Annotated in this window: 39 protein-coding genes and 1 tRNA gene; 15 read left to right on the top strand and 25 right to left on the bottom strand. The window is 60.6% G+C overall.

Annotated elements, in window-relative coordinates; all coding sequences use genetic code 11:
• Positions 1 to 249 precede the first annotated feature (249 nt).
• The 8 genes from QLG03_RS25095 to syd form a co-directional block, all read right to left on the bottom strand.
• Positions 250 to 1,389, bottom strand: coding sequence for a glycerate kinase (locus QLG03_RS25095; protein WP_282473677.1), 1,140 nt, complete (start codon positions 1,387 to 1,389; stop codon positions 250 to 252).
• Positions 1,390 to 1,461: 72 nt separating this feature from the next.
• On the bottom strand, positions 1,462 to 2,802 hold the full coding sequence (gene gudD, locus QLG03_RS25090) for a glucarate dehydratase (RefSeq protein WP_023290833.1): 1,341 nt from the start codon (positions 2,800 to 2,802) through the stop codon (positions 1,462 to 1,464).
• An 18-nt stretch (positions 2,803 to 2,820) separates the two neighbouring features.
• Positions 2,821 to 4,161, bottom strand: a complete 1,341-nt coding sequence (locus QLG03_RS25085; RefSeq protein WP_049014191.1) for an enolase C-terminal domain-like protein — start codon at positions 4,159 to 4,161, stop codon at positions 2,821 to 2,823.
• Between the two features lie 2 nt (positions 4,162 to 4,163).
• Positions 4,164 to 5,516 carry an MFS transporter gene (locus QLG03_RS25080; protein WP_023290835.1) on the bottom strand — a complete coding sequence of 451 codons (1,353 nt, stop codon included), beginning with the start codon at positions 5,514 to 5,516 and terminating at the stop codon, positions 4,164 to 4,166.
• A gap of 470 nt (positions 5,517 to 5,986) precedes the next feature.
• A complete protein-coding gene (locus QLG03_RS25075) occupies positions 5,987 to 6,430 on the bottom strand; it encodes a flavodoxin (RefSeq protein WP_255988675.1) in 444 nt (147 codons plus the stop codon).
• A gap of 4 nt (positions 6,431 to 6,434) precedes the next feature.
• Positions 6,435 to 7,229, bottom strand: a complete 795-nt coding sequence (gene truC, locus QLG03_RS25070; protein WP_032453917.1) for a tRNA pseudouridine(65) synthase TruC — start codon at positions 7,227 to 7,229, stop codon at positions 6,435 to 6,437.
• Positions 7,229 to 7,558, bottom strand: a complete 330-nt coding sequence (locus QLG03_RS25065) for a YqcC family protein (RefSeq protein ID WP_023290837.1) — start codon at positions 7,556 to 7,558, stop codon at positions 7,229 to 7,231. Before QLG03_RS25065 ends, truC begins: the two co-directional genes overlap by 1 nt.
• A gap of 632 nt (positions 7,559 to 8,190) precedes the next feature.
• Positions 8,191 to 8,736: a SecY-interacting protein gene (syd, locus tag QLG03_RS25060; protein ID WP_023290838.1), complete on the bottom strand. Its 546-nt coding sequence runs from the start codon at positions 8,734 to 8,736 to the stop codon at positions 8,191 to 8,193.
• Positions 8,737 to 8,804: 68 nt separating this feature from the next.
• Between syd and queF the strand changes: the two genes are divergently transcribed.
• The 5 genes from queF to QLG03_RS25035 all read left to right on the top strand — a co-directional run bounded on the left by queF (position 8,805) and on the right by QLG03_RS25035 (position 15,424).
• Positions 8,805 to 9,650: an NADPH-dependent 7-cyano-7-deazaguanine reductase QueF gene (gene queF, locus QLG03_RS25055; RefSeq protein WP_023290839.1), complete on the top strand. Its 846-nt coding sequence runs from the start codon at positions 8,805 to 8,807 to the stop codon at positions 9,648 to 9,650.
• Between the two features lie 111 nt (positions 9,651 to 9,761).
• On the top strand, positions 9,762 to 11,129 hold the full coding sequence (ppnN, locus tag QLG03_RS25050) for a nucleotide 5'-monophosphate nucleosidase PpnN (protein WP_023290840.1): 1,368 nt from the start codon (positions 9,762 to 9,764) through the stop codon (positions 11,127 to 11,129).
• Positions 11,130 to 11,629: 500 nt separating this feature from the next.
• Positions 11,630 to 12,919 (top strand): HAAAP family serine/threonine permease, encoded by a 1,290-nt coding sequence (locus tag QLG03_RS25045; RefSeq protein ID WP_023290841.1) that lies wholly within the window; start codon positions 11,630 to 11,632, stop codon positions 12,917 to 12,919.
• A gap of 65 nt (positions 12,920 to 12,984) precedes the next feature.
• Positions 12,985 to 14,352 carry an L-serine ammonia-lyase gene (locus tag QLG03_RS25040; RefSeq protein WP_044524543.1) on the top strand — a complete coding sequence of 456 codons (1,368 nt, stop codon included), beginning with the start codon at positions 12,985 to 12,987 and terminating at the stop codon, positions 14,350 to 14,352.
• Positions 14,353 to 14,482: 130 nt separating this feature from the next.
• Entirely contained in the window at positions 14,483 to 15,424 is a 942-nt protein-coding gene (locus QLG03_RS25035; RefSeq protein ID WP_044524545.1) for an aliphatic sulfonate ABC transporter substrate-binding protein, read from the top strand.
• Positions 15,425 to 15,467: 43 nt separating this feature from the next.
• On the opposite strand, the gene QLG03_RS25030 is transcribed toward QLG03_RS25035, so the two are convergent.
• The 9 genes from QLG03_RS25030 to QLG03_RS24990 all read right to left on the bottom strand — a co-directional run bounded on the left by QLG03_RS25030 (position 15,468) and on the right by QLG03_RS24990 (position 25,196).
• Positions 15,468 to 16,691: an acyl-CoA dehydrogenase family protein gene (locus QLG03_RS25030; protein ID WP_110243434.1), complete on the bottom strand. Its 1,224-nt coding sequence runs from the start codon at positions 16,689 to 16,691 to the stop codon at positions 15,468 to 15,470.
• A 10-nt stretch (positions 16,692 to 16,701) separates the two neighbouring features.
• Complete coding sequence (locus tag QLG03_RS25025) at positions 16,702 to 18,123, bottom strand: MFS transporter (protein WP_064155027.1); 1,422 nt, start codon at positions 18,121 to 18,123, stop codon at positions 16,702 to 16,704.
• 193 nt (positions 18,124 to 18,316) lie between these two features.
• Complete coding sequence (locus tag QLG03_RS25020; protein WP_023290846.1) at positions 18,317 to 19,195, bottom strand: MetQ/NlpA family ABC transporter substrate-binding protein; 879 nt, start codon at positions 19,193 to 19,195, stop codon at positions 18,317 to 18,319.
• Positions 19,192 to 19,890, bottom strand: a complete 699-nt coding sequence (locus QLG03_RS25015; protein ID WP_008806263.1) for a methionine ABC transporter permease — start codon at positions 19,888 to 19,890, stop codon at positions 19,192 to 19,194. The genes QLG03_RS25020 and QLG03_RS25015 overlap by 4 nt, the downstream gene beginning before the upstream one ends.
• Entirely contained in the window at positions 19,887 to 20,909 is a 1,023-nt protein-coding gene (locus QLG03_RS25010) for a methionine ABC transporter ATP-binding protein (protein ID WP_180265187.1), read from the bottom strand. Before QLG03_RS25010 ends, QLG03_RS25015 begins: the two co-directional genes overlap by 4 nt.
• Positions 20,906 to 22,312 carry an LLM class flavin-dependent oxidoreductase gene (locus QLG03_RS25005; protein WP_023290849.1) on the bottom strand — a complete coding sequence of 469 codons (1,407 nt, stop codon included), beginning with the start codon at positions 22,310 to 22,312 and terminating at the stop codon, positions 20,906 to 20,908. The genes QLG03_RS25010 and QLG03_RS25005 overlap by 4 nt, the downstream gene beginning before the upstream one ends.
• A 73-nt stretch (positions 22,313 to 22,385) precedes the next feature.
• Positions 22,386 to 23,783 (bottom strand): FAD-dependent oxidoreductase, encoded by a 1,398-nt coding sequence (locus QLG03_RS25000; protein WP_117129145.1) that lies wholly within the window; start codon positions 23,781 to 23,783, stop codon positions 22,386 to 22,388.
• A 46-nt stretch (positions 23,784 to 23,829) separates the two neighbouring features.
• Complete coding sequence (gene ssuD, locus QLG03_RS24995) at positions 23,830 to 25,002, bottom strand: FMNH2-dependent alkanesulfonate monooxygenase (protein WP_023290851.1); 1,173 nt, start codon at positions 25,000 to 25,002, stop codon at positions 23,830 to 23,832.
• A gap of 77 nt (positions 25,003 to 25,079) precedes the next feature.
• Positions 25,080 to 25,196: a hypothetical protein gene (locus QLG03_RS24990; protein ID WP_032428970.1), complete on the bottom strand. Its 117-nt coding sequence runs from the start codon at positions 25,194 to 25,196 to the stop codon at positions 25,080 to 25,082.
• Between the two features lie 78 nt (positions 25,197 to 25,274).
• Between QLG03_RS24990 and QLG03_RS24985 the strand changes: the two genes are divergently transcribed.
• Positions 25,275 to 27,218 carry a sigma-54-dependent Fis family transcriptional regulator gene (locus QLG03_RS24985; protein ID WP_255988688.1) on the top strand — a complete coding sequence of 648 codons (1,944 nt, stop codon included), beginning with the start codon at positions 25,275 to 25,277 and terminating at the stop codon, positions 27,216 to 27,218.
• Between the two features lie 96 nt (positions 27,219 to 27,314).
• A complete protein-coding gene (gene xni / locus QLG03_RS24980) occupies positions 27,315 to 28,070 on the top strand; it encodes a flap endonuclease Xni (protein ID WP_255988690.1) in 756 nt (251 codons plus the stop codon).
• Between the two features lie 47 nt (positions 28,071 to 28,117).
• Here the strand turns inward: xni and fucO are convergent, their stop codons facing one another.
• Entirely contained in the window at positions 28,118 to 29,266 is a 1,149-nt protein-coding gene (gene fucO, locus QLG03_RS24975; protein WP_132133912.1) for a lactaldehyde reductase, read from the bottom strand.
• Between the two features lie 27 nt (positions 29,267 to 29,293).
• The gene (gene fucA / locus QLG03_RS24970; RefSeq protein WP_023290855.1) at positions 29,294 to 29,941 is read right to left on the bottom strand and encodes an L-fuculose-phosphate aldolase; all 648 of its coding nucleotides are present in this window, start codon (positions 29,939 to 29,941) and stop codon (positions 29,294 to 29,296) included.
• 566 nt (positions 29,942 to 30,507) lie between these two features.
• Here fucA and fucP point away from each other — a divergent pair.
• The 5 genes from fucP (at position 30,508) to fucR (ending at position 36,344) form a co-directional block, all read left to right on the top strand.
• On the top strand, positions 30,508 to 31,818 hold the full coding sequence (gene fucP, locus QLG03_RS24965) for an L-fucose:H+ symporter permease (RefSeq protein ID WP_065805325.1): 1,311 nt from the start codon (positions 30,508 to 30,510) through the stop codon (positions 31,816 to 31,818).
• A 32-nt stretch (positions 31,819 to 31,850) separates the two neighbouring features.
• Positions 31,851 to 33,626: an L-fucose isomerase gene (gene fucI, locus QLG03_RS24960; RefSeq protein ID WP_255988694.1), complete on the top strand. Its 1,776-nt coding sequence runs from the start codon at positions 31,851 to 31,853 to the stop codon at positions 33,624 to 33,626.
• A 106-nt stretch (positions 33,627 to 33,732) separates the two neighbouring features.
• Positions 33,733 to 35,151: an L-fuculokinase gene (gene fucK, locus QLG03_RS24955; protein ID WP_274578581.1), complete on the top strand. Its 1,419-nt coding sequence runs from the start codon at positions 33,733 to 33,735 to the stop codon at positions 35,149 to 35,151.
• Position 35,152: 1 nt separating this feature from the next.
• Complete coding sequence (fucU, locus tag QLG03_RS24950; protein WP_048335161.1) at positions 35,153 to 35,575, top strand: L-fucose mutarotase; 423 nt, start codon at positions 35,153 to 35,155, stop codon at positions 35,573 to 35,575.
• 58 nt (positions 35,576 to 35,633) lie between these two features.
• Positions 35,634 to 36,344, top strand: coding sequence for an L-fucose operon activator (gene fucR / locus QLG03_RS24945; protein WP_023290860.1), 711 nt, complete (start codon positions 35,634 to 35,636; stop codon positions 36,342 to 36,344).
• A 54-nt stretch (positions 36,345 to 36,398) separates the two neighbouring features.
• On the opposite strand, the gene rlmM is transcribed toward fucR, so the two are convergent.
• From rlmM to QLG03_RS24925, 4 genes are all read right to left on the bottom strand, one after another.
• Positions 36,399 to 37,499, bottom strand: a complete 1,101-nt coding sequence (gene rlmM, locus QLG03_RS24940) for a 23S rRNA (cytidine(2498)-2'-O)-methyltransferase RlmM (RefSeq protein WP_023290861.1) — start codon at positions 37,497 to 37,499, stop codon at positions 36,399 to 36,401.
• The gene (locus QLG03_RS24935) at positions 37,492 to 37,887 is read right to left on the bottom strand and encodes a DUF423 domain-containing protein (protein WP_002915543.1); all 396 of its coding nucleotides are present in this window, start codon (positions 37,885 to 37,887) and stop codon (positions 37,492 to 37,494) included. The genes rlmM and QLG03_RS24935 overlap by 8 nt, the downstream gene beginning before the upstream one ends.
• Positions 37,888 to 37,906: 19 nt before the next feature.
• Positions 37,907 to 38,824 carry a glycine cleavage system transcriptional regulator GcvA gene (gene gcvA / locus QLG03_RS24930; protein ID WP_002915545.1) on the bottom strand — a complete coding sequence of 306 codons (918 nt, stop codon included), beginning with the start codon at positions 38,822 to 38,824 and terminating at the stop codon, positions 37,907 to 37,909.
• A 351-nt stretch (positions 38,825 to 39,175) separates the two neighbouring features.
• Positions 39,176 to 39,400, bottom strand: a complete 225-nt coding sequence (locus QLG03_RS24925) for a YgdI/YgdR family lipoprotein (protein WP_002915549.1) — start codon at positions 39,398 to 39,400, stop codon at positions 39,176 to 39,178.
• A gap of 197 nt (positions 39,401 to 39,597) precedes the next feature.
• On the opposite strand from QLG03_RS24925, the gene csdA reads away from it, so the two are divergent.
• On the top strand, positions 39,598 to 40,803 hold the full coding sequence (gene csdA, locus QLG03_RS24920; RefSeq protein ID WP_255988699.1) for a cysteine desulfurase CsdA: 1,206 nt from the start codon (positions 39,598 to 39,600) through the stop codon (positions 40,801 to 40,803).
• On the top strand, positions 40,803 to 41,240 hold the full coding sequence (gene csdE, locus QLG03_RS24915) for a cysteine desulfurase sulfur acceptor subunit CsdE (protein ID WP_023290863.1): 438 nt from the start codon (positions 40,803 to 40,805) through the stop codon (positions 41,238 to 41,240). The genes csdA and csdE overlap by 1 nt, the downstream gene beginning before the upstream one ends.
• 131 nt (positions 41,241 to 41,371) lie before the next feature.
• Here the strand turns inward: csdE and tcdA are convergent, their stop codons facing one another.
• Both tcdA and mltA read right to left on the bottom strand, forming a co-directional pair.
• Positions 41,372 to 42,181 (bottom strand): tRNA cyclic N6-threonylcarbamoyladenosine(37) synthase TcdA, encoded by an 810-nt coding sequence (gene tcdA, locus QLG03_RS24910; protein WP_049013567.1) that lies wholly within the window; start codon positions 42,179 to 42,181, stop codon positions 41,372 to 41,374.
• A gap of 105 nt (positions 42,182 to 42,286) precedes the next feature.
• Positions 42,287 to 43,384: a murein transglycosylase A gene (gene mltA, locus QLG03_RS24905; protein ID WP_008806279.1), complete on the bottom strand. Its 1,098-nt coding sequence runs from the start codon at positions 43,382 to 43,384 to the stop codon at positions 42,287 to 42,289.
• A 210-nt stretch (positions 43,385 to 43,594) separates the two neighbouring features.
• On the opposite strand from mltA, the gene QLG03_RS24900 reads away from it, so the two are divergent.
• Positions 43,595 to 43,671, top strand: a tRNA-Met gene (locus QLG03_RS24900).
• Positions 43,672 to 43,723 lie beyond the last annotated feature (52 nt).

Here is a 43,723-nt window from a genome sequence, read left to right as displayed (position 1 = left end):
ATGCCGGGCGGCGGCGACGCCTTGCCCGGCCTACGGTTCCTGCACCCGGCTCGCCAGGCATCGCGCCGCCGGGCAAGGAGAGCGGGCACGGAGCCGCTTTTATGCCGGGCGGCGACGACGCCTTGCCCGGCCTACGGTCCGTGCGGCCTGCCGTTAATTTACCCGCTTGCGCTGCGGAAACTGCCGGTGCTGGCGACTTCAACATCGCTTAGACATTCCCGGGAGGCCGCGCCAGCCGGGATACCTCAATTACAGCTTACCGCCCATCTGCAAAACCGCGGCGACGTTTCGCGCCGTCATCCGCAGGTTGGCGGCGGCATTGGCCAGCGCTTCATCAAGCGTGCAGATGGTGTACAACACGCTAAATACCGCATCCAGCCCGTGCTGATGCACGACGCCGACATCGGCGGTAAGGCTGCCGGCAATCCCGATCACCGGTACGTTAAATCGCTTCGCCACCCGGGCCACTCCCACCGGCACCTTGCCGTGGATAGTCTGACTGTCGATACGTCCTTCGCCGGTGATCACTAAATCAGCATCCGCCACCCGCTCCGCCAGCTGCAGCGCATCGGTGACAATCTCAATGCCCGGGCGCAGTTGCGCGCCACAAAACGCATACAGCGCCGCGCCCATCCCGCCCGCCGCGCCGCCGCCTTCCAGGCTCAGCACGTCGCAATCTAAATCACGGGCGATGATCCGGGCATAGTGCCGCAGGCCGCTGTCAAGCCGGTCGATCATCTGCGCCGTCGCTCCTTTTTGCGGGCCGAATACCGCGCTGGCGCCCTGCGGGCCGGTCAACGGGTTGGTGACATCGCAGGCCACTTCAATCCGACAATCTGCCAGCCGTGGATCAAGCTCGCCAAGATCGATGCGCGCCAGCGTCTCCAGCGCGCCGCCCCCTGGCGCGATTTGCTGACCGTCGGCGGTCAGCAATTTCGCTCCCAGCCCCTGCGCCATGCCGGCGCCGCCGTCATTGGTCGCGCTGCCGCCAATGCCAATAATGATCTGCCGCACGCCAGCGTCCAGCGCATGGCGAATCAGCTCCCCGGTGCCCCAGGAGGTGGTCAGCAGCGGGTTACGCTGCGCCGGGGGAACGCTTTCCAGCCCGCTGGCCGCCGCCATTTCGATAAAGGCGCACTGGCGATCGCCGGACAGCCCATAAAATGCCTCTACCGGCTCCCCCAGCGGCCCGGTCACCGTCAGCGGCACCTGATGCCCGCCGGTCGCCGCCACCATGGCTTCCACCGTCCCTTCCCCACCGTCGGCAACCGGCAGCCTGACATATTCCGCGTCAGGATAAATCTCGCGAAAGCCATGCTCTATCGCACTGGCTACTTCCAGCGCGGTCAGGCTCTCCTTCCAGGAATCCGGTGCGATCACTATTTTCATCTGCAGTCCTTACTTTGAGCTAACCCCTGTCGCTATCGCGCAATGCCGGCCCCCGCAGAGGCCAGCGGCCTTTTAGCGCACCATGCATGGACGCTTGTTGTCAAAGGTCCAGCCCGGGATCAGGTACTGCATCGCCATCGCATCGTCGCGGGCGCCAAGGCCATGTTTCTTATATAGCTCATTTGCCTGCATGACGCGGTCCATATCCAGCTCAACCCCCAGACCCGGCGTGCTCGGCACCTGCACCATTCCGCCTTTAATTTCAAACGGTTGTTTGGTCAGACGCTGGTTGCCCTCCTGCCAGATCCAGTGGGTATCGATAGCGGTGATCTTGCCCGGCGCCGCAGCCGCGACGTGGGTGAACATCGCCAGCGACACGTCGAAGTGGTTATTGGAGTGCGAACCCCAGGTCAGGCCGAACTCATGACACATCTGCGCCACGCGAACCGATCCCTGCATGGTCCAGAAGTGCGGGTCCGCCAGCGGGATATCCACCGACTGCAGGGAGAGCGTATGACCCATCTGCCGCCAGTCGGTGGCGATCATATTGGTGGCGGTCGGCAGGCCCGTCGCGCGACGGAACTCCGCCATCACTTCGCGGCCGGAGAAGCCCTGCTCAGCGCCGCACGGATCCTCAGCATAGGCCAGCACTCCCTTCAGCTGCTTGCCAATCTGAATGGCTTCTTCAAGCAGCCAGGCGCCGTTCGGATCGAGGGTCACGCGGGCATTCGGGAAGCGCTTCGCCAGGGCACTGATCGCTTCGGCTTCTTCAAAACCGGCCAGTACGCCGCCCTTCAGCTTAAAGTCGTTGAAACCATATTTTTCATAGGCCGCTTCCGCGAGGCGGACCACCGCATCCGGCGTCATTGCCTCTTCATGGCGCAGGCGATACCACTCGCACTGTTCATCCGGCTGGCTCTGATAGGCCAGCGGCGTGGCGTGGCGGTCACCGATAAAGAACAGATACCCCAGCATTTCAACTTCGCTGCGCTGTTGCCCATCGCCGAGCAGCGAGGCGACGTTGACCCCAAGGTGCTGGCCCAGCAGGTCCAGCAGCGCCGCTTCGATCCCGGTCACCACGTGGATGGTGGTGCGCAGGTCAAAGGTCTGCAGGCCGCGGCCGCCGGCGTCACGGTCGGCGAACTGATTGCGCACCGCGCCGAGCACGTTTTTATACTCGCCCAGCGTTTTGCCCACCACCAGCGGAATGGCATCCTCCAGAGTCTGGCGAATTTTTTCGCCTCCCGGAATTTCACCGACGCCGGTATGGCCGGCGTTATCTTTAATAATCACGATATTGCGGGTGAAGTACGGAGCGTGGGCCCCGCTCAGATTCATCAGCATACTGTCATGGCCGGCAACCGGGATCACCTGCATGGTGGTGACAACGGGCGTGGAAGAGAAAGTCGTCATAGCATCATCCTTTTGTAATTAGTGGCGGCCGAAAACAGGACGTTTGCGGTCGAATGTCCAGCCGGGGATCAGGTACTGCATCGGGCCCGCGTCGTTGCGCGCGCCGCCCGGCAGCGCTTTATAGGCCTCATGGGCTCTGCGCACCTGCTCCCAGTCAAGTTCCACGCCGAGTCCCGGCGCGTCTGGCACGGCAATCTTGCCGTTAATAATCTGCAGCGGATTTTTGGTCAGGCGCGCGTCGCCTTCCTGCCAGATCCAGTGGGTGTCGATGGCGGTGGGATGACCCGGCGCGGCGGCGCCGACGTGGGTAAACATCGCCAGGGAAATATCAAAATGGTTGTTGGAATGGCAGCCCCAGGTAAGCCCCCAGTCGTCGCACAGCTGCGCCACTCGTACCGCGCCGGAGAGCGTCCAGAAGTGCGGGTCCGCCAGCGGAATATCGACGGCGTTGAGCATCACCGCATGACCCATCTCGCGCCAGTTGGTGGCGATCATATTGGTGGCGACCGGCAGCCCGGTGGCGCGGCGAAACTCGGCCATCACCTCCCGGCCGGAAAAGCCCTGCTCGGCGCCGCAAGGATCTTCGGCGTAGGTCAGTACATCCTGCAGCCCTTTGCACAGGGCGATCGCCTCATCCAGCAGCCAGGCGCCGTTAGGATCGACGGTGATGCGCGCGTCCGGAAAGCGCTTTTTCAGCGCCCGGGCGGTGTCAATTTCCTGCTCGCCGGGCAGCACGCCGCCCTTCAGCTTAAAGTCTTTGAAACCGTAGCGATCCTGAGCGGCTTCCGCCAGGCGCACCACCGCTTCGCTGTTCAGCGCCTGCTGGTGGCGCAGGCGATACCATTCGTGATCGCCCGGCGTATGGTCCAGATAACCCAGGTCGGTTTTCTGCCGATCGCCGATATAGAACAGGTAGCCCAGCACGGTGACGGCATCACGCTGCTTACCCGGGCCCAGCAGCTCGCAGACCGGCACATTGAGCACCTTGCCGAGCAGGTCGAGCAGCGCGGCCTCCAGCGCCGCTACCGCGTTGACTTTCAGTTCGAAGGTCCATGCCCCTTTGCCAAAGGTGTCGAAATCCGCCGCCTGATTGCCTTTGTGCACCTGCTGCACCACGCGATTGAGACGGGCGACCTCCTGACCTACCACCTGCGGGATGGCCGCCAGCAGCGTCTGGTAGATGACCTCTCCGCCAGGGGCTTCTCCCACGCCGGTGTTGCCGGCGTTATCGGTCAATACCACGATATTGCGGGTAAACCAGGCGTTGTGCGCCCCGCCGATGTTCAGCAGCATGCTGTCGTGCCCGGCCACCGGAATGACCTTCATCTCTGTAATAATCGGGCTGGATTGGGTAGTCATGATTAACGCCCCGCGACAGGTTTCAGTTCAATACGTTTGATGTCGCCCACCAGCACCAGGTAGCTCAGCACCGCCACCAGGGCATGAATGCCGACGTAAACCAGCGCCCCGTTGAACGAGCCGGTGGTGCCGACGATATAGCCGATAGCGATCGGGGTGACGATACCGGAGATATTGCCAAACATGTTGAACAGACCGCCGGAAAGACCGCTAATCTCTTTCGGCGCGGTATCCGCCATCACCGCCCAGCCAAGCGCGCCAATCCCTTTGCCGAAGAAGGCCATCGCCATAAAGCCAATCACCATCCACTCCACGTTGACATAGTTACACATCAGCATGGTCATGGAGAGCAGCATCCCCAGCACAATCGGCGTTTTGCGGGCAATGTTCAGCGAGCCGGTGCGGCGCATTAACCAGTCAGAGATCACCCCGCCCAGCACCCCGCCGACGAAGCCGCACACCGCCGGAATGGAGGCGACAAACCCCGCTTTAAGGATCGACATGCCGCGCGCCTGCACCAGGTAAACCGGGAACCAGGTGATAAAGAAGTAGGTCAGGGCGTTAATGCAGTACTGACCGATATAGATGCCGATCATCATCCGCGATCCGATCAGCTGCTTGATCTGGCCCATTTTGACGCTGAACGGCACCTTCTGCGCGCTGCTCTTTTGATCCATGTTGATCAGGGCGCCGCCTTCGGCGATATATTCCAGTTCCTTCTTGTTTACCCCCGGATGGTTGTTCGGATCGTGGATCACTTTCAGCCAGACAAAGCTAATCACAATCCCCAGGCCGCCCATAAAGAAGAAGACGTGCGACCAGCCCACCTCATGCGTCAGCCAGCCCATGATCGGCGCGAAGATAACGGTGGCAAAGTACTGGGCGGAGTTAAAGATCGCCACCGCCGTGCCGCGCTCCTGCGCCGGGAACCAGGCGGCCACGATACGGCTGTTACCCGGGAATGACGGCGATTCGGCCAGGCCAACGAGGAAGCGCAGGGTAAACAGCGCGACGATAATGCCAAAGCCGCTGAAGATGTCGACGAAGCCCTGCAGCAGGGTAAACATCGACCAGATGAAGATCGACCAGAAATAGACGCGCTTCGAACCGAAGCGGTCGAGCAGCCAGCCGCCCGGGATCTGGCCGATGACATAAGCCCATGAGAACGCGGAGAAGACATACCCCATTCCCACCGGATCCAGGCCGATATCTTTGGCCATTTCCGAACCGGCGATCGACAGCGTCGCCCGGTCGCCATAGTTAAAAGAGGTGACGATAAACAGCATCACCACTATCCAGTAGCGGGCGTTGGTGCGCTTTTCAGCCGCCGTCGCCGCCTGACTTAATGAACTCATTGTTGTACTCCTGAATCATAGCGTTTAGCTACGTTCATTCTGAACAGCACAACCTGTAGGGTAATCAGAATGACGTGGTCGTGTTTTGATAGTTGTCGTTATATCTGGCACTGCATTTATCACTGGCTGGAGCAGTATATGAAGAGGCACACCGCGGCTCACCGTGCATCTACACAGCTTTTACGCCGCTATTGCAGGTGGTTTATGGCGTATGCCTGAAAGAATGGGGGGAAGTTCACGGAAATGAAAAACCAGCGCCGCGGGTGGTCAAAAGCGCAGCAATAAGAGCCGGAGTGTGAAATACCTCTCTTGACCCGGTGAAACCGGCTGGCTTAACCCATGATATTGCTAAGGATATTGTGCATTTGCCTGAAGGCGTGCCGCCCGGAAAGGGATACACTTTTGCTGTCCGCGTATCTGGCCGCGACATCTTGAAAGGGCGCCCTCTGCGTAGGGAGAGGGCAGCGCTTTTATTCCAGCAGGGTAGCCCACTGCTCAACCCATGGATTAGAGACGCTCTCCGGCTCCGGATCTTCGCTGGCGTCAATCTTCAGTATATCGCCGATGCGCTTCGCGCCCTGCTCCTGCAGCAGTTGATCGAACTTCAGGCCTCCGCCGCAAAAGTTGGCGTAGGTGCTGTCGCCCAGCGCGATAATGCCGTAGCGCAGGTGAGGCTGATACATATCTTTAATGCCCTCATACAGCGGGACGATGCTGTCCGGCAGATCGCCCTGCCCGGTGGTGGAGGTGACCACCAGCACATACTTACCCGTGTAGGATTCCCAGTCGTTGACCTGCGGATCCTCATACACGGTAGCCTTGTGTCCCAGTCCGCTGAGGATCGCTTCCGCTTCTTCCGCGACCAGCAGCGAGTTGCCGTACATGGTGCCGACAAAAATTCCGACTTCCGCCATGCTATTATCTCCCTGGATTGACCTTATTCTCTTCATCCTGACCGCAGTCGTCGGCAAACTCAACCCTTTCATTTAGCGGGAGAAGCCCGCGCCAGCCAAACTGCGACAGCGCACGCATCCAGACGTCGTCAAAACCGGCGCGCAGGGTCAGCGGCTCACCGGTAAAGGGATGGGTTAACGACAGTTCGCTGGCGTGCAGCATCAGGCGGTGACAGCCGAAATGCTCCGCGGCGCTGCGGTTTTGCCGCAGATCGCCGTGCTTGCTGTCGCCGAGGATCGGATGACGCAGGTGGGCCAGATGGCGGCGCAGCTGGTGCTTGCGGCCGGTTTTCGGCTCCAGTTCCACCAGCCCGTAGCGGGTGGTGGGATAACGCCCGGTCGCCACCGGCATCTCCACCGTCGCCAGACCACGGTAATGGGTCACCGCCGGCTGCGGCCCTTTGTCTTCGCGGGCGAACTTATCGGCGATTTTATCCAGCTCTTCCACCAGCGGATAATCGAGCAGCGCCTCTTCCATCAGCCAGCCGCGGACGATCGCATGGTAGCGCTTCTGGATCTGATGCTGCTCGAACTGCTGCGCCAGCAGGCGACCCGCCTCGCTTGACAGCCCCATGAGCAGGACGCCGGAGGTGGGCCGGTCGAGGCGATGGGCGGTAAAAACGTGCTGGCCGATCTGGTCGCGCACGGTCTGCATCACCACCACTTTCTCATCGCGATCGAGCCAGCTGCGATGCACCAGCCAGCCCGACGGTTTGTTGACCGCCACCAGCCAGTCGTCCTGGTAGATTATCTCCAGCATCAGGCCTGCTCACCGGCAAACAGCGCGTCCAGCAGCAGCAGCTCCGCCAGCATGGATTCGCGAACCGGGTGGGCTTGATCCAGCGCCATTTCGTAATACGGCGTAACGGCGAAATTTTGCGGCAGCGGCTGGCCGCTCTCCAGCAGCTGATGCATACGCGGGATCAGGACCCACTGCAGCCACTCCAGCGGCTCCAGAGTATCCAGGCAAAACGGCTTATCGCTGGCGAAGGCGCTGCTGTCCGGTGCCGTCTCCTGCCAGTGCTCTGTTTCGCGCAGCAGGGCTTCAATGGCGCGCAGGCGATCGCGCACGCTATCGTCAAGAGTCATGGGGGAAACCTCGATGAGTTAAAAACCGGGCGCAGGATAGCAAATCCGCAGGAGAAATAAAAAAAGGGAGCACTGTATAAACAGTGCTCCCGGTTCGTTTTGCAGCATTCCCGCTACATTGGTGCTCCCTGCTCGTCCTTGAAAACTTTTCCTGAGGTCTCCTGACCATGTTCATCCATAAACTCGTGCATCCTGCTTTCACACCACCCCGATGCGAAATGACTTATCCTTAAGTTTGTCCCGATCTTCCAGATCCACCGTTCATCCTGAGCGGCTCTCATTCTCCATCCTGGAGGTGTCCATTACGCGATCCTGCGTTATCCTTGCTTCATCCTGAAGCCTGTCCTTGCAACGCCATCCTGGCGGGTCCTACAGAAGCGCCATCATCCTGATGTTCGCTTCATTTCGCGACTTCCTGTCGACAGACATAGGATCACTGATTCTGCCTCTTCTTACAACCCTTCTTGAGACAATCTCTTAAGATTAGTCCCCACTCAAAAGGACGAAAAAATAAAAATCCAATTTAATACCAATAAGTTAACAAAAAAAGATTGGATTAAATTTGCCTTAAATGATGATGATCTCTTACAGGTTTTGTAAGAGATCTCTCACAAATGACCAGGCAGACTGGATTACAGAACCGGCTCAAGCTGGTTGAGGAAACCCGCAAGCGAGGGGGAAAGGGTGATGCGTTTGGCGGTGCCGAGGGTCTCTTTGACGACTTCACCGCTGAGATTACAGACGGAAATGACATCCAGTTCACTCTCGAGGGTGGCGATAAACAGCGTCGGCGCCAGCTTCAGCCGCTTCTGCACCACCAGATGCCCGATGAGGTTTTCCTGCACCCGCTGGAAATCCTCTTCACTCCAGGTCTGCAGCAGCGTTAGCGTTTCGCCGGCAAACCGGCCGGTCATATCGCCGGCAAACTGAGTGGTATAATAAGAATGAAGCGGCTGTTGTACCACAATATCCAGGGCGCGTTCAACCGCGCTGATATTTTGCGCCAGCGAAAACGGCTGCGGCTGCCAGAACACGGCCTCGCCCTGGGTGTCGACGACGCAAGGCGACGGGACGCCATAAAGCTCTTCACTGCGCGGCAGGCTGTGGCGCTGCTGCTGCCAGGCGGCGCAATAACGTTGGGTAAAAGCATGCAGCGCTTCTGCGGTCTGATGGTCCACCGGTTTCTCTCTTCACGTTAGACAGGATACACTGGGGTCATAGTGTACCCGCTTTACTATGGTGAAACATGTCTTCTTACGATAATCATCAGGCGCTGGCCGGCCTGACGCTCGGTAAATCAACCGATTACCGCGATACCTATGACGCCTCGCTGCTGCAGGGCGTTCCGCGCAGCCTTAACCGCGACCCGCTTGGCCTGCATGCCGACAACCTGCCGTTTCACGGCGCCGATATCTGGACGCTGTACGAACTCTCCTGGCTGAACGGCAAAGGCCTGCCACAGGTGGCCGTCGGCCACGTCGAACTGCCCGACACCAGCGTTAATCTGGTGGAGTCAAAAAGCTTTAAGCTTTATCTCAACAGCTTTAACCAGACGCGTTTCGCCAGCTGGCAGGAGGTTGAAGAGACGCTGACCCGCGATCTGAGCGCCTGCGCCCAGGGCGAGGTCAAGGTCTCGCTGTATCGGCTGGATGAACTGGAAGGCCAGCCGATTGCTCACCTCCACGGCGCCTGCATCGACGATCAGGATATCGAGATCGATAACTATCAGTTCAGCGCCGACTACCTGCAGGGCGCCGCCAGCGGCAAAATCGTGGAAGAGACGCTGGTCAGCCACCTGCTGAAGTCCAACTGCCTGATCACCCACCAGCCGGACTGGGGCTCGGTGCAGATCCAGTATCGCGGGGCGAAAATCGACCGCGAGCAGCTCCTGCGCTATCTGGTCTCGTTCCGCCACCATAACGAATTCCATGAGCAGTGCGTCGAGCGCATCTTTAACGATATTCTCCGTTTCTGCCAGCCGGAATCGCTTTCCGTTTACGCCCGCTATACGCGACGCGGCGGTCTGGATATCAACCCCTGGCGCAGTAACGGCGACTTTTCCCCTGCCACCGGCCGCCTCGCCCGACAATAATAAACATTTTCACAATTTGCGTGCGTTTAGACGCGCGCAAGGTTGTGGAAACGCCGCTCGCAGGGCTATTGTAATCACAGGAAGACCATAAGCGTCCTGTAAGGAGTTCACTTGATTACACATGTTAGCCCGCTTGGTTCAATGGATATGCTGTCGCAGCTGGAAGTGGATATGCTTAAGCGCACCGCCAGCAGCGATCTGTATCAACTCTTTCGCAACTGCTCGCTTGCTGTGCTCAACTCGGGGAGCCTGACCGATAACAGCAAGGAGCTTCTGTCCCGTTTTGAAAATTTCGATATTAACGTGCTGCGTCGCGAACGCGGCGTGAAGCTGGAACTGATCAACCCGCCGGAAGAGGCCTTCGTTGACGGGCGCATTATTCGTTCCCTGCAGGCCAACCTGTTTGCCGTGCTGCGCGATATCCTGTTCGTGTACGGCCAGATCCACAATACCGTTCGCTTCCCGAACCTCGATCTCGAAAGTTCGGTCCATATCACCAACCTGGTATTCTCGATCCTGCGCAACGCCCGCGCGCTGCACGTCGGCGAAGCGCCGAACATGATCGTCTGTTGGGGCGGCCACTCGATCAACGAAAACGAATACCTCTACGCCCGCCGCGTCGGTACGCAGCTGGGACTGCGGGAACTCAACATCTGCACCGGCTGCGGGCCTGGCGCGATGGAAGCGCCGATGAAAGGCGCCGCCGTCGGCCACGCGCAGCAGCGCTACAAAGACAGCCGCTTTATCGGCATGACCGAACCATCCATTATCGCCGCGGAACCGCCAAACCCGCTGGTCAATGAACTGATCATCATGCCGGACATCGAAAAGCGTCTGGAGGCCTTCGTGCGCATCGCCCACGGGATCATCATCTTCCCGGGCGGCGTCGGCACCGCCGAAGAGCTGCTTTACCTGCTGGGTATTCTGATGCATCCGGATAACAAAGCGCAGGTGCTGCCGCTGATCCTCACCGGACCGAAAGAGAGCGCTGACTACTTCCGCGTGCTGGACGAATTTATCACCCATACTCTGGGCGAATCCGCCCGTCGCCACTACCGGATCATCATCGACGACCCGGCGGAAGTGGCGCGGCAGATGAAAAAAGCGATGCCGCTGGTGAAAGAGAGCCGTCGCGAGACCGACGACGCCTACAGCTTCAACTGGTCGATTCGTATCTCGCCGGACCTGCAGATGCCGTTTGATCCGACCCATGAAAACATGGCCAACCTCAAACTCTCCCCGGACCAGCCGGTGGAAGTGCTGGCCGCCGACCTGCGCCGCGCCTTCTCCGGCATTGTCGCGGGTAACGTCAAAGAGGTGGGCATCCAGGCCATCGAGCAGTACGGTCCTTATAAGCTGCACGGCGACCCGGAGATGATGCGCCGCATGGACGATCTGCTGCAGGGCTTCGTCGCCCAGCACCGCATGAAGCTCCCGGGCGGCACCGCCTATATTCCCTGCTACGAAATCATCGCCTGATTTCCGTCCCGCCGGGGCAGCGCCTGTTGCCCCGGCGGGCACGCTTTCTCTGACTTCCAAAACGCGCTAAAAAACTTTCTGTTACTCATCAAACAGCTAAATTATTTTTACATAGCCAATCGTTTGCGTTGGTAAAAACTGCGACAATTATCACTGCAAAAAATGGTTTTAAGCGCAAAAACGTCGACCACTTCTCTTTTTTACAGTAAATCCCTCGTTATTACGCCCCCCAGCTTTTATCTCATATGCTGCAAATGGTAGCCTGCGCGCCACAAATCGCTGGCTGATCACCAGAAACAGGCTGTTGGACTAAAAATACGCACATTGAAAGTGGATTATTGCATTTGAGATCGCGATCACTGATGCATAAACCATATAAATGTATCTTTCCGGCCCAATTATTACGGAGAAAATTTCTAAAAAAACCGTAATTAAACGAATTTCGTGTTACGCAATTGTATTTGTTCATTAGATTTTGTTGATTCCTCCAGGAGATACAGATGGAAACCACTCAAACCAGCACCATCGTTTCGGGCGAAACCCGCAGCGGATGGCGTAAAACCGACACCATGTGGATGCTGGGCCTGTACGGTACAGCGATCGGCGCGGGCGTCTTGTTCCTGCCGATCAACGCCGGCGTCGGCGGCATGATCCCCCTGATTATCATGGCGATTCTGGCCTTCCCGATGACCTTCTTCGCCCACCGCGGTATGACCCGCTTCGTGCTCTCCGGCAAAAACCCGGGCGAAGACATCACTGAAGTGGTTGAAGAACACTTCGGCGTAGGCGCAGGTAAGCTGATTACCCTGCTCTACTTCTTCGCTATCTACCCAATCCTGTTGGTCTACAGCGTGGCGATCACCAATACCGTCGAAAGCTTCATGGCGCACCAGCTGCACATGACGCCGCCGCCGCGCGCGATTCTGTCGCTGATCCTGATCGTCGGCATGATGACCATCGTGCGTTTCGGCGAGCAGATGATCGTGAAAGCGATGAGCATTCTGGTGTTTCCGTTCGTAATCGCCCTGATGATTCTGGCGCTGTACCTGATCCCGCAGTGGAACGGCGCGGCGCTGGAGACCCTCTCCCTGAGCGGCGCCTCCGTCACCGGCAACGGCCTGCTGATGACCCTGTGGCTGGCGATCCCGGTCATGGTCTTCTCTTTCAACCACTCGCCGATCATCTCCTCCTTCGCGGTTGCCAAGCGTGAAGAGTACGGCGAAGGCGCCGAGAAAAAATGCTCCAGCATCCTGGCTCGCGCCCATATCATGATGGTGCTGACCGTGATGTTCTTCGTCTTCAGCTGCGTCCTGAGCCTCTCTCCGGCAGACCTGGCGGCGGCGAAAGAGCAGAACATCTCGATTCTGTCTTACCTTGCGAACCACTTTAACGCGCCAATCATTGCCTGGATGGCGCCGATCATCGCGATGATCGCCATCACCAAATCCTTCCTCGGCCACTACCTGGGCGCCCGCGAAGGCTTTAACGGCATGGTGATTAAGTCCCTGCGCGGTAAAGGCAAATCTATCGAAATCAACAAACTGAACAAGCTGACCGCGCTGTTCATGCTGGTGACCACCTGGATTGTCGCGACGCTGAACCCGAGCATCCTCGGCATGATCGAGACCCTTGGCGGCCCGATTATCGCGATGATCCTGTTCCTGATGCCGATGTACGCGATTCAGAAAGTGCCGGCGATGCGTAAATACAGCGGCCACGTCAGCAACGTCTTCGTGGTGATTATGGGTCTGATTGCCATCTCCGCGATCTTCTACTCGCTGTTCAGCTAATTCAGTCAACATCTCCCCCCGCGCCGCTGAACGGCGGCGCGCTTTCCGACAGCACGGGAATGCATATGATCAGCGTATTCGATATCTTTAAAATCGGCATTGGCCCTTCCAGCTCCCATACCGTTGGACCGATGAAAGCGGGCAAACAATTCACTGACGACCTGATCGCGCGCGGCCTGCTGGCCGAGGTGACCAAAGTGGTCGTCGACGTCTACGGCTCCCTCTCCCTGACCGGTAAAGGCCACCATACCGATATCGCGATTATCATGGGGCTCGCCGGCAACCTGCCGGACACCGTCGACATCGACGCTATCCCTGGCTTTATTCAGGACGTTAACACCCATGGTCGCCTGATGCTGGCCAACGGCCAGCACGAAGTGGACTTCCCGGTCGATCAGTGCATGAATTTCCATGCCGACAACCTGTCGCTGCATGAGAACGGCATGCGCATCACCGCCCTGGCCGGCGACCAGGCGCTCTACAGCCAGACGTACTACTCCATCGGCGGCGGCTTTATCGTCGATGAAGCGCACTTCGGCCAGACCACCGACGCGCCGGTGGCCGTCCCTTACCCCTATAAAAACGCCGCCGACCTGCAGCGTCACTGCCGCGAAACCGGGCTGTCGCTCTCCGGCCTGATGATGCAGAACGAACTGGCGCTGCACAGTAAAGAGGCGCTGGAGCAACACTTCGCCGCGGTGTGGGAAGTGATGAGCGCCGGTATTGAGCGCGGCATCACCACCGAAGGCGTCCTGCCGGGCAAACTGCGCGTTCCGCGCCGGGCTGCCGCGCTGCGCCGCATGCTGGTGAGCCAGGACACCACCAACAGCGACCCGATGGCGGTGGTCGACTGGATCAATATGTTCGCCCTCGCGGTGAACGAAGAGAACGCCGCCGGCGGCCGGGTGGTGACGGCGCCGACCAACGGCGCCTGCGGTATCGTGCCGGCAGTGCTGGCCTATTACGACAAGTTTATCCGCAAGGTGAACAGCAACTCCCTGGCGCGCTATATGCTGGTGGCCAGCGCGATTGGTTCGCTCTATAAGATGAACGCCTCGATCTCCGGCGCCGAAGTGGGCTGCCAGGGTGAAGTGGGCGTCGCCTGCTCGATGGCGGCGGCCGGTCTGGCTGAACTGCTGGGCGGCAGCCCGGGCCAGGTGTGCATCGCGGCAGAGATCGCCATGGAGCATAACCTCGGTCTGACCTGCGACCCTGTCGCCGGCCAGGTGCAGGTGCCGTGCATCGAACGCAACGCTATCGCCGCCGTGAAAGCGGTCAACGCCGCGCGAATGGCGCTGCGCCGGACCAGCGAGCCGCGCGTCTGCCTCGATAAAGTCATTGAGACCATGTACGAAACCGGCAAAGACATGAACGCCAAGTACCGGGAAACCTCTCGCGGGGGGCTGGCGATGAAGATTGTCGCCTGCGATTAACCTGCTGGCCCGCCGGGCGTCGCCGCGGCGGGCTCTCTCCCCCATTTTTGTTATATCAATTAAAATTTAGTTATTTAATGGTTATAAGCGCTGTTTGTTACCTTACGCAAAACGCTAAGGAGAACAGACAATGTCCAACCGATTCCGCCCCGCGTGGCTGCTGGTCCTCGCCGCCCTTTCCGCCTCCGCGCTGGCCAAAGCGCCGGAGACCGTCAACATCGGCTATCAAAAGGCGAACATCTTCGCGCTGCTGAAATATCGCGGCACCCTGGATGAAAGCCTGAAAAAACAGGGTATTGCCGTACGCTGGGTCGAATTCCCCGCCGGGCCGCAAATGCTGGAGGGGCTCAACGTCGGCAGTATCGATCTGGCCGCGACCGGCGATGCGCCTCCGGCCTTTGCCCAGGCGGCGCAAGCCGATCTGGTCTACCTTGCCCACTCCCCCGCTAACCCGAAAACGGAAGCCATTGTGGTGCCTGAACAGTCGGCAATCCACAGCGTGGCCGACCTGAAAGGTAAGCGCGTGGGGCTGAACAAGGGGTCTGACGTCAACTACCTGCTGGTCGCCGCGCTGGAAAAAGCGGGCCTCAGCTATAAAGACATCACCCCGGTCTATCTTCCGCCAGCGGACGCCCGCGCCGCTTTCCAGCGCGGGGCGATTGATGCGTGGGTGATCTGGGATCCGTTCCTCGCGGAAGTGGAAACCAACGCGAAAGCCCGACAAATACGCAACGCCGAGGGGCTGGTGCCGCACTACACCTTCTATCTCGCCAGCCGCAAGTTTGCGGATACCTACCCGGAGACGGCAAAACAGGTGGTGGATGAGCTGGGTAAACTCAGCGCGTGGGCGAACAGCCATCAGGACGAGGCCGCTGGCCTCCTGTCGACCTCAACCGGGCTGGATAAAGCCATCTGGCTGAAGACCCTGGCCCGCCTGCCCTACGGCGCCGAACGCATGACGCCGGCGGTGTATAACGAACAGCAGGCGCTGGCGGATACCTTTACGCGCATCGGCCTGCTGCCGGTGAAAGTCGACGTGCGCAGCGCCACCTGGTCGCTGGATAAACCTTAGTTTTCCCGGCGGCGGGAGGCATAGCCCCCCGTCGCCGACGGGCTTACCCCACCGTTTTCTCACCATTGCCAATCTGCCAGATAAAGGTCGGCGCTTCACCGTTCACCAGCCAGTTTCCGATATTGCGCGCCTTGTAAATCACCGGATTATGCGAGGCGACCGTCCGCGCATTACGCCAGTGACGGTCCAGCGCCAGTCGGCTTCGCGTATCCGACGCCCCAAGGGCATTGAACAGCTCCGTCGCTGCCCGCGGGATCCAGTCGCTGGCGATCACCTGCGCCTGCGCCGCTTCCACTTCCGCCAGCTGGTTACGCCGGGCAATCAACGCTTCGTCGTCGCTGACGTGCGCCACATAGGCCTGCTGCAGCGATTCCGCGGCCTGGAGGACCGCGGCCCGGGTCGCCCATGCCCAGCTGCTGATCTGCCCAACCACCTGCAGAACCTGGGCGTCATCGCGCGGTACGGCGGCGTTGCCGTGGCTGTACATCCGGGAGCGGTGTTTGACGCCCTGTGCGGCATCCCGCTCAACCGCCAGGCCAATGCCCGCGAGGGTCGCCAGCAGCACATGCTGGTAGAACGCGGTTTGATAGCGAAAGCGCTGGGCAAAATCGTAGACGTGGTCGGCTTCCACCCGGGCGCCGGTGAAGCGGGTGGTCCCGCTGCCGGTCAGCCGCTGGCCAAAGCCATCCCAGTCGTCTTCCCGCGCCACGCCGGGCTGTTGGGTGCTGACCAGGGCGATCACATCGCCACCGGTATCACTGCGCCGGGCAAACACGTCGATCCAGTCGGCGTACAGCGCGCCAGTGCTGTAGAACTTCTCGCCGTCGAGTCGCCAGCCGTCCTCTGCCGGCGTCACCCGGGTGTTCACCTCCCCCAGCTTAACCGCGCCGATCTCCGTCCAGCCGCTGCCCACCAGCTCGCCGTCGAGGAAGCGACGAAACCAGCGGTCGCGCCCGGCGGAATCCGGCTGATTAAGCTGATCTTCCACAAAGGCAAAGTGCGCGCGCAGGGCCTGCGGCAGGTTAGAGTCCGCTTGCGCCAGCTCAATCAGCAGCGCGCTGAGCTGCGGCAGCGAAGCGCCCCAGCCGCCCTTCTCACGAGGAATACGCAGCGTGCCGAAGCCCGCCTCCTTTAGCCAGCGGATCGGCTCCTCGGGCAGAATGCGCTGCTGTTCGCGCTCCGCGGCGCCCTGGGCGATGCGGGTGAAAATCGGGCGGAAGGCGGCTGCCAGCGCGTCATAATCGGTGCCTGTGGAGAGCAAGGTCATTGTCGGTTCCTTATTCATTGATTGCGTCAATATCTTCTCGCGTCGGTTCATGACGGACCGCCAGCAGGAAGAAAATAGGAATAATGGCGGCAAGCGAGACCACCCAGAACATCTGCGTGCCGAGGGAGGCCTGCAGCAGCGGCAGAATAAACAACGCCAGCGCGCTGCCGATCCCGGAGAGTGCCCGGCTGAAACCGACCCCGGTGGCGCGAATGGCAGTAGGATAGGAGAGCGCCGGGTAGATCATCAGCTGCGCCCCCGGGCCAAACCCTTCGGCGAACAGCCACAGCCCCAGCATCGCGATAGCCAGCACGATACCTGCCGTCGCGTGCGGTTGCCCCACCAGCGCCAGCACAATCAGCGCCACAAACTGCAGGGCGAAGCCGGCTATCGCCACATGACGCGAAGGATATTTCCACGCCAGATGCATACCAAGCAGCCCGCCGGTAAAGGCGAACAGGGCGTTCAGCCCCAGTGATGCCGAAATGGTTTCGAAGACGCCAGCCCCGAGGAACTGGGCAAGAATTGACGGCAGGAAAAAGGCAATCGCCGTGTACTCGAAGGAGATACAGATATTCATCACCCCGGCGACGATAGTCCGCTCGCGGTAGGGTTTTTCGAACAGCACGCGGAAGCTCACTTTCGGCGCTGGCGCGGGCTTCGCCGCCGGGACCTCATGGGCATGGATCCCCCAGGAGTCGCGTAAAATACGCACCGCAGAGGTCAGATCGCCCTGGTTCGCGGCCCACAGCGGGGATTCGTTCATAAACCGGCTGCGGATGGCGATAATCAGCAGCGCCGGCACGGCGCCGAACAACAGGGAGGCGCGCCACAGCCAGTCCAGATGCTCCTGCGGCAGCAGAAAATAGAGGCCGAAGATAATGAGAAAGCAGACGGTCGAGGCGGCGTACCACATCGGGCACCACGCCGCGAGGCGAGCCGCTTTATTGCCTTTGCCGGCAAAACGGGAAAACTCGGCAAGATAGGACATCGCCACCGGCAGGTCGATGCCGACGCCGATGCCCATCAGGAAGCGGGCGCCAATCAACACCCAGACGTTCGGCGCCAGCCCGGCGGCGATAGCCGAAATAACAAAAAAGAACATATCGGCCATAAACACCGAATAGCGACCATATTTATCGGTCAGCCAACCGCCGATGATATTGCCGACGATGGTCCCGACCATAATGGAGGAGGTCACCAGGCCGGTCAGCAACGGCGAGAGCTGAAATTCACGCACGACGTCATCAATACCGTAAGAGAGCGTGGTTAAGTCATACGCGTCGAGAAAAACGCCGCCCAGCGCGAGGAAGACAATCATCCGCGCATATTTCGCCTGTTCCCTGCCGGAATTAATTAGCCGCGCCACATCCCCGACGCTACTGACCGGTACCGAAGCGATACCGGGATTATCCACTGGTAATGTACTCATTTTTTCACCTTATTATTTTGTGCAGGTCATCAGCGGTTATAAACCTCGAGCGGCGACAATCAAAACAACAAACCATGCTATTAAAATCAATATAATCAATAAGTTAATTTAAAACACCAGCACAAAAAGGACGCGCTTTCGCGCATCCTCAAGGGAAATAAATAACAACGAAAATAGACGTCGTGCAGGACGATTATTCCGCCGATACCGGAACTAATACATCTTTTACCAGCGGGTCATCGGTGGTTTTTAACCACGTCTGGATCCGCGGGTCAGAAAAAGCCTGTTTTAATTTGACGATATTTTCCTGTGATAAATACGGTGTACCAATCACTAATTGCGAAGCAAAGGTGCGCGGCGCCGGCGGGAATAATATGCCTTTCTCACGCGGTACTTTCCCGGCGTCAAATTGCGAGACATAGCCGATGGCGGCATCCACCGAATTTAACGCCCGCGGCATGGTCAGCAGATCCAGCTCTTTAAAGACAAACTGATGCGGGTTGCCGACAATATTTTTCAGCTTCGCCGTGCGCGGCTCCACCGCCGGGTCGAGCGAGATCAACCCAATGCGCTGCAGCAGCCACAGAGCCTGCCCCTGATTGGCGCCGTCGTCAGGCACGACGATGGTCGCGCCGTTGGGCAACGCCTGTACCGACGAGAAGCGGTCGGAATAGATGCCGAACGCCCACTGGAACACCGGCACCGTAGTCGACAACGCAAAGCCGTTGGCGTCCACCACCTGCTTGAGCCACCACTGATGCTGATAGATCGTCCCGGCATACTGTCCTTCCGCTACCGCGCGGTCAGCTTGTACCGGATCCTGCACCCCCACGGCCTCCAGCTTCAGGCCGTAATCGGGCGCAATATGCTGATTAATATACTCAATGATCCGCTGCTCGCCGGCCATCGCCGGCTCGTAGTGAATTTTTAACGTGCTGCCGAAGACCACCTGCTGGCTTTGGGTATGCCCCCGCCACCACCAGAAAGCGATGGCGAGCAGGATAATCACCGCCAGCGCCGCCAGCCAGGGCCAGCGCCGTGCTTTACGTAACTCAAATTGCTCTGTTGTCATACAAGGTTCCCCTGCGTGTGGCGTAAACGGTTGACCAGGCGGTCACCCAAAAATTGAATCAACTGGATCGTGGCGATCAGGGCAACGATCGTCGCGATCATGATGTGGTTGTCGAAGCGCTGATAGCCGTACACCACGGCCAGGTAGCCGATGCCCCCGGCGCCGATGGTCCCGGCGATAGCCGAATACTCAATCATCGAGACCAGGTTTAGCGTCACCGCCGCCACCAGCGCGGGCAAGGCTTCACTGAGCTGCGCGCTGGCAATGATTTGCCAGCGCGACCCACCGCAAACGACGCCCACCGCGGTGACCTCCGCCGGCAGCTCGCGCAGCGCGTTCTCCACCAGACGGCCAAAGAACGGGACGCCGGCGGCAATCATCGGCACCACCGCGGCGGGGATGCCAATCGTGGTTCCGGTCAGCCAGTAAGTGAACGGGATAATGGCGGCCATCAGCACCAGAAACGGCAGCGAACGTCCCATGTTGACCACCCAGTTCAGTAGCCGGTACAGCAACGCGTGCGGAAATAACCCCCGCGGCGAGGCGTTAAACAACACTACCCCCACCAGTCCTCCCAGAGTGACGACAAACAGCATGACAATGGCCACCATCAGCCAGGTTTCGCCATAGGCGGGGAGCAGCAGCGAAGGAATTTCGCCCCAGGGGGTGTCCTGGCTGATGACTGTCGGTTTCATACCGCCTCCCTGAGCAACGGCGCGCTGTCGAGGATCTCCGCCGTCATGCCGAGCTGCGCCAACAGGTCCTGCAGTCGCGCGGGCGACAGGCGTTCGCCCTGAAAGCGCACTCCGGCCTGCAGGCGACCGGCCAGCCTACCGTTAATCACCTCGACGTGGCCGCCAAGGAGATCGATCTGCAGCGCCCACTGCTGGCTCAGGCGGCTGATCCAGTCGGTAGCCACCGGTACATCCCAGCGGTAGCTCAGACGCAGCAGCAGATCGCTGTGGGCCGCTGCCGCCGGCGTCAGCGGCAACAGCTGCTGGCCAAGCAGAGAATCGGGACGCGCCAGCAGATCTTCGATCCGCCCGTACTGGACGATCGTCCCGTCGCGGATCTCCGCCACCGCATCCGCCGCCGTGCGCACGGCGTCCATTTCATGGGTGATCAGGACGATCGCCAGCTGATACTCGTCGCGCAGTCGCTTGAGCAGGGCCAGCACCGAGGCCGTGGCCTGAGGATCGAGCCCGGAGGTGGCTTCATCCGCCAGCAGAACCGACGGGCGCAGCGCCAGGGCGCGGGCAATGCCGATCCGCTGGCGCTGGCCGCCCGAAAGCTGGGACGGCCAGGCATCTGCTTTGTGGCTAAGGCCGACGCTCTCCAGCAGCTCGCCAACCCGCGCCTGAATATCCCGCTCCACCACGCCAAGCCACGCCAGCGGCAGGGCGATATTCTGCCAGGCGGTCCGGCGGCTCAGCAGTGCGGAGGACTGGAATACGGTGCCAATCGCCCGCCGCTCCCGGCGCAGCGCCTCGCCGGATAGCGCCGATAGATCCTGGCCGTTGATACGAATGCTGCCGCTGTCCGGGCGCTCCAGCAGGCTGATGCAGCGCGCGAGAGTTGATTTACCGGCGCCGCTCGGCCCCACCACCGCGGTGATGGAGCGTTCAGGTACCTGCAGCGACAGCCCTTTCAGCACCGCGCTGAGCCGGCCATCCGCCGTGCGGTAGCTTTTATGCAGGTCATCGATAGCGATCATGTCACCTTCTCCTCTACCGAGGCCGCCGTGCGCGCATCGCGACGGTAGCTGACACCGGGGTGAGGCGCGGCCAGACGCGGACCGGCGCCGAATAGTTTTTCGCGCAGGGTCCCCTCGCGGTACTCTTGCTTAAAGACGCCGCGCTTTTGCAGCTCAGGCACCAGCAGCTCAACGACGTCGCGGAAGGTTTCGTGGGTGACGGCATAGGCGAGATTAAAGCCATCGACGTCCGTCTCTTCGACCCAGGACTGCAGTTCGTCGGCCACGGTTTGCGCGCTGCCGACCACCAGCGGACCGAAGCCGCCGATCCCCGCCCAATCGGCCAGGGCCTGCACCGTCCACTGCCGGTTCGGGTCCGCAGTGGAAAAGGCCTCCACCGCCGACTGAATAGCGTTGGTGTGCAGGTACTTCAGCACCTGATCCGGCTGATACTGGCCGAAATCGATCCCCGTCCAGCCGGAGAGCAGCGCCAGCGCGCCTTCATAGCTGACGTACTGCTTATATTCCTGCCACTTCGCCTGCGCCTCGCGGTCGGTGTCGCCGACAATCACCGTCTGCAGGTTAAAGATCAGAATGCTGTGCGGATCGCGCCCCGCCTCAGCCGCCCGGCGGCGAATATCCGCCACCGTCTTCTTCAGCAGCACCTTCGACGGTGCAGCCACGAAGACGCATTCAGCGTGGCCGGCGGCGAACTGTTTGCCGCGGCTGGACGCTCCCGCCTGATAGAGCACCGGCGTGCGCTGCGGGGATGGCTCGCAGAGGTGGATACCCGGCACGGAAAAGAACTGTCCCTGATGGTTTATGGGATGGATTTTCCGCGGATCGCTGAAGATCTTGCGCTCTCTGTCGCGCAGCACCGCCCCGTCCTCCCAGCTTCCCTCCAGCAGTTTGTAGATCACCTGCAAATACTCATCGGCATAGTCATAGCGGGTGTCGTGGTCGGTCTGGGTTTGCTGGCCGATATTGCGCGCCCCGCTCTCCAGATAGGAGGTGACGATGTTCCAGCCCACCCGCCCTTTGGTCAGATGGTCGAGCGTCGACAGACGACGGGCGAAGGGATAAGGATGCTCAAACGACAGCGAAGCGGTCAGGCCGAAGCCCAGATGCTCCGTCACCAGCGCCATCGGGGTGATCAGGGCCAGCGGATCGTTGACCGGGACCTGCGTCGCCTGGCGGATCGCCGCGTCGCCGCTGCCGTTCAGCACGTCGTAGACGCCAAGCACGTCAGCGATAAACAGTCCGTCGAACTTGCCGCGCTCCAGCAGTCGCGCCAGATCCACCCAGTACTCCAGATCTTTATACTGCCAGGAGCGATCCCGGGGATGCGCCCACAGGCCCGGCGACTGATGGCCGACGCAGTTCATATCGAAAGCGTTAAGACGAATTTCACGTTGTGATGACATAGCAATCTCCATAGCGCGGCCCGTCGCCGGGGCGCACGCGGCAAAATGAATCAGGGAAAAGAAAGAGAGGAATTCAGTACGCAGGACATCGGGAGTCCTGCGGGATCCCGAGCGTGAGTAACGCTTGCGCCGCCACGTCAGCGGCATGGTCGGCTACCTGCGGCAGGCCCATCAGTTCGCCAAAACGCCCGCGGGCGGCGGGACCGGCCACCAGCACCGGCGGCGCCTCAACGTACGGCTCAGCCACTGCCCGGGAACGGCTGTCCACCTCCAGGCCCATGCCGAGGGCATCGGCGCGAATAAGGCCGCGGCGGGCAAGGTCCTGTAAAAATGGCTGGCTGTCGGTCAGGTCGCGGTGCGCGGGTCCGGTCGTCAGGATCAGGTGATCGACCCTCAGCGTCTGCACGCCGCCGCCGCGCCGCGCCAGCGTCAGATGCAGCGTCTCGCCTTCGCCGCTCATCGACAGTAGCCTGGCCGCCTGAACCTGCAGACAGCCCGTGCGCTGGCGCGCCTCCAGCACCTCGGCGACCTGCGGCGCCACGCGGTAGCGGTGGACATCCCAGTAATGGCGCAGATGGCGCAGAAAACGCTGGCGATCGGAGTCGCTGAGCGCCTGCCAGATCCGCTGCCCCTGTTGGCGGACCGCATCCAGCACCACCTGCCAGCTCAGGCCCTGCTGCGCCGCATACGCCACGTCGAGGCGGATCTGGCGCAGGCGCTGACGCAGGCTGCCCTGCTGATAGTCGCCAGGCCAGGCTGCTCCCGCGCCGCTGAGGTTGCCGCGCGACAGCAGGCCGTGGCGCGAAAAGGCGACGATACTGCCGCGGTGGCCCAACCGGTCCAGCGTCGCGACCGTATCGGCCATGGTTAATCCGGTGCCCATCACCGCCACCCGGGCGTGCGGGGCGATGGCGTCGAGCGCGCCGGGCTGCCACGGGTTGGCAATCAGCGCCGGATGGTGCCGCCAGGCTTCGGCCTCCGCCGGCAGCGAAGGCGGTGGATGACTGATCGCCAGTACCAGCAGGTCGGCCTTAAGCTGCAGGCCGCCGTCGGTGGTCACCGTCCCCTGATGAAAAGCGAGCGCCCGATCGCGCAGGTGGCGCAGCCGTCCGCCGCTGGCTGCCACTGTGTCAGCAAAACGTTGTGCCACATAGCGACCAAACTGGCCGCGCTGAGGATAGACGGAACCGTCCGGGCGCAGCGCCTGCGCATCGGCGGCAAAGGCAGGCTGACGTCGGTACCAGCGATCGAAGGCGCCCTCTTCATCACCGGTCAGCTGCATACGGGCGGCCGGGACGTTAATCCGGTGCGTCGGCTCCGCGGTGGAGTAGGCCACCCCGGCGCCGGGAGTCTGGCGCGGCTCCAGCAGCGTCACGCGCACCCCGTTCGGCGCCAGGCGCAGCAGCTCAATCGCCACCGCCGCGCCGCTGAAGCCGCCGCCGATAATCACGATATGCGGTTCTGCACTCATCGCTGCCCTCCTCCGGTATGCTGTCTCATGGTCGCGCTCCGGGCCATCAGCTGGCGCTGACCTGGCGCACCGGGCGCTTATCGCCGCCGATGGTTTCGCCAAAGGGACCGGTGTTCACGCTGCGCGCCTTCGACGAGGCCGCGTTTTCCAGCGGCAGCAGAGGCATCACCAGCTCAGCAAAGCGGTGCGCCTCTTCCAGATGCGGATAGCCGGAAAAGATAAAGTTGCTGATGCCGAGCGCCTGATATTCGCGGATACGTTCCGCCACCTGCTGCGGATTACCCACCAGCGCGGTTCCGGCGCCGCCGCGCACCAGCCCGACGCCGGCCCACAGATTAGGGGCAATACGCAGATTATCGCGCGATCCCTGATGCAGGGCGCTCATCCGCGCCTGGCCGGCCGAGTCCATGCGGGCGAAGATCTTTTGCGCCTGGGCGATGGTGTCGTCGTCAAGATGGGCGATCAGCCGGTCGGCGGCGGCCCATGCCTCTTCTTCCGTTTCGCGCACGATGACGTGCAGACGAATGCCGTACTCGAGGGTGCGTCCGCGGGCCGCGGCGCGCTCGCGCACCACCGCCAGCTTCTCCGCCACCAGTTCCGGCGGTTCGCCCCACGTCAGATAACTGTCGATCTGTTCGGCCGCCACATCGATAGCTGCCTCAGAAGAGCCGCCGAAGTACAGCGGCGGGCCATTCTCCTGAACCGGCGGAAACAGCACCTCCGCCCCCTCGACATGAATATGCTCCCCGTGATAGTCCACTTTCTCCCCGCGCAGCAGGCGGGAGTAAACATCGAGAAATTCGCGAGTCACCTGGTAGCGTTCGCTGTGGCTGAGAAAAATGCCATCGCCTTTGTTTTCCACCGGGTCGCCGCCGGTGACGACGTTGATCAGCAGCCGCCCTTCCGATAAACGGTCGAGGGTGGCCGCCATCCGCGCCGCCAAAGTGGGCGGCTGCAGACCCGGTCTGACCGCCACCAGGTAGCGCAGACGGCGGGTCAACGGCGCCAGCGCCGAGGCCACCAGCCACGAATCCTCACAGCTTTTACCGGTGGGGATCAGCACGCCGTAATAGCCCAGGCTGTCGGCCGCCAGCGCCACCTGCTGCAGATAAGGTAAATCAACCGGACGTCCGCCCTCGGTAGTGCCCAGATAGCGGCCATCGCCATGGGTAGGTAAGAACCAGAAGACATTGATCTTGTCGGGAGCTTGCTGCGTCATTATCTATTTCCTATATAACCATATCCGATATTTATCGAAGAGATGTTTTAATTTAGTTATATGAGTGTTAGCGATAATCATGCCAATGGTGAATAAAAAATTAATTCTTTAAAATCAATGGACTGAAAAAGACTTCGCCGCGCCGCGCTGTTGCAAATCCCGCAGCCGCCGCGCATCCGCTGGCGCATTTGCAACAGCTGCCGACCTTTCCCCCTCTGGTTTCCGCCGCCGCCGCAGGATAAGTTCAGCAGGTCAACGACCGGAGGCCCGCCATGCTGAACCCAGAATCCCCTTCCACCGCGCCCGCGCTGATCGACCCGGCGTCGAAGGCTTTCCAGAGCCTGCTGGACAAGCTCGCGCCGACGGAGGCTACCGTGCTGATCGTGGGCGAAACCGGCACCGGCAAAGAGGTGGTGGCGCGCTATCTCCATCACCACAGCCCCCGCCGCCAGCAGCCGTTTCTGGCCGTTAACTGCGGCGCGCTGACTGAGAGTCTTGCCGAAGCCGAACTGTTCGGCCATGAGAAAGGCGCCTTCACCGGCGCGCAGCAGGGACAGCCCGGCTGGTTTGAAGCTGCGGAAGGGGGGACGCTGCTGCTGGACGAGATCGGCGAATTAAGCCTGCCGCTGCAGGTCAAGCTGTTGCGGGTGCTGCAGGAGCGCGAAATTACCCGCGTCGGCTCACGCAAAGCGATTAAAGTGAATGTCCGGGTGATTGCCGCCACCCACGTCGACCTGGCCCAGGCGATCCGCGAGCGCCGCTTTCGCGAGGATCTCTACTATCGGCTGAATATCGCGGTGGTGCCGCTGCCGCCGCTGCGCCAGCGTCGGCAGGATATCCCGCTGCTGGCGCACCACTTTTTATCGCTCTATGCCCGCCGGCTCGGCCGGCCAACCCTGCGTCTGGCGCCTGAGTCGCTGGCCCGGCTGATGGACTATGCGTGGCCGGGCAATATTCGCGAGCTGGAAAACACCCTGCACAACGCGGTGCTGCTCAGTAAAGAGGAGGAGATTAGCCCCGCCCAGCTGCGCCTGGCGACGCTCAACGACGCCCCGTCGCCGGCGAGCGATCATGAACTGGACGATTTTATTCGCCACCAGCTGGCGCTTCCCGGCGAGCCGCTGTGGCAGCGGGTGACCAGCGCCCTGATCCGCCACGCCATGGCGCATTGCGACGATAACCAGAGCCACGCGGCCGCGCTGTTGGGGATCAGTCGGCATACCTTGCGCACCCAGCTCGCTAACCTCGGGCTCATCAAAAGCCGTCGCCGTCCCCCTGCGCCGCCGCGGGCGTTCGCCAGCGCGGCCGGGGCCGATCGCGAACTGCGTATTGGCTACCAGCGCTTCGGCAGCCTCGGGATCCTGAAAGCCCGCCAGAGTCTGGAGACTGCCTTCGCCAGCCTCGGCGTCAACGTGCTATGGAGCGAGTTTCCCGCCGGACCGCAGCTCCTTCACGCCCTCGCCTGCAACGAGATCGACTTTGGCACCACCGGGGAAGCGCCGCCGGTGTTTGCCCAGGCCAGCAACAGCGAACTGATGTACGTGGCGTGGGAGCCGCCGGCGCCGCGCAGCGTGGCGATGGTCGTCCCGCAGGAGAGCGACATCCGCCAGCTCAGCGATCTGCGCGGAAAACGCATCGCGCTCAATAAAGGGTCGAATGTCCACTGGCTGCTGCTGCAGATCCTCGAGGACGCCGGGCTGGGGCTGAACGACGTGCGGGTAGTCTATACCCCGCCGAAATACCCGCTGACCGCCAGCGACTACCTGGCGGTTGACGCCTGGATGATGTGGGACCCGCTGCTCAGCGACGCCGAACACACCGGCGAGCTGCGGGTGGTCGCCAGCGGCGAAGGACGGGTCAACAACCATCAGTTTTATCTTTCGCGACGGGACTACCTCGCTCAGCATGGCGATATCATGCGCCGTCTGCTGACGGAGCTGACCCACACCGGGCAGTTTATCGACTCGCATCGTGGCGAAGCGGCCCGCTTACTCTCAGCTGAGCTGGGGATTGACGCCCGGTCGCTACGCATCGCCCTCGCCCGCCGCAGCCATCGCCCGCGGCCGATGGATCTGTCGGTGATCCGCGCCCAGCAGACCATCGCCGATCGCTTTTATGCCCTCGGACTTATCGCCAAACCAGTCCCGGTGCGGGAGGCGGTGTGGTACGGCGAACCCGAGCCCGGCGTCATCAACCCGCTGATGGCGGTCAGTTAGCGAAATTTGCGCGTTATCTTCCTGATTGTTCAGGCGCAGATAGCCTCGATCCGATGGCGATGTTACCCTAAAGGCGCTGAGAATAAGGGGGTATCTGTGGCTGTTCATCTGTTAATCGTCGACGCGTTAAATCTGATCCGCCGCATCCACGCGGTACAGGGCTCGCCCTGCGTCGATACCTGCCTGCATGCGCTGGAGCAGCTGATCGTCCATAGTCAGCCCACCCACGCGGTGGCGGTGTTTGATGATGAGGATCGCGCCCACGGCTGGCGCCACCAGCGCCTGCCGGAGTACAAAGCCGGCCGCGCGCCGATGCCGGAGACCCTGGTCGCCGAGATGCCGGCGCTGCGGGCCGCCTTCGAGCAGCGGGGGATCCGCTGCTGGGCCTCGCCGGGCAGCGAAGCGGACGACCTCGCCGCCACCCTGGCGGTGAAGGTGGCCCAGGCGGGCCATCAGGCCACCATTGTCTCCACTGACAAAGGCTACTGCCAGCTGCTGTCGCCCACCATCCGCATCCGCGACTACTTTCAGAAGCGCTGGCTGGACGCCCCCTTCATCGCCAGCGAGTTCGGCGTCACCCCGGAGCTGCTGGCGGATTACTGGGGGCTGGCGGGGATCAGCAGCTCGAAGGTGCCGGGCGTAGCGGGCATTGGCCCCAAAAGCGCCGCCCAGCTGCTGAACGAGTTCCAGGACCTGGAGGGGCTGTATGCCCGCCTGGCCGAGGTCCCGGAAAAGTGGCGCAAAAAGCTGGCAACGCATCAGGAAATGGCCTTCACCTGCCGGGAAGTCGCCCGCCTGCAGACCGACCTGCAGCTGGACGGCAATCTGCAGCAGCTGCGGCTGACGCGCTGAGACTACCCGAGCGCGGCGGCACCGCCTGGTTCGGCCGGGCCGGCCCCTCACCAGGCCGCCTGATATAATCCCACGATATTGGCCAGGCTCGCCTCGCGCGGGTTGCCGCCGGTACACACATCCGCCAGCGCCGCCTGGGCCAGCGCCGGAATATCCTCTTTCCTGACGCCCACCTCGCGCAGATGGCCGGGAATACCGACATCGCGGTTGAGCTGGCAGACCGCCTCCACCGCCGCCAGGCGCGCGGCGGTCAGGCTTAACGCTTCCACCCTGACGCCCATCGCCCTGGCGATATCGCGATATTTTTCCCCGGTCGCCTCAGCATTAAAGCGCATCACGTGCGGCAGCAGGATGGCATTCGCCACACCGTGCGGCGTGTTGTAAAAAGCGCCGAGCGGATGCGCCATGCCGTGCACCAGGCCAAGCCCGACGTTGGAAAATCCCATCCCCGCCACATACTGGCCGAGCGCCATGGCTTCCCCCGCTCCGGCGTCTCCGGCAACCGAGCCGCGCAGCGCGCCGGCGATGATCTCGATGGCTTTGAGGTGCAGCGCATCGGTCAAAGCCCAGGCGCCGCGGGTGAGGTACCCTTCGATAGCGTGCGTCAGGGCGTCGACGCCGGTCGCCGCCTTCAGCGCCGGCGGCATGGCGTCCATCATATCGGCATCGATAAAGGCCACCTGCGGAATATCGTGCGGGTCGACGCAGACAAACTTGCGCCGCTGTTCTTCATCGGTGATGACATAGTTAATCGTCACCTCCGCCGCGGTACCCGCGGTGGTCGGCACCGCGAAGATCGGCACGCTGGGCTGACGGGTGGGCGACAGCCCCTCCAGGCTGCGGACATCGGCGAACGCCGGGTTACGCTGAATAATACCGATCGCCTTACAGGTATCCTGCGGCGAACCGCCGCCGATGGCGATCAGGTAATCCGCCCCGCTGCGCTGAAAGGCCTGCAGCCCCTGCTGGACCACGGCGATGGTGGGATTGGGGATCACGTCGCTGAACATGTCCCATGCCAGCCCGGCGGCGTCCAGTTTGTCAGTGACTTTTGCCGCTACGCCGCACTGCGCGAGGGTGCTGTCGGTCACGATCAATGCCTTGCGATAACCGCGCCGCATCACTTCATCGGTTAATGCGTTTATCGCCCCCCGGCCAAACCACGCCGTTTCGTTGAGGATCATTCGGTTTGCCATCGCGTCTCTCCTGTTAGCGTTGCGGCATCACTCTTCAATGCGTAATCCGTAGGTTTTGAACTTCTCCAGCACGATGGCGATCGCCTCGTCATCCAGCACCGGTACCGGGTCGGTAATCGCCAGCGTGCTGAGATAAAGCTGGGCCAGGACTTCCACTTCATGCGCCAGCCAGAGCGCTTTCTCCAGGCTGGCCTCGCAGGCGATCAGGCCATGATGCTGCAGCAGCGTGGCTTTGCGGTGCTTCAGCGCCACCGCGACATGCTCAGACAGTTCGCGGGTGCCGAAAGTGGCATAGGGCGCGCAGGGGATCGAATTCCCGCCCGCCGCGGCGATCATATAGTGGATGGCCGGAATGGGCCGGTTGAGGATCGACACCGCCGTACAATGCACAGCGTGATTGTGGACCACCGCCTGGGCATCGGGCCGCGTCTGGTAGGCCGCCTGATGGAAACGCCATTCGCTAGAGGGCAGTTTTCCCTGCTCATGCTGGCCGTCGGCATCAATAAAGACGATCTTCTCTTCCGTCAGTTTTTCATACGGGATGCCGGTGGGCGTGATCAGCATCCCCCCCTGATAGCGCACGCTGACATTGCCGGCGGTCCCCTGATTTAACCCCAGGCGGGTCATTTCCAGGCAGGTATCGATAATCTGCCGGGCCAGTCTGTTTCTTTCCATTGCTTTCCTCTTTTGGCGACTCATCATCCGTCAACGGCAGGGCAACGCAATTATTGTCGGCTACCGTGGGATAGGTTGAATAATGATCTTCATCTTCAGCCTGAATAATCACAGGGGAATTTTCATCGCCATATTTTGTGAACCACGTCAATTATTCCGCCCTAAAATAAGAGATCAGACTGGTTAATCGACCATTTAAAATGCCCGTTCTTAAAAATATTCCATCAAGCGGGCATTTTATTTTCCTGTAACATTTGCCCGTTTTCCACGATATATATTCAATCGGTCATTGGCGTTGTGGTTTTGTGAATTTATTTTCTCAAACGGTCAGCGATTTTGAAAAATTAAAGTGACAATTATCACATAAAATGGTCCGCAGAGCGTTAAGTGTGACCCTCATCATATTAACAGGCGGTTTTTATTTGAAAATGAAGCCATGAGTTCCGCCGTGACTTTCATTTCACTCACCGGCGCGTCACCTGAGCTCACTTAATTTTGCGGTCTGCTGCAGCACCAGACTGCGCCCTGAATGCTGTTGTAACTGCTTCTGAACTGATGAGGACGCTATGGGAAACACAACGATACCAACGCAAAGTTACCGCGCCATGGAGAGCGGGCAGAGTAAGAGCTATATTATTCCTTTTGCTCTGCTGTGCTCCCTCTTTTTTCTGTGGGCCGTGGCCAATAATCTTAATGATATTTTATTACCGCAATTTCAACAGGCCTTTACGCTGACTAACTTTCAGGCCGGATTAATCCAGTCAGCTTTTTATTTTGGCTATTTTGTTATTCCCATCCCCGCAGGGATGCTGATGAAAAAATTCAGCTATAAAGCAGGCATTCTTACTGGTCTGTTTTTATATGCCTGCGGCGCCGCGCTGTTCTGGCCTGCCGCCGAAGTGATGAATTACACCCTATTTCTGATTGGATTATTTATTATCGCCGCCGGGCTTGGCTGTCTGGAAACCGCGGCCAACCCGTTTGTCACCGTTCTCGGTCCGGAAAGCGGCGGTCACTTCCGTCTTAATCTGGCCCAGACCTTTAACTCATTTGGCGCCATTATCGCCGTGGTATTTGGTCAGAGCCTTATTTTGTCCAACGTCCCGCATCAGCCGCAGGAGGTGCTGGATAGCATGACCCCAGAACAGCTCGGCGCCTGGAAGCACAGCCTGGTTCTGTCGGTACAAACCCCCTATATGATTATCGTGGCCATCGTGCTGCTGGTCGCCCTGCTGATCGTCTGCACCCGCTTCCCGTCGCTGCAAAGCGATGACCACGGCGACAGCGCGCAGAGCACTTTTCTCGCCTCGCTGTCGCGCCTGATGCGCATCCGCCACTGGCGCTGGGCGGTTCTGGCCCAGTTCTGCTATGTCGGCGCGCAGACCGCCTGCTGGAGCTACCTGATTCGCTACGCTGTCGAAGAGATCCCGGGCATGACGGCCGGTTTCGCCGCCAACTACCTCACCGGCACCATGGTCTGTTTCTTCATTGGCCGTTTCACCGGCACCTGGCTTATCCGCCGCTTCGCGCCGCATAACGTACTGGCTGTCTATGCGCTTATCGCCATGCTGCTCTGTTTGCTCTCCGCCTTCAGCGGCGGCCACGTCGGCCTGCTGGCCCTGACCCTGTGCAGCGCCTTTATGTCCATTCAGTACCCGACCATCTTCTCGTTGGGGATTAAGCATCTGGGTCAGGACACCAAATATGGCTCGTCCTTTATCGTCATGACCATCATCGGCGGCGGGATCGTCACCCCGGTGATGGGCTTTGTCAGCGATGCCGCCGGCAATATCCCGACCGCTGAGCTGGTCCCGGCGCTGTGCTTCGCCATCATCTTTATTTTTGCCCGTTTCCGCTCGCAAGCGGCGACGAACTAAACCTGTTATCCGCATAACCTGAGGGATCTGTAATGAAAAAAATCAGCTTACCGAAGATCGGTATCCGCCCGGTAATCGATGGTCGTCGCATGGGGGTCCGCGAATCGCTGGAAGCGCAAACCATGAACATGGCGAAAGCCACCGCCGCGCTTATCAGCGAGAAGCTGCGCCATGCCTGCGGCGCCCGGGTGGAGTGCGTGATCGCCGATACCTGCATCGCCGGCATGGCCGAGTCGGCCGCCTGTGAAGAGAAATTCAGCAGCCAGAACGTTGGCGTCACCATCACCGTCACCCCCTGCTGGTGCTACGGCAGTGAAACCATCGACATGGATCCGCTGCGCCCGAAGGCCATCTGGGGCTTTAACGGCACCGAACGTCCGGGGGCGGTCTATCTGGCCGCCGCGCTGGCGGCCCACAGCCAGAAAGGGATCCCGGCGTTCTCCATCTACGGGCATGACGTGCAGGATGCCGATGACACCTCCATCCCGGCGGACGTCGAAGAAAAACTGTTGCGCTTCGCTCGCGCCGGCCTGGCCGTCGCCAGTATGAAGGGGAAAAGCTATCTGTCGCTGGGCGGCGTCTCAATGGGCATCGCCGGCTCCATCGTCGACCACAACTTCTTTGAATCCTGGCTCGGGATGAAGATTCAGGCAGTCGACATGACGGAGCTGCGCCGGCGAATCGATCAGAAAATCTATGATGAAACCGAGCTGGAGATGGCGCTGGCGTGGGCGGATAAACATTTCCGCTACGGCGAAGATCAGAACGCCGAGCAGTATAAGCGCAATGAAACGCAGAGCCGCGCGGTGCTGAAAGAGAGCCTGCTGATGGCGATGTGCATCCGCGATATGATGCAGGGCAACGCGAAGCTCGCGGAAAAAGGGCTGGTGGAGGAGTCGCTGGGCTACAACGCCATCGCCGCCGGTTTCCAGGGCCAGCGCCACTGGACCGATCAATACCCCAATGGCGATACCGCCGAAGCGCTGCTCAACAGCTCTTTTGACTGGAACGGCGTGCGCGAGCCGTTCGTCGTCGCCACCGAAAACGACAGCCTCAACGGCGTGGCCATGCTGATGGGCCACCAGCTCACCGGGACCGCCCAGGTGTTTGCCGACGTGCGCACCTACTGGTCGCCGGACGCCGTTGAGCGCGTCACCGGGCAGCCGCTCACCGGCCGGGCGGAGCACGGCATTATTCACCTGATTAACTCCGGCTCCGCGGCGCTGGACGGCTCCTGCCAGCAGCGCGACGCGCAGGGCAACCCGACGATGAAACCTCACTGGGAGATTGAACAGAACGAGGCGGATGCCTGCCTCGCGGCCACCGAATGGTGCCCGGCGATCCATGAATACTTCCGCGGCGGCGGCTTCTCTTCCCGCTTCCTGACCGAAGGCGGCGTGCCGTTCACCATGACCCGGGTGAACATCATCAAAGGTCTGGGACCGGTGCTGCAAATTGCCGAAGGCTGGAGCGTGGCGCTGCCCAAAGCGATGCACGACCAGCTCGACGCCCGCACCAACTCCACCTGGCCCACCACCTGGTTTGCCCCGCGCCTCACCGGCAAGGGCCCGTTCAGCGATGTGTACTCGGTCATGGCCAACTGGGGCGCCAACCACGGCGTGCTGACCATCGGCCATGTCGGCGCGGATTTCATTACCCTCGCCGCCATGCTGCGCATTCCGGTCTGCATGCACAACGTGGAAGCGGCGAAAATCTACCGCCCCTCCGCCTGGGCCGCGCACGGCATGGACATCGAAGGCCAGGACTATCGCGCCTGCCAGAACTACGGGCCGCTGTATAAGCGTTAACTGGTGGGTTTAGCCGGTGGCGCAGGCTTACCGGGCCTACAGACGCGCGCTGTTTGTAGGCCGGATAAGCGCCGCGCCATTCGGCAAGGTTGTTTCGGGAGTCACTATGAAGCAAGACGTTATCCTGGTCCTCGACTGCGGCGCCACGAACGTGCGGGCGATGGCCGTTGACCGACAGGGGAACATTGTCGCCCGCGCCGCCACGGCAAACGCCAGCGACATCGCCGCCGAGCGCAGCGACTGGCACCAGTGGTCGCTGGAGGCCATTATGCAGCGCTTTGCCGATTGCTGTCGGCAGATCCACGACCCGCTGGCCTCCTGCACGGTACGCGGCATCGCCGTCACGACCTTTGGCGTCGATGGCGCGCTGGTGGATGAGCAGGGTGCGCTGCTGTATCCGATCATCAGCTGGAAATGCCCGCGCACCGCGGCGGTGATGGACACCATCAGCCGGTATATGCCCGCGCGCCAGCTGCAGCAAATCGCCGGCGTCGGCGCCTTTGCGTTCAACACCCTGTATAAGCTGATCTGGCTGAAAGAGAACCACCCGCAGCTGCTGGCGCAGGCCCATGCCTGGCTGTTCATTTCGTCGCTGATCAACCATCGGCTGACCGGGGAGTTCACCACCGACCTTACCATGGCGGGCACCAGCCAAATGCTCGATCTCCGGCAGCGCGATTTCAGCGCGCCGATCCTGCAGGCGACCGGCCTGCCGCGCCGCCTGTTCCCACGGCTGGTTGAAGCGGGCCAGCCGATCGGCGCCCTGCTGCCGAAGGCCGCTGCGCTGTTGGGCCTTCCCGTCGGGATCCCGGTTATCTCGGCCGGGCACGACACCCAGTTCGCCCTGTTTGGCGCCGGCGCCGGGCAGGATGAGCCGGTGCTCTCCTCCGGGACCTGGGAGATCCTGATCGTGCGCAGCGCGCAGGTCGACACCTCGCTGCTCGGCGACTACAGCGGCTCCACCTGCGAACTGGACAGCCAGCCGGGGCGCTATAACCCGGGGATGCAGTGGCTGGCCTCCGGCGTGCTCGAATGGGTGCGTAAGCTGCTGTGGAGCGCCGACACGCCGTGGCAAACTCTGATTGACGAAGCCCAGGCGATCCCGCCCGGCGCCGAGGGCGTCAGGATGCAGTGCGACCTGCTCGCCAGCCAGCACGCCGGCTGGCAGGGCGTCACGCTCAACACCACCCGCGGCCATTTTTACCGTGCCGCGCTGGAGGGGTTAAGCGACCAGCTGGCGCAGCATCTGCAAACCCTGGAAAACATCGGCCGCTTCCGGGCGAAAGAGCTGCTGCTGGTCGGCGGCGGCAGCCGCAACGCGCTGTGGAACCAGATCAAGGCCGACCGGCTGGGAATACCGATCAAAGTGCTCGACGATGCCGAAACCACGGTGGCCGGCGCGGCGATGTTTGGCTGGTATGGCGTGGGCGAGTTCTCTTCGCCGGAGCAGGCCAGAGCGCAGGTCGCGTACCGCTACCGCTATTTTTGGCCGCAAACTGAACCTGAATTCACAGAGGAAGCCTGAGATGCTCAAAACCATTTCCCCGCTGATATCGCCGGAACTGCTGAAAGTGCTGGCCGAAATGGGCCATGGGGATGAAATTATTTTTTCCGATGCCCACTTCCCGGCGCACAGCATGGGTCCGCAGGTGATCCGCGCCGACGGCCTGCGGGTCAGCGACCTGCTGCAGGCGATTATCCCGCTGTTCGAGTTAGACCGCTACGCGCCGCCGCTGGTGATGATGGCCGCCGTCGAAGGCGATGCGCTCGACCCGACGGTGGAACAGCGCTATCGGCAGGCGCTCTCGGCGCAGGCCCCCTGCCCGGACATCGTGCGGATTGACCGCTTTGCCTTCTACGAGCGGGCGCAAAAAGCCTTTGCGATCGTTATCACAGGAGAGTGCGCTAAGTACGGAAATATCCTTTTAAAAAAAGGAGTCACGCCGTAATCTCATGCCGGAGCGTCTGCCTGATGCAGACGCTCAATCAATGATGGGGTGAGAATAAATGAAAGCGGCTCGCCAGCAGGCGATCGTCGATCTCCTGATCAACCACAGCAGCCTGACCACCGAAACGTTGTCAAAACAGCTCAACGTCAGCAGGGAAACCATTCGCCGCGATCTCAGCGAGCTGCAGGCGCAGGGCAAAGTGCTGCGCAACCACGGCCGGGCCAAAGTGATCCACCAGCGCAGCCAGGACAGCGGCGACCCTTTCCACATGCGCCTGAAAAGCCATTACGCGCATAAAGCCGACATCGCCCGCGAAGCGCTGGCCTGGATTGACGAAGGCATGGTCATCGCCCTCGATGCCAGCTCCACCTGCTGGTACCTCGCCCGCCAGCTGCCGGACCGCCCGCTGCACGTTTTTACCAACAGCCAGCCCATCTGCCAGGAGCTGGCCAAACGCGACCAGATCGCCCTCACCTGCTCCGGCGGCACCCTGCAGCGGAAATATGGCTGCTACGTTAACCCGGCGCTGATTTCCCAGCTGAAATCGCTGGAGATCGATCTGTTTATTTTTTCCTGCGAAGGCATCGACCCGCAGGGCGCGCTATGGGACTCCAATGCGTTCAATGCCGACTTCAAATCGATCCTGCTTAAGCGGGCGGCGCAGTCGCTGCTGCTGATCGATAAAAGTAAGTTCAACCGTTCCGGCGAGGCGAGAATTGGTCATCTGGATGACGTGACGCATATTGTGTCGGATGCGCCGCAGCCTTAAGCATGCGGCGAAGGCCGGAGGACAAGCACGCGTCTCCGGCCTGAGGGTGAGAGATTAACGCTCGTCGCGACGTCCGCCGACGGCGGCCCACAGGCGACGCACGTGAACGGTCACCTCTTCACGATCGTGATACAGCTGACGCGCCTGGATCTGGGCGTTAATGCCGTGCTCGTCCAGCTGGGCCTGAATGTAGGCCAGATTCTGCGACACCTCTTCATAGCGCTTTTTCATCGGCAGCTTGAGGTTGAAGATGGTCTCCCGGCACCAGCCGTTGACCAGCCACTGCGCCATCAGCGCCGCCACTTTCGCCGGCTTCTCCACCATATCGCAGACCATCCACGAGATGTTGTTGCGGTTCGGACGATAGCGGAAACCGTCTTCGCGTAGCCAGGTCACCTGGCCGGTATCCATCAGGCTCTGGGCCATCGGACCGTTATCGACCGAAGAGACCCACATGTTGCGCTTCACCAGCTGATAGGTCCAGCCGCCCGGGCAGGCGCCAAGGTCGACGGCATACATGCCGTTCGCCAGGCGCTCGTCCCACTCGTCTGCCGGAATAAAGACGTGGAACGCCTCTTCCAGCTTGAGGGTGGAGCGGCTCGGGGCGTCGGATGGAAACTTCAGCCGCGGAATGCCCATATAGAACGGCGAGTTGTTGTTGCTGTACGAGTAGCCGGTATAGCAGCAGCCCGGGGCGATAAAGAACACATGCACCACCGGACGCTTCGGCGTTTCATAGCGGGTCAGGACGCCCGCTTCGCGCAGCGCCGCGCGCAGCGGCACGGTAAACTTGCGGCAGAACTTCATCAGCTCTTTGCTTTCGTTAGTGTCCGCCACCTCGACGCGCAGATCGCCGCCCTTCTCCACCACGCCCTGCAGCATGCCGACGATCGGCGTGATGCGATCCTCCGGCGGCAGGTCGCGCAGCAGTTCGCCGACCACAAACATCTGGCGGGCGAAGATCAGCGAGCTGAACGGCAGATCGCGCACCAGCTTCTCGCCATCATCCTGCTGATAGCCTTCAAAAATCACATAGCCAGAGTCTTCTTTGACCCGGGCAAAACCAAACACCTCAAGGCGGGCTGCCTTATCGGTAATTTCTGCTGCGCACTCTTTCTCAAACCCAGGGCGACAATAGAGGACAACCTTATTCATGAACAACGCCCTTACGTTTCAGACGAATTGCACCAATTAACATTAAAACCCAGCCGGCGAGGAAGCTCACGCCGCCCACCGGGGTCACGAACGCCCACAGGCGTAAATGAGAGAGCGCCAGGCAGTAGAGGCTGCCGCTGAACAGCACGGTCCCTAACGCCAGAAACACGCTGCTCCAGTAGAACCAGATACTGATCCGACGCTGCATCGCCACCGCCAGACCAAAAATCGCCAGGGTATGGAAGGCCTGATACTCCAGGCCGGTATGGATCCAGGCCATCTCCGCCGCGCCGAGCGATTGACTTAAGACATGTGCGCCGAAGGCACCCAGAGCCACAAAGATAAAGCCGCTAATCGCGGCGAATATCAGCATAAAACGGCTGGTCATGTTGTTACCCTACAAGTAATTATTGTTCATAACGAAAGCGGAATTTTTCTTGTTCACTTGCCGCTTTCGCCAGAATCCACTGCCGGAAAGCGGCTATTTTACCCAGTTCTGCCTGACTGTCATGGCAAACAAGGTAAAACGCATTCTTACTGACCAGAACATCATTAAACGGACACACCAGGCGACCGGCCTCAATTTCGGACTGAGCCATGACGTTGTTGGCCAGCGCCACGCCCTGCCCATGAATGGCCGCCTGCAGCACCATCGCGCTGTGGCTGAAAATCGGTCCCTGCTGCACATTAATATGGCTTAGACCCAGCTGGCGGGTATAAGTTTGCCAGTCGCGGCGGGACGCATCGTGAAGCAGCGTATGTTGCGCCAGATCGGCAGGCGTTTTCAATGCCTTGTCGCCGGTGAGCAGCAGCGGGGAACAGACCGGCAGCAGATACTCGGCGTACAGTTTTTCCACACGCAGGCCCGGCCAGTTGCCGCGACCGTAAAAAATCGCCACGTCGACATCGTCCGCCAGCTTATCCTCCTGACGGTCCACCGCCTGGATCCTGACGTCGATTCCCGGATAAGCTGAGTTAAAGCTTGTGAGTCTCGGCACCAGCCACTGGATGGCGAAACTTGGCAATAAACTGACCGTTAAGGCCCCTTTGGCGCTGCGCGCCTGCAGTTTACGCGTTGCTTCCGTCAGTTGCGAAAAAATCTCTTTAATATCCTGAAAATAGCTTTGCCCTTCTTCCGTTAACAGCAGCGAACGATTGCGCCGACGGAACAGCTTAAGGCCCAGAAAATCCTCGAGAGACTTGATTTGGTGGCTGACTGCGGCCTGCGTCACAAAAAGCTCATCGGCTGCCCGAGTGAAGCTGAGATGGCGTGCGGCTGCATCAAAAACACGTAATGCATTCAGAGGAGGTAATCGCTTCGACATGGTTATTCTGGCTTAGATGTTAACTCAATTTAACAAATAGGAAACAACGGTTAACCTATTAGTTTTTTTTATCTGAGCCATTATAAATTGTCCGTTGAGGTTCTACCAGCAAATACCTATAGTGGCGGCACTTCCTGAGCCGGAACGAGAAGCTTTTTTTGGAATGCGTGTTCCATCAAGCTTTTGGCTTACGGTTGTGATGTTGTGTTGTTGTGTTTGCAATTGGTCTGTCTTTGCAGACCCTGGTAGCAAGGCTACCCCTTTTCACTTCCTGTACATTTACCCTGTCTGTCCATAGTGATTTAATGTAGCACCGCAACGCGCGGTGCTTTTTTTTGCCTTTTTACTGCCTTACTCGTCCAGCTCACCCAGCTGTTTCACGTCAGAGCGATTGATCTGCTGTTTGTTGCCCCACGCGTCCTTATACGAGATCATGCCAGTATCATTATCGGTTTGCGGTTTCCCGTCGGTGACGATGGTCCGCCCATCATTGGTATGCATCACATAGTTAGAGGAACAGGCGCTCAGGCCCAGAGTCAGCATACAGGCAGAGATAATCGCAGCGGCCTTAGTCATTTTCATTTTTCTCTCCTTACGGCTATTTATACTATTCGTGACTCGTTAAGTAATAGGTTAAAACACAAACCCAACACTTTTCAGCATAACCCTCTTTGCCCCATGTGGAGTCACATTCGGACAATTCCACAGGACGCAGAGGCCTTGTCACGCCCGGCAAATTGCGCGACGATCGCGGTATTGATACGAGGAATTCCATGAACGCATTCAACCCTGCGCACTTTCGCGCGCAGTTTCCGGCTCTGGCCGACGCCGGCGTCTATCTCGACAGCGCGGCGACGGCGCTCAAACCGCTGGCGGTGATCGACGCCAGCGACCAGTTTTATCGCCTGAGCGCCGGCAACGTCCACCGCAGTCAATTCGCCGCCGCCCAGCGGCTGACCGAGCGCTATGAGGCGGCCCGCGAGCGCGTGGCGGCGTGGCTGAACGCCCCCTCCGGCAAAGATATCGTCTGGACGCGGGGGACCACGGAGGCCATCAATATGGTGGCGCAGAGCTACGTCCGGCCGCGCCTGCAGCCTGGCGATGAAATTATCGTCAGCGAAGCCGAGCATCATGCCAACCTCGTGCCCTGGCTGATGGTGGCAGAGCAGACCGGCGCCAGAGTGGTCAAGCTGCCGCTTGGCGCCGACCGGCTGCCGGATATCGCCAGCCTCGGCGCGCTCATCACCCCGCGCAGCCGGGTGCTGGCCATCGGGCAGATGTCCAACGTCACCGGCGGCTGCCCGGACCTGGCGCAGGCCATCCGCCTTGCTCACGCCGCCGGAATGGTGGTGATGGTCGATGGCGCCCAGGGGGCGGTGCATTTCCCCGCGGACGTGCAGGCGCTGGATATCGATTTTTACGCCTTTTCCGGTCATAAGCTGTATGGCCCGACCGGGATCGGCGCCCTGTACGGTAAAAGCGAACTGCTGGCGGCGATGTCGCCCTGGCTCGGCGGCGGGAAGATGATCGCCGAGGTCAGCTTTGACGGCTTTACGCCGCAGCCGGCGCCCTATGGCCTTGAGGCCGGTACGCCCAATGTCGCCGGGGTGATTGGCCTGAGCGCCGCGCTGGAGTGGCTGGCGCAGAGCGATATCGGACAGGCGGAAAACTGGAGCCGCAGTCTGGCGAGCCTGGCGGAAGAGGCGCTGGCGAAACGGCCGGGCTTCCGCTCTTTCCGCTGCCAGCAATCAAGCCTGCTCGCCTTTGAGTTCGACGGTATTCATCACAGCGATCTGGTGACGCTGCTGGCGGAGTCCGGCATTGCCCTGCGCGCCGGGCAACACTGCGCCCAGCCGCTGCTGGCGGCCTTAGGGGTCAGCGGCACGCTGCGGGCCTCTTTCGCCCCCTACAATACCCAAGACGATGTTGCGGCGCTGGTCCACGCGGTGGATCGCGCTCTGGAAATTCTGGTGGATTAATGACAACTCTGCATCCCTTCGGCACGACCATTACCGACGCCACGCTGCGCCAGACCTTTGCCCCGCTGAACCAGTGGGAGGATAAATATCGGCAGCTGATTTTATTGGGCAAAAAGCTGCCGACGCTGACCGATGAGCGCAAAGCGCAGGCCCGGGAGATTGCCGGGTGTGAAAACCGCGTCTGGCTGGGCTATGAGGAGGATGCCGAAGGCAGGCTGCACTTCTTTGGCGACAGCGAAGGACGGATTGTGCGCGGTCTTTTGGCCGTACTCTTAACCGCCGTGGAAGGAAAAACCCGCGCCGGGATCCTGGCCGAGGATCCGCTGGCGCTGTTCGACGAGCTGGGGCTGCGCGGCCAGCTGAGCGCCTCGCGCAGCCAGGGGCTCAGCGCCCTGAGCGAAGCGGTGCTCGCCGCCGCCCGCGAGGTTGAGGTTTAAGCTCATCCCGGGGGCGGCGCTTGACGCGCCTTGCCCGGGCTACGGGTTCGCGCGGTTTTGTCGCCCGGACAGGTGCCTCCGGGGAATTGTCTTGTAGCCCGGGTAAGGCGCCTGCGCCGCGACCCGGGAATTTACGCCGTCTGCCGCTCCGCCTTCGCCAGCATTTTCTTCAGCGCATGGGATACCGCGACAAAGCCAAAGGTCGCGGTCACCATCGTCGCCGCGCCAAACCCGGATGCGCAATCCATTCGCTTCGGCCCCTCAGCGGTGCTTTTCATCGCGCAGACGCTGCCGTCCGCCTGCGGGTAGACCAGCGCTTCGGTAGAGAAGACACAGTCCACGCCGAGCTTGCCTTTGCTGTTTTTCACCACCCCAAACTGGCTTTTCAGCCGCTCGCGCAGTTTGGCCGCCAGCGGATCCTGGATGGTTTTCGCCAGATCGGCGACCTGGATTTGCGTCGGATCGATTTGTCCGCCCGCGCCGCCGGTGGTGACCAGCGGCACCTTATGGCGACGACAGTAAGCGATTAACGCCGCTTTCGGCCGGACGCTATCGATGGCGTCGATGACGTAGCTGAAGCCGGCGCCCAGGTATTCCGCCACGTTTTCCGGGGTCACGAAATCATCCACTACCGTCACCCGACACTCCGGGTTGATCAGGCGAATACGCTCCGCCATCACTTCGGCTTTCGCCAGCCCGACGTTGCCGCTGAGGGCGTGGATCTGGCGGTTGGTATTGGTGACGCAGACATCGTCCATATCGATAAGGGTGATTGCCCCGATGCCGGTTCGCGCCAGCGCTTCCGCCGCCCACGAGCCGACCCCGCCGATGCCGACCACGCAGACGTGGGCGTCGGCAAAACATTGCAGCGCTTTTTCACCATATAAACGTGCCGTACCGCCAAAACGCTGGCGCCAGGCATCGCTGATTACAACAGACATATAACCTCAGAATTAGTGGACATTCCCGGGTCGCGGCGCAAGCGCCTTACCCGGGCTACCGTAGCCCCGGTAAGCGCAGCGCGACCGGGGAAAAGAACGTGAGTACTAGCCGCTAAAGACGTTGCCCGCGCCCGGGGCGTTTTTCAGCACCCATACGCGGCCATAGTGGTTATACCAGCCGGCACGGTGGCCTGCGTCAGGCCCAATGCCCTGATAGATGTCGAAATGCTGGCCTTTGATGGCCCCGCCAACATCGAGGGCGACCATCAGTCGCAGTTCGTATTGGCCGTTAAACTTGCCGTTATTATCCAGCAGAGGCACCTCGGCCAGCAAGGTGGTTCCCGGCGGAATAATCGACCGGTCGGAGGCCACCGAGGCGCGGCCAATCAGCGGCACGGCGCTGGCCCCTTTCACCGGCGCGAAAGACTGCGGTTTAAAGAACACGAACGACGGGTTCTGCTCCAGCAGCTCACGCACTTCCGCTTCGCTGTGCTTTTCACCCCACTCGCGGATCGCCTGCATCGACATATCTTCTTTCTTCACTTCCCCACGGTCGATCAGCACTTTGCCGATGCTGCGATAGGGCCAGCCGTTTTTCCCGGCATAGCTAAAGAAGTTGAGCGGCGAACCATCGCCAAAGTCGATATAACCGCTGCCCTGCACGTCCATGATGAAGTTATCCATCAGCGAGTTGCTGTACGCCAGCACATAGTTATCGCTCAGCGCGCCGGCATAAATGCTGGCGCGGGACGGCAGCTTGCCGCGCTTCGGCGGCATCCGGTAAATGGGGTACTGGAATTCGCCCTGGCGGGTGTGGCGCGCCTGCACCACCGGCGTGTAGTAGCCGGTAAACTGGACGTTGCCATAGTTGTCGGTGCCCTGCATCTGCCAGGCGTCGATGCCAAACTGGCGCAGCGTACGGGTGTCGCCGCCGGCGCGCAGCCACTCCTGCAGCGCGTTATAGACGTTGCTTTGGCTGTTATAGAGGCGCGGCGAAGCGTTACGAATTTGATTAACCTGCTCGGAGAAGTCGCCGGCATTGATCGGCGCCCCGACGGCATCCGGCTGGTTTACCAGTGAAAACGGCTGGGTGAACTTGCCATCGCTATATTGCTGACCGCGGTCGGTCGGTTTTGAGGAACAGGCGGCGAGCATGGCCAGCATTGCCCCCGTCGCTACATATTTTGCCCAACGTCCTTTCATGGTGTCTCATCTTTTGCTGCGAAGCCTTAGTGCGTGTTGAAGATAACAAAGCGCCGGGGCTATTGAAATGCGCGATCTCATCGATGGCACAGATTTGTGTAAAAAAACACCACAACATGGCGTTTTATAAGCCAATTCTTACAAAAATGTCGATTTGGTCGAAAAAAGGTTGCATCATCTCGCTAGCGGAGTATAGTGCGCTTCCACGGACGCGGGGTGGAGCAGCCTGGTAGCTCGTCGGGCTCATAACCCGAAGGTCGTCAGTTCAAATCTGGCCCCCGCAACCAATTAAAATTTGATGAAGTAAAGCAGTACGGTGACGCGGGGTGGAGCAGCCTG

Source organism: Klebsiella sp. V115_8, from assembly GCF_029967715.1.
GTDB lineage: Bacteria > Pseudomonadota > Gammaproteobacteria > Enterobacterales > Enterobacteriaceae > Klebsiella > Klebsiella quasipneumoniae.
The sequence above is the reverse complement of the archived record's forward strand: the minus strand, read 5'-3'. Positions and strand labels throughout refer to the sequence as shown.

Excerpts from the sequence above, each read along its gene's own strand:
- fucR (WP_023290860.1), top strand. The coding sequence starts at position 35,634 with ATGAAAGCGGCTCGCCAGCAGGCGATCGTCGATCTCCTGATCAACCAC.
- gudD (WP_023290833.1), bottom strand. The coding sequence starts at position 2,802 with ATGACGACTTTCTCTTCCACGCCCGTTGTCACCACCATGCAGGTGATC.
- fucK (WP_274578581.1), top strand. The coding sequence starts at position 33,733 with ATGAAGCAAGACGTTATCCTGGTCCTCGACTGCGGCGCCACGAACGTG.
- tcdA (WP_049013567.1), bottom strand. The coding sequence starts at position 42,181 with ATGTCTGTTGTAATCAGCGATGCCTGGCGCCAGCGTTTTGGCGGTACG.
- ssuD (WP_023290851.1), bottom strand. The coding sequence starts at position 25,002 with ATGACGCAGCAAGCTCCCGACAAGATCAATGTCTTCTGGTTCTTACCT.
- fucI (WP_255988694.1), top strand. The coding sequence starts at position 31,851 with ATGAAAAAAATCAGCTTACCGAAGATCGGTATCCGCCCGGTAATCGAT.
- QLG03_RS25040 (WP_044524543.1), top strand. The coding sequence starts at position 12,985 with ATGATCAGCGTATTCGATATCTTTAAAATCGGCATTGGCCCTTCCAGC.
- csdE (WP_023290863.1), top strand. The coding sequence starts at position 40,803 with ATGACAACTCTGCATCCCTTCGGCACGACCATTACCGACGCCACGCTG.
- fucU (WP_048335161.1), top strand. The coding sequence starts at position 35,153 with ATGCTCAAAACCATTTCCCCGCTGATATCGCCGGAACTGCTGAAAGTG.
- QLG03_RS25080 (WP_023290835.1), bottom strand. The coding sequence starts at position 5,516 with ATGAGTTCATTAAGTCAGGCGGCGACGGCGGCTGAAAAGCGCACCAAC.
- QLG03_RS25095 (WP_282473677.1), bottom strand. The coding sequence starts at position 1,389 with ATGAAAATAGTGATCGCACCGGATTCCTGGAAGGAGAGCCTGACCGCG.
- QLG03_RS25015 (WP_008806263.1), bottom strand. The coding sequence starts at position 19,890 with ATGAAACCGACAGTCATCAGCCAGGACACCCCCTGGGGCGAAATTCCT.
- QLG03_RS25030 (WP_110243434.1), bottom strand. The coding sequence starts at position 16,691 with ATGACCTTGCTCTCCACAGGCACCGATTATGACGCGCTGGCAGCCGCC.
- QLG03_RS25000 (WP_117129145.1), bottom strand. The coding sequence starts at position 23,783 with ATGAGTGCAGAACCGCATATCGTGATTATCGGCGGCGGCTTCAGCGGC.
- fucP (WP_065805325.1), top strand. The coding sequence starts at position 30,508 with ATGGGAAACACAACGATACCAACGCAAAGTTACCGCGCCATGGAGAGC.
- QLG03_RS25075 (WP_255988675.1), bottom strand. The coding sequence starts at position 6,430 with ATGGCGGAAGTCGGAATTTTTGTCGGCACCATGTACGGCAACTCGCTG.
- truC (WP_032453917.1), bottom strand. The coding sequence starts at position 7,229 with ATGCTGGAGATAATCTACCAGGACGACTGGCTGGTGGCGGTCAACAAA.
- QLG03_RS24985 (WP_255988688.1), top strand. The coding sequence starts at position 25,275 with ATGCTGAACCCAGAATCCCCTTCCACCGCGCCCGCGCTGATCGACCCG.
- QLG03_RS25025 (WP_064155027.1), bottom strand. The coding sequence starts at position 18,123 with ATGAGTACATTACCAGTGGATAATCCCGGTATCGCTTCGGTACCGGTC.
- csdA (WP_255988699.1), top strand. The coding sequence starts at position 39,598 with ATGAACGCATTCAACCCTGCGCACTTTCGCGCGCAGTTTCCGGCTCTG.
- mltA (WP_008806279.1), bottom strand. The coding sequence starts at position 43,384 with ATGAAAGGACGTTGGGCAAAATATGTAGCGACGGGGGCAATGCTGGCC.
- fucA (WP_023290855.1), bottom strand. The coding sequence starts at position 29,941 with ATGGAAAGAAACAGACTGGCCCGGCAGATTATCGATACCTGCCTGGAA.
- QLG03_RS25065 (WP_023290837.1), bottom strand. The coding sequence starts at position 7,558 with ATGACTCTTGACGATAGCGTGCGCGATCGCCTGCGCGCCATTGAAGCC.
- QLG03_RS25085 (WP_049014191.1), bottom strand. The coding sequence starts at position 4,161 with ATGACTACCCAATCCAGCCCGATTATTACAGAGATGAAGGTCATTCCG.
- rlmM (WP_023290861.1), bottom strand. The coding sequence starts at position 37,499 with ATGAATAAGGTTGTCCTCTATTGTCGCCCTGGGTTTGAGAAAGAGTGC.
- QLG03_RS24925 (WP_002915549.1), bottom strand. The coding sequence starts at position 39,400 with ATGACTAAGGCCGCTGCGATTATCTCTGCCTGTATGCTGACTCTGGGC.
- QLG03_RS24935 (WP_002915543.1), bottom strand. The coding sequence starts at position 37,887 with ATGACCAGCCGTTTTATGCTGATATTCGCCGCGATTAGCGGCTTTATC.
- QLG03_RS25020 (WP_023290846.1), bottom strand. The coding sequence starts at position 19,195 with ATGACAACAGAGCAATTTGAGTTACGTAAAGCACGGCGCTGGCCCTGG.
- QLG03_RS25005 (WP_023290849.1), bottom strand. The coding sequence starts at position 22,312 with ATGTCATCACAACGTGAAATTCGTCTTAACGCTTTCGATATGAACTGC.
- QLG03_RS25045 (WP_023290841.1), top strand. The coding sequence starts at position 11,630 with ATGGAAACCACTCAAACCAGCACCATCGTTTCGGGCGAAACCCGCAGC.
- QLG03_RS25035 (WP_044524545.1), top strand. The coding sequence starts at position 14,483 with ATGTCCAACCGATTCCGCCCCGCGTGGCTGCTGGTCCTCGCCGCCCTT.
- QLG03_RS25010 (WP_180265187.1), bottom strand. The coding sequence starts at position 20,909 with ATGATCGCTATCGATGACCTGCATAAAAGCTACCGCACGGCGGATGGC.
- gcvA (WP_002915545.1), bottom strand. The coding sequence starts at position 38,824 with ATGTCGAAGCGATTACCTCCTCTGAATGCATTACGTGTTTTTGATGCA.
- queF (WP_023290839.1), top strand. The coding sequence starts at position 8,805 with ATGTCTTCTTACGATAATCATCAGGCGCTGGCCGGCCTGACGCTCGGT.
- fucO (WP_132133912.1), bottom strand. The coding sequence starts at position 29,266 with ATGGCAAACCGAATGATCCTCAACGAAACGGCGTGGTTTGGCCGGGGG.